This window comes from Limosilactobacillus pontis DSM 8475 (assembly GCF_001435345.1).
Classification (GTDB): domain Bacteria; phylum Bacillota; class Bacilli; order Lactobacillales; family Lactobacillaceae; genus Limosilactobacillus; species Limosilactobacillus pontis.
In genome coordinates this window covers 1-40,739 of record NZ_AZGO01000030.1, presented here as the reverse complement: position 1 = coordinate 40,739, position 40,739 = coordinate 1, and the positions used below count along the sequence as shown (strand labels likewise).

Here is a 40,739-nt window from a genome sequence, read left to right as displayed (position 1 = left end):
AAAACTGACAATTTTAAACCGCCGTTTTCCTACATTTTAGTCCCGCCCTCTACAGTAGGTGACATCTGAACGACATTCAAACTTTAGTAGGTGTTTATTATGTGCGCAAATGTTCCTTGTTTCGTGAATGTTTTTAATGAAAGAGTTCATAATTTCGACGGGAAATGCACTGTCAAAGCCCGGTACGTTATCCTGAATGAAGCCAATACAGTCAACCGCAATTTTATTTTGTACACTATGAGGGAGATCCCTGATAAAAGCACGTAATGTTCCGAAATCAAAGAAATCAACGAGTACCCATATTGGCACATCATTGTGGGTATGAATATTGTGGTAAATTGTGTTGTTATTATATTTACAGTTACTACTTAAGATTTGAGATAGTTTTGAGATTAATTTCCAGTCGTAGTTAAGCTTTTCATGATCATAGTTTCCTATATTGAGATATCCATATTTTTCATTTTGGCTTATTTCTGCAAACCGATAGGCAGCAATAAATTTTAGGTGATGCTCAGCATTCAGGATCCCATCCAAAAGAATCTGCTTAATCTCTTTGTCGAACCAGTAAAGTTCACGAATTTCATCAAAGGAGGCACCAGACATGAAATGATTATCCCTATCTTGGAAAAATTTACTATATCCGTTAATTATTGCGTAGTAATTACTAGTTAAGAGATACCTTCTTGCTCTCTCTTCATTATGAATTGTTAACCCACGTTGCTTCAATATCATAATTTGTTCATCGACGGTTTTGAAAATACACAAAAAATCCCCCCATTCCGTAGAATGAAGGGACTCCGCAACAGTCTCACATAGAGATCTCTGAGGCTCTTTCCATACTTTCATTCTATATTAATTAACATTGTAGTCAATCCATTTGATAAAAAATTTGCTACTGAGGGTTAACAAAATGGTCTTCTGTCATCCCATTGTTTTAGCAATACAGCTTTCCTTTTTATTGCCGCTTCAGGTAACCATATTTAATATAATTATATCACGCTTAGAACATCAGTTCGAACACCTGAGGTTAAATAACTATACAAATAATTTATCCTAAACTCATTTACAGCCTTTAAAATACAAATAGTGATCCAAATATTGGCCAACTACAAAAGGGAACGAGCGGCACAACCTCGTTCCCTTTTAATTACAACTAATATTGAATGGACAAGTACTCAGCTAATCCGCGAGCTTATGCGGTGTCACGTACAATGTCTTTTGGCCCGTGAAGATCACGAAACCGGGCTTGGCACCATTGGGTTTGTGGAGGCGCTTGACCGGCAGGTAGTCGACCGGGACGTTGTCAGAATCACGGCCCTTGGAGAAGTAGGCTGCCAGCTGGGCCGCCTCCAGGATCGTCTGCTCGCTGGGGTCGGTTGACCGAATGACCACGTGGGAGCCCGGGATATCCTTAACGTGGAGCCAGATCTCGTTTTTGTTGGCGGTCTTGAAGCTCAGCCGGTCGTTCTGCAGGTTGTTCTTGCCGACCAGGACCAGGGTGCCGTCGCTGGTGTGGAACTGCTCGGGCTTGCTCAAGCGGACCTTGCGCCGCTTCTTGCTCTTCTGCTTCTTGCCCTTGATGTAGCCCTGCTGTTGTAGCTCTAGCCGGATCTCCTGGATGTCGGCCGGGGAGGCGAGGTCGATCTGGTTCTGGATGTTCTCGAAGTAGGCGATCTCGTCTTGGGTCAGCTTCATCTGCTCGTTGACGTGGGCGACCGAGGCCTTTAGTTTATCATACTTGGTAAAGTACTTCTGGGCATTGCGCGATGGCGACAGCTCCGGGGCCAGTTTGATCTTGAGCGGCTTGTTGTCGTCGTAGAAGTTCGGTAGGGTGATCTCGGTCATGCCCGGCTTAAGCTTGCCCAGGTAAGTGGTCAGGATCTCGCCGCGGATCCGGTAGCGGTCGGCGGCGTCCGCGTCGGCCAGCTGCTGGTTGAACTTCTTGACCTTGCGCCGGTCCTTCTTTAGCTCGTTCTTGATCACCTTGATGACCTGGCCAGCCAGCTCCTTGGACCGGTCCTGCTGGGCCTTCTGGGCATAGTAGTTGTCCAGCAACTCGGACAGGGTGGTAAAGTGCTGGAGGTCGTCTTCCTCAGCCGCAGCCGGCGGAAAGGCCATGAACGACTTCCGCTTGCCGTTGATAATCACCGGGTCGGGACTGTCGAAATGCTGGATGAACTGCTGGTAGGTGGTTGGTAGGTGGTCGCTACTCAGCAGGCGGTTGGCGAGGTCGCGGGCCGTATCGGTGCCCAGGCCCTCGTAACCCTGCTGCAGTTGGTGAGCTAACTCCCGGGGATCCTGGTACTGCCGGACCAGGTCGCTGTAGAGCTGGTTGGGCAGGTAGGGGTTGAGCTTGTCCTGCTTGGGTGGCATCACAAAGGTTGCCCCTGGTAGGAGGAGGCGGACCCGGTTTTGGTCGGAGCCGACGTGCTTGACCGTGTCGATGATCTTGCCAGTCTTCTGGTTGACCAGGGAAATATTACTGTGGCGGGCCATGATCTCGCTGACCAGGACCAGTTGCTGGCTGTCACCGAGTTCGTCGTGGGTATTGAAAGTCAGCTTGATGATCCGGTCATTGCCGACCTGCGTAATCGAATGCAGGATGGCGCCCTCCAGGTACTTGCGAAGGGTCATCGTGAAGTTGGTCGGCACGGCCGGGTTGCTGTAGGGGATCGTCGTGATCTGGATCCGCGGGTAGGTCGGGTTGGCCGAGAGCAGGAGGGCGTGGTTGTGCCGGTGGGCCCGAATCGTGATGATCAGCTCGGCGGGGTAGGGTTGGCTGACCCGGGCGACCCGGCCGGTAGTTAGTGTTTGGTCTAGTTCATGCACCATTGCATGGGTAAAGAAACCGTCAAAGGACATGCAAAGCGCTCCTTTCATTGAATAACGTTCGAAAATGTGCGGTTCCTATTATACCGTCTTTCTGCGCGGGCAAACAAGTTTAAGCATTTGTCCACTGAAATAAGTTGGTTTATACTTCTTCATGTGGTATGCTTCTTATATTATGTGGATTTTTATCCAATACTAAGCAATTATATTCAATTTATTCAATAAAATGGAGGACGATACAATGAAAGTTGCTGTTGTGACCGACAGCACCGCCTACCTCACTCCGGAAGAGGCGGCCACCAACCATATTCACGTTGTCCCAATTCCATTCGTTGTGGACGGTAAGAGTTACCGTGAGGGCGTCGACATCACGACCGAGGAATTCTATCACCTGTTGAAGACGTCCAGTACCTTTCCCAGCACTTCCCAGCCGTCAATCGGTGAGATGATGGAGCTCTACCAAAAGCTGGCCGACGAGGGTTACGACGCCGTCATCAGCATTCACCTGGCCAAGTCGATCTCCGGTTTCCTGAACAACATCGCCCAGATCGCCGAAGAAATGAAGGACACCATCAAGATCGTGCCGTTCGACAGCCAGATCACGGTCAAGCTGATGGGTTACCTGGCCATTCAGGCGGCCCAGATGATTGAGGACGGTGACGACCTTGATACGATCATCACCAAGCTGACGGCGCTGCGGGACACGATCAACGAGGTCTTCGTGGTCGATGACCTGCAAAACCTGGTTCGCGGGGGGCGGCTCTCCAACGCCTCCGCCTTTGTCGGTTCGATTCTGAAGATCAAGCCGCTGTTGAGTTTCCACAACGAGCACCACGCCATCGAGGCCTTTGAGAAAGTCCGGTCGATGAAGAAGGCCAAGCTGCGCTGTGAACAGATCTTCAAGGATAACCTGGCCAAGCTGGACTACCCGGTCCGTGGGATTGTCTTTCACGCTAACGCACCGGAAGCGGGGCAGAAGTGGCTGGACAAGCTCCAGGATGACTTCCCCGACATCAAGTTTGAACTGAGCTACTTCGGCCCGGTTATCGGGACCCACCTCGGTCAGGGTGCCCTGGCCCTGGCTTGGATGCAGGATACTGATAAGAAGCCGCTCTAGGATCATGAGAATCAATATTAAGTCCTTCGGTTACGCTGCCCTGGCGGTGGTCCTGATGGTTCTCGTCGGCCTGATTAGTGCCCGCTTCATCCTGCCGACCGGGGTCTTCGTGGCCCCCTGGGCGGGAATCATTGCCCTGGCCGTTCTGCTGGCAGCAGGGGTTGGTGATGCCCTCGGTGTGGCGATTGTTTCCTTGGTGATTATGTTTCTGGCCGGGACCGCTGACCTGGTGGCGATCGTTGCCATCCTGCTGACGGTGGTCATCCTAGCCTGGCTGGTAGGCTGGCAGTTGCGTGACCGTACCGTCACCCACCAGCAGCTGATCTTCCTTGGTCTAATTGCTGGTTTGTTGCAACTGGTCCTGATTGAGGGTGGTCTGGTAATCGCGGGCCTGTGTTTCGATGGGCAGGGAGCAACCGCCCTGGCCTACGTCCGGCTGGGACTGTCGACTAGTATCCTGACGGCCCTGCTCTACGCGGTCCTGACCCCCTTGCTGGGGTTGGGGGCCCGCTGGCTGTGGCGGCACTGGGTTGCGCCCGTTGATTCCGATAATAAAGAGTAAAATAATGCCCGTCCGGCAGCCAGAAGTGTTCTGGTGCCTGACGGGCATTTTGGATATAAAAAGGACGTCTCTTAAGCGCCCGCAACCGGTTCGACCGAGGTCATTTTGCACACCGGCATAATTCTCTTGATTGTGCCTAGAAAGCACATAAAACGCCTAATTAAGTGGCTGCTTGAGTAGTGGCCTGCGCGCTCGACCGGATGGTGGGGCGCGTTTTTATTTCTCGGCGTTCCACTCGGCCTTGAACTCGGCTAGGAAGTCGAGCATGACCTGCTGGCGGTGCGCCGCGATCTGGCGAGCAGTCGGCGTCTGCAGCATGGCCGATAACTTGAGGATCTTCTCGTAGAAGTGGTTGATGATCGTCTCGTCAGCCAGGTTACGGTACTCCTCCCGGTTCATGTTCTGGCGGGGCTTGATTGCTGGATCATAGATCTTCTCGTGGTGGCCGCCGCCGTAGAAAATCGCCCGGGTAATACCAAGGGCACCGATCGCGTCCAGCCAGTCGGCATCGCGCACGATCTTGCCGACGATCGAGAGGTGGATCGGCACGCCGTCGAGGGTGTGGGCAAAGGAGATGTTACTGATGGTGTCCATGATCGTGGCGACTTGGTCTTCCGTGAAGTCGTGGGCACTCAGGTAGTCGCGCAGCTCCTGCTCGGCCGCCGGAATGCTATCGACTAGCTTCTCGTCGATCGTGTCGTGGAGGTAGGCAGCGACCACCGGCAGGAAGGGGTCAACTCCTTCGCCAGCTGCCAGGCGCCGGGCCATCCGGACAACCCGATTGATGTGGTCCATGCCGTGGCCGGTCTTGTCCTGACCGAGCTTGGCGATCGTGTACTTTTTGACTGCGACAATTTGTTCTTCCTGCTTCATGATAAGTCTCCATTCCTGTTTTCCACCCGGCCGGTCCCGCCGTCAATTGTTATAATGAACATATTGTAAGGAGGACCATTCAGATGAACCTATTATTCTCAATTGATGACCATTATACCACCCAGTTGGCAACCGTCCTGCTCTCGATTAAGGTCAGCACGCCCGCACAGCATTTCGACGTCTACGTGATCCAGAAGCAACCGCTCCAAAATGGGGACCAGCTAGCAGCCTTCTGTCAGCGGCTGGGGATGACCTACCACCCGGTGATGGTGAAAAACGAAATGTTTAAGGACGCCCCGGTCACCGACCGCTACCCGACGACGATCTACTACCGGCTCCTGGTCCACAAGCTCCTGCCGACTGACCTGCATAAGATCCTCTACCTGGATGCCGACGTCCTCTGTATTAACGACTTGACCCAGCTGTATGCGACCGACCTGACTGACTACCTCTACGCTTCGGCCATCCACACCGGCCTGACCAACACGACCGAGGTGATCAACAAGATCCGCCTGCAGAACTTCGACGCTGATGGCTACTACAACTCCGGGGTTCTGCTAATGAACCTCGATGCCATCCGCCAGCGGGTCCAGCCGGCCGCCATCTTCAACTACATCCGCGACCATATTCTGTTGCTACCGGACCAGGACGTCCTCAACGCCCTCTACGGCAAGGATATCAAGTCAGTGCCCGACGAACTCTACAACTTTGACACGCGTAAGGGCCAGATCTACGAAACGATCTCCTTTGGCGAGTGGACGACCGACTGGGTGGTCAAGAACACCGTCATCCTGCATTACTGCGGCCGTGATAAGCCCTGGCTGGTCAAAAAGAACAGTGGGCGCTACACAGCCCTGTACAAGCACTACTTCCACGTTGCCCAGCGCCTGCTCCAATCCTAGTCGACGACCGTGGCGCCGAGGCTGTTTTGGAAGTGGTCAAACGCCCACTCGTCGCCGTGCGCGGTGAAGGTGGCGACCCCGCGGCGGGGGATGGTGATCTGGTAGTCACGATTGTAGGCATCGATCGCCGTGTGGAGGACACAGATGTCGGTGCAGACCCCGCTGATCCAGAGGTCGGTGATCCGCCGCTCGCGGAGGTAGTTGTCGAGGTTGGTGTTGGCAAAGGACGAGTAGCGGTTCTTAGCGAAGAGGTCGACCCGATCGCTGGCGCGGTGGGCCTGGGACCAGTTGCCGACCTGGCCGTAGAGGTTGCGGCCCGACGTCCCGATGATGTTGTGCGGTGGAAAGAGCTTCGACTCCGGGTGGAAGGGGTCGTGCAAGTGGTGGGCGTCGGTCGGGAAGAGGACGACGTCACCGTTTTGGTAGAAGCGGTCGGCGAGGGCGGTCAGGTAGCCGTCCAGCTGCTGGGCCGGTTTGCCAACCGTCAATGTCCCATCGTCTGCCACGAAGTCGTTGGTATAGTCAATGATCAATAGCGCCTTGGTCATGGTGATCACTCCTTTTTTTATTTTACCTAGTGTAGCATCTTTGCCTTCAGAGGGCGAGGGTATCACCGGCCAGGAAGCTCTCCTGGAACTTTGTTAGCGGGTGGAAGTAGACCTTGCCGAACTCGTCGATCAGGCCGTGGAAGTCCTGGGCCATCGCCGGGGTGAAGCTGGCCGGCAGGGTGCACCGCCGCGCCAAGCTCCGGTAGTCGGTCAGTCCAGTTACCCCCAGGCAGGTGAAGAGGGTCCGGGCGTACTTGTCACTGATGAAGGTCGGCACGTCGAAAATGTAGGTCAGCAGGACATCGGCCGTCTCGGGCCCAACCCCGTGGAGGGCACGCAGCTCCTGGCGAAGGTGCGCCCCATAGTGCTGCCCGATGGCCGGGTAGTCGTAGTTGCCCTGGGCCAGCCAGGTGAGGACGCTGACCAGGGCCCGGCTCTTGTTGCGGTAGAAGCCTGCCGGTCGGACCAGGTCATGTAGCTTTTCCGGGGGTAGGGTCAGGATGCGGTCGGGTACAAGGCCCGTAGCGTTACGGAGGAGGGTCAGGGCCCTGTCGGCATTACGCCAGTTGGTGTTTTGAATCAGGATTGCCCCGATGATGATCTCTTCCTTGCTGTCGGCGGGCCACCAGCCGGACGGGCCCATGTTGGCGCGCATCTTTTCGTATAGTTGGGTAATGGTGAGCTGCATAGTAATCGACTCCTTTATCCATTAAATAATACAGGATAGTGTTAATAGTGCTACTGGATGATTGGCTTAACCGGAAGGACGATGATAATGACCACTTGGAATGATATAAAGAAGAAGCTTACCTCAATCAAGCCAGATGAGATGACGGCAATTGAAAGTTTAGCCCATTTGCATACTCAACGCATTAAAAGAGGAACATCACAAGTTGAATTAGCAAAGCGGATTGGGATGAAACAACCACTAAACCGTTGACAACTGTCTAGCCAACACTTTAACATATTATCTTATTTTAAATAATTAAAAGCGGTCAACTGCCGTGCATCTTGCGTGGGGCGCGGACAGGGGTAAATGCTTGTCAGCCAAAAGCAAAGTATGTTACATTATTATTAAGGCCGTTTTGACGAACGGATAACAAAACTACTCATGAAGGGATGATAGTCCAATGCAAATCAAGCAAGCAACGATGAATGGCCTCGACCAGATTATTGAAATCCTGCGCGATGGTCGTGACCAACTGGCCTCCCAAGGAATCGACCAGTGGCAGGGGGACTACCCGAACGTTGAGCATGTCCAGGAAGACATCAACAACGGCTTTGCCTACCTAGTCCAATCTGACGATGACGAGACGGTCGGTGCCCTGTCGATCGTCGAGGCACCGGACCACTCCTACGACGAGCTGCACGGTGACTGGCTGATTGACACCGACAAGTACGTTGTGATCCACCGGGTGGCCATCCACTCCAACCACGCCGGCAAGGGTTACGCATCGGCCCTCTTCACCAACGTGATCGACTACATCAAGGCGCACCGGCAGGATATCAAGACGATCCGGATCGACACCCATGAGGATAACAAGATCATGCAGCACCTGATCACCAAGAACGGCTTCACCAAGGTTGGGGAGCTGCACGGGGTTTACCGGCCACAGGAAATTTCCTACGTTTACGCCCTATTGACGGGGAACTAAATTAAGATAGCTAAGGCACCGCAACTAAAGAAAAGTTGAGGTGCTTTTTTACTTTTGACTGTCTGGCCAGGGGACGAGCGGTCTGGTAGAATGAGGGCATTGTTTTAATGGGGAGGAGATAATGTGAATAGTAAGCGTGGACGCAACTTTCGCCTGGCCCTGACCAGGTCTAGCCCGGTCTTCTTCGGCTACGTGATCCTGGGGCTCGGTTACGGCCTGTACATGCACAATTTGGGCTTTTCGTTCTGGTACCCGACTCTGATGGCGGCAACGATCTACGGGGGTTCGGTCGAATTCATCATCGCCACCCTCTTGACCCAGCACTTCAACCCGGTCAACGTCCTGCTGATCACGGCGGTGGTCGGCTTCCGCCAATTCTTCTACGGGATCTCGATGCTGACCAAGTACCCGCACCGCGGCTGGCGCAAGTTCCTATTGCTGTTTGGCCTGACCGACGAGACCTTCGTGATCAACTACAGCTTGCAGGTGCCGGACGACTGTGACGAGACCAGTGTCCAGGCCTGGATCACCATCCTGGACTACGCCTACTGGGTGCTGGGGGCCTTTCTCGGTGGTTTTTTCGGTGCGACCTTCAACGTTCAGGTCAAGGGGCTGGACTTCGTGATGACGGCCCTCTTCATCGTCCTGGCCCTGGAGCAGTTCATGCAGGAGAAACGCCACATCAGTTCGCTCAGTGGGGTGGCAATCACGATCGGCTGCCTGCTGGTTTTCGGTAAGACCTATTTTCTGATCGCGACCCTCCTGCTCCTGGTCGCCGAGTACTACTACTTCTACCGTCGTCACCAGAAGGGCGGTGACCGGGCATGACCATCGTTCAACAGGTCATCACAATTGCGATCGCCACGGTGACCAACTTCATCACCCGCTGGCTGCCGTTTAATCTCTTCACCAGTGGCAAGGACGACCGCGACGAGCCGTCGCCCTTTATCAAGGGACTCGGCGCCTTCCTGCCGCCCGCCATCATGGGGATGCTGGTGGTATACTGCTACCGCAATATCAACCTCTTGTCCGGGGACCACGGCCTACCGGACCTGATCGCTGGGCTGATCACGGTGGTCATCCACCTCTGGCGGCGGAGCATGTTCCTCTCTTTAATCGTGGGAACCGTCAGCTACATTGTTTTGGTTAACTTTATCTTTTGAAATAAGAAGACCCGCATCGCAATTAACGGTGCGGGTCTTCTTTAATTAGCGTGATCGGTGACGAACTGGAGGAAGCGTTCGGCCGCCGTGGACAGCTGGCGGTTCTTCTTCCAGACCAGGACGTGGCCGGTGCTGGTCGCCGGGGTGAAGGGAACGAAGGTGATGGCGGGGTCGTGGAAGAGGTCGGCCACTCCCTTGATCGCCAGGCCGTAGTAGTGACCGGTCCGGATCAGGGCGATGGCGTTACTGGGCTGGTTGTTGCTGGCACGGACGTTGAGCCTGCGCTGGTCGAGCTTGAGGACGTCGCTGACCTCATCGCGGACGATGTTGCGGTGGGGGATGATCAGGGGCAGCTTGTAGAGGTCGTCGCGGGTGAAGGCCGTTTTCTTGGCCAGGGGGTCGTCGGCACGCAAAATGATCCCCCATTGCTCCCGGCTGGGCAGGACCAGGTAGTTGTACTTAGCTGCCTCGACCGGCTCGATCAGGCAGGCCAGCTCGGTAGCGGCCTCATCGAGCTGGCGGCGGAGGAAGTCACCGTCGCCGTCGAAGAGGTTGAAGCGGACCGCCGGGTGAGCCTGCTGGAACTGGTCGACTAGCCCCATCAGGTAGGGGGAGACGCTGGAGACGACACAGCCCAGATTGATCGTCCCGGTCAGTTCGTCACTGTCCTGGCGGAGGAGTTCCGCCTCGGTCTGGTCGAGGAGCTGGAGGATCGTGGTGGCCCGCCGTTGAAAGAGGACCCCGGCCTGTGTCAATTCCATCCGTCGCTGCTGGCGGTCGAAGAGGGTGACGCCCAGCTCACTCTCCAGGTCCATGATCTGCCGGGAGAGAGTCGGCTGGGTGACGTGCAGCTGCTTGGCGGCCTTTGTGATATTATTGGTGTGAGCGACCGTGAGAAAGTATTTGATGACGCGCGTGTCCATATGAAAAACCTCCAGATTCTAAGTAAGGGAATGATTGAAATGGCCAAACAGGCACTGATTTTGTATTATTCACAATTTGAAACGACGGCGAAACTCGCCAGCCAGATCCACCGGCTGACCGACGCCGACATCCTGCAGGTCAGGGTGGCACCGGGGACCTTTCCCGACGACATGACCGCCACCAATAAGGTCTATAAAAAGCAGCGGACCAGCGGCCAGCTACCGGTCCTAACGACCAAACTGCCGAAACTGGACTACTACGACGCAATTCTGGTCGGCGGCCCGGTCTGGGACGGCCAGGTTTCCTCGCCGATTATGCAGCTTTTAAAGCAGTTGCAGGGCTATTCAGGTGTTGTGGCACCGTTTAGCACCGGCTGGAGCGCCACCGGCAACTACCAGCAGGACTTCATCGCCCACGCCGGTAAGCTCTACGTGATCACGGGTTACCACGTCCTGACCCATGCCGCTCCACGTTTTGCCGTTTCGGCCCTAGCGACCTGGTTACGTAAATTATAATACATTATTTGAATGGATAAGGCTCGATAATAAGCATTTTACATTATTGCGGTTTCCTCTTATATTAAAGGTAATCAAGACATTAAAGGGAAGTACTGATAATGGCAAGGGACGAACAAGCAGTAAAGAACGACCTCTTTGGCTTCGGTGACAAGAACGTCGCCTACGCCAAGTACTTCATCGGGACCAGCTACCTCAACGGCCTGGTCAGCCCTGATGACAACATCGACATCAACGTCGCCAACGTCAACTTCGAGCCCGGCTGCCGCAACGACTGGCACATCCACCACGACGGCTACCAGATTCTCCTGGTCACGGCCGGTGAGGGCTGGTACCAGGAGGAGGGCAAGCCAGCCCAACTCCTGAAGCCCGGTGACGTGGTCGCAATTCACGAGGGCGTCAAGCACTGGCATGGTGCTACCAAGGATTCCTGGTTCTCCCACATCGCGATCACTAAGGGGACCAGTGAATGGTGCGAGAAGGTCACTGACGACTACTACGATCAGCTGACGAAGTAGAAAAGGAGGATTCTCATGGCTAGGAAACAAACCGCTGGCCGCGACCAGCTGGGCGACTTCGCCCCGAAATTCGCGGAATTAAACGATGACGTCTTGTTTGGACAGGTCTGGTCCCGGGAGAAGGAACTCAGCCCACGTGACCGGAGTTTCCTGACGGTGACCGCCCTGATCACCAAGGGGGCTTTTGCGCAACTGCCATACCACATGCAGACGGCTAAGAAGAACGGGATCACCAAGGAAGAGATCGCCGAGATGATCACCCAGCTGGCCTTCTACGTCGGCTGGCCAAACGCCTGGTCCGCATTTAACGTGGCCAAGAAGGTCTGGGATGACTAGGCAAGAATCAACAGCGACTGACCGCGAGAGAGCGATTGGCCGCTGTTTTATTAGTAAAAATTTGCCTTCAATGCACTCAGACGACGTTCAATGAATTGGCACCCCCCTTCTTATGATAAAATGGCGACTGTTAAGTAAGGGATAAGGGGAAATACGAATGAGGAAACGTACAAAATAGATCATTATAATTATCGCGGTTCTGGTCCTCGGTGGGCTAGCCGTCTACGTCAATCACGTGCTCACCGTCTGGAACGAGACCGAGATGCTGACTGGGGTTTATAAGGAAAAGGAATCCGATGCTGATGCCAAGTACGGTCCGCAGCCAAATTATATCTACTTCAACCGGAACGGGACCTTGATGATGGCCACCCCGGAGATTGGGGGTAGTGACGAGGGTTACTACGGGTCGGCTTACCGTGGTATCTGGAAGGCGATGGGGAACAATTGTTTCATCCTTAACGTTCACTCTGTCTACAATAAGGACCACTACAAGCTCGAGCTCAATAAGGATGGGAGCCACATTTCCTTTGAAACAACGGCTAAGCACCCCCACATATGAATGGGACATTGACCATTACACCAAGATTGACATGACCTACGATGACTTCCTCGATATGTTCAATAAAGCGAAGAAGTCCGACCAGAAGTCTATTCAGGAGAATGGTTACGCCCAGCCGGATAATTAAGCAAATAACACCGGATAAATCTGTGGATTTATCCGGTGTTGTTTTTTTGAAAGCGGACAAGGAAACACGTTCTTTTAAGGACGTGATGAATTGTCCATTTTTTGATTTTATAGCGAACATACGTTTGAAAAAAATGATATAATACACTTAACGGAAAGATTGGCACTAGGACATTAATTAGCTTTGTTAACTGATCGTTGATGAAGGAATGATGGTAAAAAATGGCGCAGATTATAAAAGGCATTAAGCTCCGTCTATATCCCAATGCTCAGCAGAGAGAACAATTATGGCAGATGTTTGGTAATGATCGCTTTGTTTGGAACCAGATGTTGGCGATGGCTAAAGAGCGGTATCGAAACAATCCTAGCAGTCACTTCGTCAATGAATATGGTATGAATTATCTCCTGAAAAGACTCAAGCAGGAATATCCATTCCTTAGCGTTAGTGACGCAACTAGTTTTCTCGTGGTTAATCATAACCTCGCTCAAGCCTTTAAGATGCTCTTTAGGTACCAGGGTGGTTACCCACATGTTCACAGAAGCGCGGTCATTGATGGCCGAGTAGTTCACCATAGTGGCGTCTGCCAGAGCGGGTAAGAGCAACAGTCCAGGGCCAGGTCAAGGGGGGGCTTGCCCGGTTCATCACCATCGATCTGGCCGTACTGAGCGGGGGTGACCGCATAGCGCAGTTGGGTCCCGCGGAAGAGGTGGGCGAAGCGGGAGTCGACCAAGTGGCCGCTGGCAAACATCAGCATTGCCCAGAGCAAGGTTAGCCAGTGGCGCTTCTCGACCACTACCAGTTCCAGCTCCCGCCGGTCGATCCGCTGGTCGGCTGCGATCCGGACCCCACCACTGATGTAGGGGTGGTTGCTGGCAACCAGGAGGAAGGCGTGGTTAAAGGTTCGCTGGTGTCCATCATCGTCGACCACCACCCGGAAGGCCGGTTGGGCGAAGAAGACCCGAACCGCCTTGTAGATGTAGGCAAAGGTGCCGAGGTGGTGGCGGTTCAGGAAGGCCTTGGCCCGGGAATGGTTGGTGGCGTGGACGATTGCCGCGTCGAAACCGATCCCGAAGTTGTTGAGGAAGATCCCCTCGCACTCGCGGCTGAAATCATGGTAGTGGCCGATGTTGATCCAGTGGGGGTGCTGGTTGGTAAGAATCTGGTCCAGGGCCTGGCGGGGTTCGGTGGCGATCCCGTAGCCGCGGGCAAAGTCGTTCCCGGTACCGGCGGGAATGTAGCCGACCGGCAGGGGCTCCTCTTGCTGGGTCGCGATCAGGCCGGTGATCACCTCGTGGAGGGTGCCGTCGCCGCCGACCACGACCAGGCAGTCGCAGTCACCGCGCTGGACTGCCTGGATCGCGAGCTCGCGGGGGTGACCGGCGTACTGACTGGTGGCGTGATCAAACTGGATCCCCGGTTTGGCAGCCAGTGCGGTTTGAACCTGGTGCCAGGCGGTCCAGGCCTTGCCGCCACCCGCACAGGGATTGATGATAAAGTGGTACTTCATGAACTTGCTCCGTTTCTTAAGGTTGACAGATTCCATTATAACGCATGATTAGGGGGAGCTTGTAAGCAGAAAGACGTAAATGCTCAGTATAAGGCCATCCACGACCGTTGTTTAAGCAAACTAAAAAGCGGCGGCTCGGTAAACCGTCGTTTGGTAATGAAGTGGGACACGGCCGCTATTAGTAGGCACCCGGCTTGGCGATGTAGTCATCGACCCCGTCCGGATTTCCGGACCACTTGAATTTTTGGTACCAGATGGAGTGCTTCTCTTCGTCGAGCATGGCGATCTCCTCCATCTCGTCAGCGTCGAGGCTGAAGTCAAAGATGTCGGCGTTCTCCTTCATCCGGGCAGCGTGGGTCGACTTTGGAATGACGACGAAGCCCTGCTGGATTTCCCAACGCAGCTCGACCTGGGCCGGGGACTTCCCCTTGGCCTTGGCGATCTTGTTGATTACCGGGTTGTCGAGCAGCTGCCCGTTGCCCAGCGGTGACCAGGCTTCCAGCTGGATGTGCTGCCCCTGACAGAAGGCGACCGTGTCCGGCTGGTGGATCCGCGGGTTAAACTCGATCTGGTTGACCATCGGCTTGATTTCAGCATGGTCGAGCAGGTTGGTCAGGTGGTCGACGTTGAAGTTGCAGACACCGATCGCCTTGGCTTGGCCGTCGCGGTAGATATCTTCGAGGGCCTTCCAGCTGGTGTTGTAACGGTTGAAGACCGGCCAGTGGAGGAGGAGCAGGTCAACGTAATCGGTCTGCAGGGCGGCCAACTGCTGGTTGACGGCGTTGCGGACCCGGTCGTAGTCGCCCTGGTCACCGTTGAAGATCTTGGTGGTCAAGAAGAGGTCGTCCCGGGACTTGCCAGTGGCAGCCAGCCCGGCAGCGATTCCCTGACCGACCCCCTGCTCGTTGCCGTACTGCTTGGCGGTGTCGATCAGGGGGTAGTCATTTTCGACCGCGGTGGCGACCATCTTGGCCGTCACGTCGAGTGGCACCTTCCAGACGCCCAGGCCGACCTGGGGCATCGCCAGACCATTGTTTAATTTAACTTTTTCCATATATTATCATCTCCGATATTTTAATTATCGCACAACTTTGTCAAGATGGTGAAAATTCGTAGTATCATGGAAGGCGTTGACCAGATTTTACGTATACATCATATAGCAGGTTCAATGAAGGGGAGATACCATGGCGACACCAACAGAAATCTTACACACCAACTTCGGCTTTGACCACTTCCGCGACGGTCAGGAGCAGGTCATCAAGCAGGTTTTGGAAGGTCATAACACCCTGGCAGTGATGCCGACCGGTGGGGGGAAGTCCCTGTGCTACCAGATCCCGGCCCTGATCAATCCCGGGGTGACGATCGTCGTCTCACCCCTCCTATCCCTGATGAAGGACCAGGTCGACTCGCTCCGCCAGAACGGGATCGCCGCCGCGGCCCTCAACAGCGCTACCCCGCGTGAAGAGGTCAACCCGATTCTGCGCAGTGCCTACAATGGCGAGATCAAGCTCCTCTACGTGACCCCGGAGCGGCTGGCGATGGATTACTTCCAGTACCAGCTGGGCTTTCTCAACATTAACCTGGTGGCAATCGACGAGGCCCACTGTATCTCCCAATGGGGGCACGACTTCCGCCCGGCCTACCGCCAGCTCAACGACGCCATCCAACGCCTCAAGACCCATCCAGCGATCCTGGCCCTGACTGCCACCGCTACGCCCCAGGTCCAGCAAGACATCGGCGACCAGCTGGGAATCCCCGAAGACAACTTTGTCATCACCAGCTTTGCCCGGCCGAACATCAGCTTTGCGGTGGCCCACCCGCACCAGGGGATCCGTCAGTATATCCTCAAGTACCTGACAGCCCACCAGGGTGAGGCCGGGATCATCTACGCTAACACCCGTAAGCGGGTTGAATCGCTGACTGCCTTTCTCAACGAACACGGGATCCAGGCGGCAATGTATCATGCCGGGATGACGGCGGAGGACCGGGCCCAGGTCCAGGATGACTTCCAGTTTGACCGGGTACCGGTGATCGTGGCCACCAACGCCTTTGGAATGGGCATCGACAAGAGCAACGTTCGCTTCGTCCTCCACGCGACCAGCGCCAAGAACCTGGAGTCCTACTACCAGGAGGCCGGGCGCGCCGGGCGGGACGGTCTGCCCAGCGAGGCGGTGATGCTCTACCACGCCAATGACATCCAGCAGTATCGCTGGTTCATCGACCAGTCGACCGCTGACGACGAGTACCGGGAGGTCCAGTACGAGAAGCTCCAGGCGGTCACCGCCTACGCCAACACCCCGCGCTGCCTCCAGCAGCAGATTGTCAGTTACTTTGGCCAGGAATGCGAGCCGTGTGGCCATTGCAGCAACTGCACCGACGACCGCCAGCTGGAGGACATCACCGCCATGGCTCAAGCAGTCATCGCCGTAGTCAAGGAGCTTCACGGCCGCTTCGGCAAGTCCCTGGTCGCCAAGGTGGTGACCGGGTCCCACGACCAGCGGATCAACCAGCTCCACGCCGACCAGCTGGAACATTACGGCGCCCTCAAGCTCTCCCAGCAGGCCGCTGGCGCCCTGGTCGACTACCTGCTGGCCACCGGTTACCTGGAGTTGGATGGCGGCCAATACCCGGTGGTTAAGATTGCCAAGCCCGGTTGGCGGGTTCTTGATGGTGAGGCCACCGTCCAGCGGCGGAGTGAACCCCAGCCGACCCGGTCGTCGACGACAGTGGATGAGACGCCGGAGCAGGCGGCCCTGTTTGAGCTTCTTCGTAAGCAGCGCCGCAAACTAGCCGACGATCAGGGGGTCCCACCGTTTATGATCTTCTCCGACCGGACCCTTCATGACATGGCCCGCCTGCAGCCTCAGACCCCGGCCGACTTCCTGACGGTCAACGGGGTCGGCCAGGCCAAGTTGAAGAAGTATGGCCAAATCATGATGGACGAGATCGGCGCCTACCTGTCCGGTAATACTGACTAAGCAAAAATGCATTCCAAACGACATCACAGTCGTGCGGAATGCATTTTCATTATTATTTGATTTTCACGAGCATCATCGTGCCGACGACCCCAATCAGGGCGAAAATGGCGCCAATGTAGCCGACCTGGCTGATCGGCACGAAGTTAACGCTGATCGAAGCAACCAGCGAGCCAACCGAGACGCCGACGTTGGTGCAGATCGGGTTGAGCGAAGAGGCCAGGCTTATCGCCTCCGGGTAGTCACGGTCGGCGACGTTTAAGAACATCACCTGGAGGATCGAGCCGGGCATGCCGAGGACAAAGCAGATCAGGCATAGCAGGGCGATCCCCATCCAGGAGAGGTGGAAGGCCAATCCCATGACCAACAGGAGGATCAGGCAGGCAGCGCTGACCTGCGGCATCTTGGCGATCCCGTAGTGGCTGGAGACGATCCCGGCGGCGGTGTTGCCGAGGATGAACATCACCCCGATCAAACCCAACAGCCAGTTCAGCTGGGCGGTACTGTAGCCGAGGACGTCGGTGATGATTGGACGAATGTAGGTATAGAAGGTATATTCAGCGGCCATCAGGGCGATCATCACAACCACCCCGAGGACAATTCGCCGGTCACCCATCAGCCGCAATTGGCTCTTGATCGAACCGGTGACCTGATCGCTGTCACGCGGAACCAGCCAGTAGAGGGCGGCACCGATGATGATCGTCAGCACCGAGATCACCAGAAAGCTGATGTACCAGGACGAGAGCATGCTGATGGTGGTCCCGACCGGCACCCCGATGATGGTGGCAGTGGAAAAGCCTGAAAAAACGGCAGCGACCAGCATCGACCGCTTCGCCAGCGGGGCGATCACGCTGACGAAGACTAGGATCAGTGAGATGATGACCCCGGCCACCGCCGCCGTGATGATCCGGGCGACGAAGAGCCAGAAGAGGTTCGGCGCCAGGGCGGTCATGGTGTTACCGATCCAGAAGATCACCAGCATGGCCATCAGGACCTTGAAGCGGTTGTACTTACTGGTGACCGTGGTCAAGACCGGCGTGCAGACCGCGTAGGTGATGGCGAAGAAGGTGACCAGCAGGCCGACCGTCGACAGCGAGGCGTGATAGCTCTTGGCAATATTGGAGATGACCCCGACCACCATGAACTCATTGCAGCCCAGCAAAAAGGCCGTCAGGACAAAGACGATACTCTGCAAACGATACTTCATATTTAATTATCAATCCCTTCGATGCGATAAGTTTAGTTAAGGCACGTTTTGTTTGGGAGACAAAATGGAGAGATTGCTTATAAAACCCCGGAACTAGAAACGAACAATCGATAATTCCATCTGCTATTATACAATATTAGTTTGGAATTAAAACGATTAACTTTACGTTTAAGTAAGACTACTTCCCAAAATCGGCCGCGGAGTACTAGGTTAGTGATACCACCAATAAAAAATCCCCTTAATCCATTGAACAGGTATGGATTAAGAGGATGAGGGCCTAGTCATTATTAGGCTTTTCAATCTTGTGGTAGAGCTGACGGCTGAGAACCAGCGAGACCACCAGCAGGCACAGGCAGAGTAGGAAGCCGGACTGGATCCCGAGGTGGGAGGCCGGGTTATGGATGATCCCGTTGACGATCCCGACGACCGCGACAATCAGGGCCGTCCCAAACGAGGCCGCGATCTGGCGGAAGGTGTTGAAGGAGGCCACCGCGTCGGGGACGATCTCGTTGGGCAACAGCGCCAGGGCCTGGGTCTGCAACGGAATCAGCATCGTGACCAGACCGAACTGGCGGACGGTCTGGAAGATGGTGATGATCAACACCGAGCTGTTGGCACCGATCATCGCCTGGCCGAGGGTCCCAATGATGTCGATCACCAGCCCCGTGCCGACCAGGACCCGGATCGGGTAGATGTCGTAGAAGCGGCCGCTGGTGGTCGACAATAAGCCGGTCAGGCAGGCGCCGGGGAGGACCGTCATCGCCGAGACAATCGTGCTCTTACCGAGGACAATCTGGACCAGGAGGGGGATCAGGATGGTGTTCCCGTACATTGTCGCCGTGATCAGCATGTTGATGGTGGTGGCGAGGACGAACTGCTTGTGGCGAAAGATCGTCAGGTTGATCAGCTGGTGGTCACTACGCCGTTGGCTGAGGTAGAAGAGGACTAAAAAGGCGATCCCGATTAGGACGTAGCCGGCGACGGCGAAGGAGGCCAGGTGATTGTTGGCGACGTTGGACAGTCCCATCAACAGTGACCAGAGCCCGATCGTGATCGTAACCAGGCCGACCGTGTTGAAGCGCGGCGACTCGTTATGTGGGATGTAGGGGAGAAAGATGAAGGACAGGACTAAGACGAGCGCCAGGAAGGGGATAATCAGGATGAAGAGGTAGCGCCAGGAAAGGTAGTTCAATATCACTCCGGAGAGGACTGGGCCAAAGATCGGCGCGCAATTGAAGGCCAAACCGATGACCCCCATGATCCGGCCCTTCTTCCCGGGATCGGCGTAGCGAATGGCCAGGACGTTGACCAGGGGCATCATCATCCCCGCACCAATCGCCTGGATCATCCGGGCGACAACCACCGTGTTGAAGTTAGGTGCCGCGGCCCCGATGACCGTTCCGACCAGAAAGACCCCGCAAAAGAAGATGAAAAGCCAGCGAAAGGAGAAGCGCTTGATCAGATACGAGCTGACCGGGATCATCAGGGCGTTGACCAGCATGTAGCCGTTGATCACCCACTGGACATGGGCCTCGCTGATATTGAAGACCCGCATGAAGGTCGGCAGGGCGATGTTCATCAGGGTGGAACAGAGGATCCCGAAGAAGGTCCCCAGCACCATGATGATCAGGGCGTGCTGAATTCGTTTGTTTTGCATTGCTTTGCTTGTGACTCCTTTGATAAAAATTACACAGTCTATAAGTTTATCAAGATCGGCCCGGAAGTCAATGCAGTACTTTTTGCAAGGGGGACCAATGAGTGTTATAATTACAAATGTAATCAAAAACGAAAGGGGCGGTCAGATGACCAAGGGATTAGAGATCACGCCGGCCGAGTGGCAGGTAATGCGGATTGTGTGGACGCTGGGTGAGACGACCAGCAGCCAGATCATCACCATCCTCCAGCGCAAGGTCGATTGGAAACCGGCAACGGTGAAGACCCTCCTGCGACGCCTGGTGGCCAAGGGCGCCCTCTCGACCACGCGGCAGGGGCGGTCCTTCATCTACCGGCCGCTGGTGGAAGAGCAGGCGACGATGGACCAGGTGGCCGATGCCCTCTTTAGCAGTATTTGTGAGCACTGTGTCGGCCGGACCCTGGATCACGTGGTCGACCAGGTAACCCTGAGCAAGACTGACATTCAGCGCCTCCAGCAGGCCCTGCAGGATAAGCTGGTAACGGCGCCCGACCAGGTCCACTGTAACTGCGTCCCGGGCGAGAAGATGCATTGTTAACGAGAAACTTTCCCGTAACGAAAAAAGGAGTGCGAATCGCACTCCTTTTTTGCTTAGTTCTTGAAACTGTGGATCGGTGCCGGGATTAGGCCCCCGCGGTGGATCAACCGGTCGGCCGGGGCCGGGTTGATCGCCATAATCGGGGCGTGACCGAGCAGGCCGCCGAACTCGACGGTATCGCCGACCTCCTTGCCAGGGACCGGGATTACCCGGACGGCGGTGGTCTTGTTGTTGATCATCCCGATGGCGGCCTCGTCGGCGATCATTGCACTGATCGTCTCCGCTGGGGTATCACTGGGGATGGCGATCATGTCGAGACCGACCGAGCAAACCGCGGTCATCGCCTCAAGCTTGGCGATGTTGAGGGTGCCGGACTCGACGGCCTTGATCATCCCCGCATCCTCAGAAACCGGGATGAAGGCACCGGACAGCCCGCCAACGTGGCTGCAAGCCATGATACCGCCCTTTTTGACGGCGTCGTTAAGCATTGCTAAAGCAGCCGTGGTTCCGTGCCCGCCGACCTGGCCGACCCCGATCTCTTCGAGGACCTCAGCGACCGACGGTTGAATGCCGTCGAGGAACAAGATGAGGAGGATCCGGTTGCTTCTGGCCAGGTCCTGCGCGGGATCGAAGATGGGGTCAGTCTCAAGGACGTCCACTTCGGTTACAGCAAGGATAAAGAGATTCTCCATGGCATTAACATTAACGCGCAAAAGGGCAAGGAGGTCGCCATTGTTGGTCCCACCGGATCCGGTAAGACCACGATCATGAACCTGATCAACCGCTTCTACGACGTTGACGCCGGCCACGTTGAATTTGATGGAACGGATGTCCGCAAGCTGACCCTGCATTCCTTACGGGACAACGTCGGCATCGTTTTGCAGGATTCGGTCCTCTTTACGGGGACGGTCGCCGAGAATATTAGTTATGGAAAACCGGGGGCCAGCCGGCAGGAGATTATCGCTGCGGCCCGGGAGGCCCAGATTGATGACTTCATTCAGGGCCTACCAGAGGGATACGATACGCGGGTATCCGATGAGAATGCCGTGTTCTCGACCGGCCAAAAGCAGTTGATTTCAATTGCCCGAACAATATTAACCAACCCGACATTCTTAATTCTGGATGAGGCGACCTCAAACGTTGATGCCGTCACCGAGGAGAAGATCCAGAAGGCGATGGACACCGTGATTGCGGGGCGCACCAGCTTCGTCATCGCCCACCGGTTGAAGACTATCTTGAATGCGGATGAAATCATTGTTCTCAATAATGGTAAGGTGATGGAACGCGGGAGTCACCAGCAGCTATTGCAGAAGCGTGGTTTCTACTATGATCTTTACACCAGTCAGATGGCGTTCAACTAACTAACGCCCAATTAAATATCGAATTGAAAAAGCTCCCTTCAGAATCCGCGCAGATTCTGAAGGGAGCTTTCGCATTGATTATTTCTTATCTTCTTGGCTATCGGCATCTGCCGGCTTCTTCTTCGGCTTGATGTAGATGACCTTAAACTTGTTGACGTAGGCGTTCTGCAGGACCAGCGGGGTGAAGGAGAAGTTGTCGACTCTAATTGGCTGGCCGACCTTCAAATCATACTGCCGTTCCAGGAAGAACCCAGTCAGGGTCGTGACCTCGGAGTTGTCGAACTGCTCGACGTTGGTGTTGAAGTAGCGCTCAAAGTCCGCCAGCGGCATCTTTCCGGAAACCTCGTAGGTTGGGTTGCCCTTAGAATCGGGGTCCTTCTTCTCGATCATGTCGGAGGTAGCGTGGTCGATTTCCTCGCCCACCGTACCGAACAGCTCCTCGTAGATATCCTTGTCGGTGATGATCCCGGAAGTCCCACCGTACTCGTCCTGGACAACGACAATTGGCACCTGCTTCTTCATCATGACCTGGAGGACCTTGGTGATCGGCTCACTCTCGTAGACGATCGGGATCTTCCGCATGATCGTCCGGATGGATTGGTCGGGGTTGATCTGACTCTGCCGCATGATGTCGTAGGAGAAGATGTAACCGAGGATGTGGTCCTTGTCATTGTTGGCCACGACCGGGAACCGGGTGAACTTCTTCTCGAAGTAGAGCTTGACCGCGTCGTCGATCGTCGCCTGGATGTCGATGACGGACAGCTGGGTCCGGTCGATCATGATATCTGCGGCGACCTTATCGTTCAGCTGGAAGGCCCGCCGCATGAAGAGGACGTCCTCCTTGTCCATCTCACCGGCCTTCTCGGACTGCTGGGAGAGGGTCATGATCTCGTTTTGCGAGTAGGTATCCTCTTCCGGCTGGACGTTGTAGCCCAGCATCTTGGTGATCTGGGCGGCCACGACGGCAAATAGCCAGACGAATGGGTAGAAGAGCGCGTGGAAGAACTGGATCGGGTGAACAATCGACAGCAGGATCGGTACCGGCCGGTCGATTGCCATGTTCTTCGGGACCAGGTCGGTGAAGACGGCGTGGAAGAAGGTGAAGATCAGCACACCCAGGATTGGGGAGATGATCTCCCGGACCGTCGCCGGAACGGCCGTGATCTTGAGCAGGAGGTCGGTGATGAACTGGTCACCAATCCACCCTAATACCAGGGAAGTCATCGTGACCCCGACCTGGGCGGTGGACAGGTACTCGTTGAGGTTGCCGACCATGTGCTCAGCGCGCTTGACCTTGCGCGTCTGCTTGAGCTCTTTTAACTCGCTCGGCCGCACCTTGACGACCGAGTACTCCAGCAGCGTGAACAGCGCTGCCAGCAGTAAAATCAGAATGATAACAACTAACTTAAACCAATATGAAGACCATAATGCACCCATATTTGATATATTCACCTATTTTCATAAAATAATTTCAGTATCTATTATATCAAGTTTGTTATACCCTGACCAACATTTTTGCTAATTCTTTTAACGCGGACTTGCGGTAGAATAGAGTTAACATTTCAAGCAGTGAGGATGATGCAGATGACCAGTGAGACCGACATTGAAATCAAGAAGGGGCAACGCCTGCGCGAAATCATGCAGGTAATGCGCCGCCACCACTTTCTCAGCAACTTCTACCACCAGAAGAACCCCGAGGAGGTCGTCGCCGCCCTTCAGGAGCTGGGCCCGACCTTTATCAAGATGGGTCAGATCCTATCGACCCGGCCGGACCTGATCTCGCCGGCCTACGTCAAGGCCCTCCGTAAACTTCAGGACCAGGTCAAGGCCGACCCCTTCGCTAGCGTCCAGGCGACCTTCAAGGCCCAGACCGGCCACACGATCGATGAGGTCTTCGCCAGCTTCGACCCCCAGCCCTTTGCCTCGGCCTCGATCGGCCAGGTCCATCACGCAACCTTAAAGGACGGCACCCCGGTGGTGGTCAAGGTCCAGCACCCGGCGGTCGGTCAGCTGGTCAACACCGACATCGCCCTGCTGCGGCGGGCGGTCAAGCTCTTCCAGTACGTGCCCAACGAGGTGACGGTGGTCAACCTCGACAAGGTTCTCGACGAGCTCAGCCGGTCCCTGCTCAGCGAGGTCAACACGCTGAACGAGGTCCATAATGGTGAGGAATTCTACCGGCTCCACAACGGCGACGATATCATCACCGTCCCCAAAGTCTACGCCAAGTACTGCGCCCCCCAGATCCTGGTCAACGAGGCCATGGCGGGCAAGAGTGTCCGTCACCTCTTCCCGCAGAACAGCAAGGATAACGACGATCCACAGCTGCCGACTCAGCGTAAGTACATCGCTCATGTCCTGGTCCAGAACTTCATGAAGCAGGTCTTCGTCGACCACTTCTTCCACGCCGACCCGCACCCGGGAAACATCCTGGTCCACGAGCTCGACCCGGCCGATGAGGACGCAGCGACGATGAAGACGACCCACCAGCACCAGGTTCAGGTGGGAAAGACCACCGTTGGCTACCGGGAACAGACGGCCCTGCCGCCGTACCGAATTGTCTACCTGGACTTCGGGATGATGGGGGTCCTGACCCCGGCCATGGCCGATGGGATCGCCAACGTGATTTTGGCCATCACCACCAAGAACGTGCGGCGGATTGCCCAGGCGGTCCTGGCGATCTGCAACCAGACCGGGCCGCTGGACGAGCTGGCCTTTACCAAGGAGCTGGGCAGCTTCATTCGGCCCTACCTGGCGATGGGGGTCGGGGAGATTGACTTTACCGCCATGCTCTATTCGATCGTCCAGCTCTGCCAGCGCAACCACCTGCAGATGAAACCCGAGGTGACGCTGTTGATCAAGGCCTTTGGTACCCTGGAGAGCACCGTTGCCCGGCTCGATCCCGATATCTCGATGATGGAGGTCGCCCGGCCGTTTGGGCTCCGCTACCTCAAGCGTAAGTTTAACTGGCGCGACAGCCTCGATGAACAGCTGATCAGCCTGGTCACCACCGCCCAGGAGACGGCCCAACTGCCGGACCGGATCAACGCTACCCTGGAGACAATTGCCAACGGCGACGCCCAGGTCAACTTCAAGCTCAAGGGCCAGGACCGCCTGATCAAGCAGGTCGAGCGGATCACCAACCGCTTTTTGATCGTGATCATCCTGGCGGCGGTGATCCTTGGCTCCTCGGTGATTGTCGAGGGCAGCAGCCAGCATCCCCACATCTTCCGCCTTGGCGTGATCGGCTACTCGATCGCCTTGGTCGTAATTGTTGCGCTGGTCTTGAGCGAGCTCGGTCACCGCTGGCGAAACTGGCGAAATAAGAATAAGTAGTTCATGGAGGCGGAAAAATTTGCCAAAATGCGACAGGGCAAAGACGAAAAACAAGGTAGACGTCACTGGTTACCATGTTTTTGCTGACTATTTATTTAGAAATTACCGTCATCGATCTCCACATCGACGAACCCAGAAGTGGCTGGGAGGCTGGGAAATTCTCGGTTTTCAAAAAGATTCGGCTAATTCGGCATGAAGACGATCGTTCCGTTGTGCCCTTCAGAGGCATCACAGTTTATTGGAACAACGCCTTACTTATTCTCATCACTTCTGACATTCGTCGATCTTACTTATTCTTGTAGACGGCGATCTCGATCAGGTTGCTGTCGGGGTCGTGGACGTAGATCGAGGTCATTTCACCTTCAGACCCGTGCTTTTCGACCGGCCCGGCAACCACGTCCACGTAGTAGCTGCGCAGGTGGTGGAGGATGTCCTCCAGCTTATCACCGGCGACCAGACAAAGGTCCGCGCTGCCGACGGTTGGCTTAGCCGGCTTCAGGTCGGTGGGGCGGTCTGTCTTCTGCAGGCGGATCAGCTGGTGGCCGCAGCGGAGAGTGATTACGCTGTTGCTGGTCTGGCGGTCGATGATTGGCATGTCGAAGACCTCGTGGTAGAAGCGGCTGCTCTCCTCGAGGCTGGTGACGGTTAAAACAATGTGGTCGATACGACGCATCTTCATGGTGATTACTCCCTTATCTTTGTGTTTGCCCCCATTATACCAGCTTGGCGGAGGTAATTGGCAAACCGTTTCTCGCGTAGTAATATGAAGGGATGATTTTCTAACTAAGGGAGTTTTTGCAAATGAAGCTAACGAATGCCATCAGTGTGGCGGTCTTTGGGTTTGCTGGCGGGGTCTTCCGCGGCCTGCTCAGCACCGCCTTTGACGCCAACGGGGTACTGGTTGCCAACCTGCTGGGCTGCTTCCTCTTGGCCTTTCTGACCTACTACGTCATCGAACGGGACCTCCTGGCCGGCTGGCTGAATGCCGGGCTCGGTACCGGCCTGATCGGGGCCTTTACCACCTTCTCCTCGTTTTCGACGACCACCATCAAGCTTACCCAGCACAGCCCGCTCCTCGGTGGAGCCTACCTGCTGGTCAGCATGGTGGGTGGCCTAGCGATGGCGGGGCTAGGGATGACCCTGGCCCGCCGCCTGGGAAGGGTGGTGGACCGCCATGCTTAGTGTTGGTTGCGGTGCGGCCCTTGGCGCCCTCCTGCGTTACTGGTTGACCAGCATCTGGAAAAGGCAGCGGATCGACTGGCCCCTGGCAACCCTCCTGATCAACCTGACCGGGGCCCTGGTTCTCGGCTTCCTAACCGGGCACCTGGCTGCCGATGGTGCGGCGATGCGTTTCTGGGGTGTCGGCCTGCTCGGTGGCTACACGACTTTCTCGACCTTCAACACCGAGTTGGTCGCAATGGTTGACGAACGCCGCTGGGGGAGCCTCGTGGCCTACTTGATTCTTTCCTACGGTGGGGGCCTGGTCGCTGCCTGGGTCGGGATGCAAATGTAAACGAAAAGGACCGTCAGCCTTGGTGCCGACGGTCCTTTGCTTTACTTGTTGTACCGGTGCCAGTACTCGGCCAGGTAGCGCGTCGTCAGGCTGGTCGGATGGGCGATCAGGTCCCGCGGTCGGCCGGTAGCCACAATCTGGCCCCCATTTTTCCCGCCGCGTGGCCCCATATCCAGGATGTAGTCAGCGTTAGCGATCAGGTTAAGGTCGTGGGTGATGGTGAAAATCGTCGCCCCGCGATCCAGCAGGCGTTGCATCACCCCGAGCAGGGTCTTGACGTCCAGGGGGTGGAGGCCGATCGTTGGCTCATCGAAGACGAAGAGGGTTGTCGCCTGGTTGCGGTTGAGGTGCTTGACCAGCTTCAGGCGCTGGGCCTCACCACCAGACAGGCTCGGCGTGCTCTCGCCGAGGTGGAGGTAGCCCAGGCCAACCTCCATTAACAGCTTCAGTTCCCGCTCAATCTTTGGGACGTCCTTGAAGACGGGCAGGGCGGCACGGATGTCGAGCTTGAGTAGGTCAACAATCGAGTAGCCGTGCCACTTGACCGCCTGGACGGCCTGGTTGTAGCGGTCACCGTTGCAGACGGGGCAGGTCTGCTGCATGTCAGGCAGGAACTGGATATCCAGGGTGACGACCCCGCTACCGCCACAGTTCGGGCAGGCTCCTTGCTTATTGTTGTAGGAGAAATAACTCGGCGTGTAGTGCTTCTCCTTGGCGCGGGGCTGGGCCGCGAAGAGCTTACGCAAGTTGTCCATGATGCTGGTGTAGGTGGCAACCGTTGACCGCATCGTCTTACCGATCGGGGCGGCATCGACGCTGACAACCTCCTTGAGGGGGGCATTAAGCTGCTTGACCTGCTTGGGCAAGCCGAGTCCCTTGGCCTGAGCTTTGATCGCCGGTACCAGGCTATCGAGGACCAGGCTGGTCTTCCCGGCCCCGGAGAAGCCGGTGACCGCACTGAGCCGGTTGACCGGGAGCCGGCCGGCAACGTCGGTCAGGTTGTAGTAGTCAGCGACTTCAAAGCTGATCTCCTGGTCGGCGGGCGCATCGACAACCGGGCGGGCGAGCAGGTCAGCGCTGCCATTCAGATAGGGACCGATCTTGGAGTCGGGGTCCTGGGCAATCTGGGTCGGGGTTCCCTGATCAAGGATCCGGCCACCCTGGGCGCCGGAACCGGGGCCGATCTCGATGATCCAGTCGGCGGCCTTGATGATGTCGACGTTGTGGTCAACGACGACCAGTGAGTTCCCCTGGTCGACCAGCTCGCGGAAGACGTTCAGCAGGCCGGTGACGTTGTCGGGGTGCAGGCCAATCGAGGGCTCATCCAGGATGTAGAGAACCCCGGTCGTCTGTGTCCGCAGGGTCCGGGCCAGTTGGATCCGTTGCAGCTCCCCGGTCGAGAGGGTGTTGCCGTTTCGCGAAAGGGTCAGGTAGTCCAGACCCAGTTCAAGGAGGGGCCGCAGGTTATCGTCAAACTCCTTGAAAAGGGAGTGGGCCATCTTCCCCATGTTGGCGGGCAGCTCACCGAGAACATCTTTCTTCCAGCTCGTCAGGTCACCGAGGGTCAGTCCGCTGACCTGGGCGATGTTTAGTCCACCGGCCAGCTGGGTCAATAGGGCCGGCTTCAGGCGGGTACCGTGGCAGACCGGGCAGGTAGAGTAGTGGAAGAACTCACTGATCCGTTTCTGGGCCCGTTCGCTCTTGCTGGTCCGGGCCGATTCGTAGACTGCCTCATGGGCGTTTTCGTAGAGAGCATTGAAGTCATGGAAGACCCGGCCAGTCCCGGAACGAAAATCCATCTTGAACTTCTTCTTTGGGCCGTTAAGGACGAACTCCTTCTCCTTGTCGGTCAGGTCCTTGTAGGGGACGTGGATCCGAACGCCGGCCTGTTCGGCAACACTCGGCATGAAGTTCCGTCCGGGCAGGTGCCAGGACGCCACCGCCCCGTCGGCCAGGCTGAGGTTTGGATCGCCGATCAACTTGCTCTCGTCGATCTCACGGACAACCCCGGTCCCCTGGCAGTTCTCACAGGCGCCGGCGGAGTTGAAGGCAAAGTCCTCGGCGCTGAAGGCCGGGAAGGAGGCCCCACAGGTTGGGCAGGTAATCATCCCCATCTGGTCACCAGACTTGCTCATCGCTTCAGCAATTGCCAGGCTCGGTTTGACCTGGTGGCCATTGGGGCAGCGGGGCGAACCCAGCCGGGAGAAGATCAACCGGATGACGTTGAAGATCTCGCTCATCGTGCCGACGGTGGCCCGCTCGGACGGAATTGCCGGACGCTGCTTGAGGGCTAGGGCCGAGGGGATGTGCTTGACGCTGGTGACCTCGGCCTGGGCACCAAGCTTGATCCGTCGCCGGGTGTAGGTCGACAGGGCCTCCAGATAACGCCGCGACCCCTCCTCATAGAGGATTCCCATCGCCAGTGAGCTCTTCCCGGAGCCCGACAGGCCGGAGATGGCGACGAACTTGTGGAGGGGGATGTTGACGTCAACGTTCTTCAGGTTGTGGACGCGGCCACCCCGGACCTCGATTTGGGTCGGGAGGGATGCTGTTTGCTTAGTCATCATTCAAGACACCTTTCCAATTAATCTTAATCCCATCTTAGAATAGACGCGCCGCTCTTGGCAAATGAAAAGCGGCTTTCCCATTTAGCAATAAATCACGTATAATAGCCCTGAGATGAGGTGAGAATGGTGAACTATGAAGAACTGATCCCAAAGATCGCCGAATGGGCCCACGCCCGGGGAATCGACCAGGCTGATCCGCGGGTGGAATTCATGAAGCTGGCCGAGGAGCTCGGGGAGCTGTCAGCGGCCTACAACAAGAAGAACCACGAACGACTGGTCGACAGTATTGGTGACCTGCAGATTGCCCTGCTGATCTTCTGCCGCCTGGTCGGGGTCGACCACAAGAAAGCGCTGAATGCGGCCTATTCGGAGATCGCCCACCGGACAGGGGAGACCACGCCGGATGGGGTATTCATCAAGCAGAGTGACATTGAAAAGGAGAACTAATCGTGAAATTTATCTCATGGAACATTGATTCAATCAACGCGGCCCTGACCGGGACGTCCAAGCGGGCCGGGGAAACCCGCCAGGTCCTGCACACGATTGCCAACCAGGACCCGGACGCAATTGCCATCCAGGAAACCAAGCTGTCCAAGGACGGTCCAACCAAGAAGCACCTGGCTGTCCTGGCCGACCTCTTCCCGGACTATGCGGTGGCCTGGCGGAGCTCGGTTGAACCGGCACGCAAGGGTTACGCCGGGACAATGTATCTCTACAAGAAGGAATACCAGCCAACGGTCACCCAGCCGCAGATTGGGGCCCCGTCACCGATGGACGACGAGGGGCGGATCCTCACCCTGGAGTTTCCAACCTTCTACCTGACTGAGGTCTACACCCCCAACTCGGGCAACAGTCTCAAGCGGCTGGATGCGCGCCAGGTCTGGGACGATCATTACCGTGATTACCTCCATCAGCTTGACAGCGACAAGCCGGTCATCGCCAGCGGGGACTTCAACGTCGCCCACGAGCCAATCGACCTGGCCCACCCGGCAAACAACCACCACTCGGCCGGCTACACTGATGAGGAACGCGAACACTTCACCAAGCTGCTCGCGGCCGGGTTCACGGACAGCTTCCGTTACCTCCATCCCGACACGGCCGGTGCCTATTCCTGGTGGGCCCAGCGGGTGATCACTAGTAAGCAGAACAACTCGGGCTGGCGGATCGACTACTGGCTGGTCAGTGACCGGCTCGCCGATAAGTTGCGGAGCTCAACGATGATTGACAGTGGGGCCCGCCGCGACCACACGCCGATCATGCTGGAAATTGATCTTTAACCGCAAATTAACCTTTAAAACGAAAACAAGCGCTCAACCACATGGCTGAATGCTTGTTTTTTTATTTGGATTAGGCGGCTTCGTGGGCAACCTTAGAGCGATCAACGATCTTGCGAACGACCACGTAGCCGAGCAGGATCACGACGATCGCCACAACCGCCCCGATCAGGCGCTTGCTGTCGCCACGGAAGATCGCGTCCCCACCAAAGGCGTAGATGAACGAGGTCGGTGCCATCCCGATCGCCACCATTGTCAGGAAGCGGCCCCGGCTGAGGTTAAGCCGGGCGCCTGCGTAGTTGACCAGGGCGCTAGGGATCACCGGGATCATGTAGCCGATGGTCAGCCCGATCAGCGGGTGCTTCTGGTGGAGGAGGTAGGTCAGGATCTTGGACTTCTTGGTCCGTTTGGAGATGTCGACCTCACGAATCAGACTCATCACGGCACAGTTACCGAGGATGTTACCCAGCCAGTTGATCAGAAAACCGACCCAGGGGCCGTAGCAGAGTCCGGCGAAGATGCAGATGACTAAGTTGGACATCCCGGGAATGGCATTGAAGATCGCAATCAAGAGTAGGAGGAGGACCATCGTGGCCAGACCGTGGCTCCGGATCAGGTGGAGAAGGATGACCTGGTTGTGCGGGGTCAGGTCGAAGAGCAGGCTGATCTCCGGCCGGTAGTCGCGGTAGATCCCGTAGATCACGACCAGGGCGACGATGAGGGCCGCGATAATCAGGACGTGCTTATTGAGGTGTTTCTTCATCAATCAGTCACCTTCCTTTGGTAGTTGAAAGCCGGCCGCGGCAAATAGCTGGCAGAGGCTTTGGCGCAACAGGGGGTCATGGGCATAGAGGTAGGTCCCGTAGACGCCGCGCTTGAAGAGGACGTTGAGCGAGTTCATGATCATCCGCTTCTTGAGGGCGGTGATCTCTGCTGGATCGGTCAGGTCGTCCCGCTTCTTGAAGGCCTCGGTGTCGGTGTAACGGTCCAGGTTGATCTGGAGGCGGTTGGTGCCTGGCACCTGGCTGATCGGCGGCCCGAGGATGATCCCGGTGTAGTTGAGGTCAAAGCCCTGACAGGTGTAGATGGAGCCGACCTCGTCGATCGTCTGCGGCAACTCCGCCCAGGGAGTCACCGTGTAATTATACTGGTCCCAAGGCATCTTGAAGCGGCCTTCTTCGATATAATGCTTACCGCCATCGAGGGTCGACGGGTAGCCGGAGGTCGAGAGAATCCGGGAGAGACCGACCTCGCGATTACGGCGGACGATCGCCTGGCGCATCTGTTCGGCGTCATCGTAGATCCGGAAGTCGTAGTGGTCGCGGGCACTCTTTGGTAGTGGGGCCAACCGGTAATCGTTGGTGAAGGTGTTGAACCATTCGATCAGTTCCAAACTGGCATTCATCCGAAACATCTTGGTAAGTTGATACTCCTTGTGTGGGTACCGGTCGGTGATCTGGTGGAGACGTTTCGGCGTCCAGAGGCTCTTCATCCGCAGCACCTGGTACTGGTCGAAGACGATTACCACCACCTTGGCCCGCTTGATGATCTCGACGAGCTGGTTATCGTGGTAGAAGTTGTTGTAGTGGTCGGCCTTGGACAGGAGGAGGTGGGCCTCGTCGATGATGGCAACGTCAATCTTTTGATCCTTCTTGTCGAGCTGGTTGATCAGCGATGTTGGCCGGGCAAAATCCTTCTTGTACAGCTCCGGCAGGCTGCCCGCAATCTCCCGGTAGACCTTAAGGATCTCGGGGTGGTTGACGAGAAAGTAGTTGCTTGTCTGGTAAAAGGGCGAGGCCAGGTCCTTACGTGCGGCCTTCTGGAGGCGGTCGAAGAGCTGGGAGAGGACCACGCTCTTCCCGGTTCCGGCATCCCCGACGATGGTGTACGTGGCCGGGTAGTCGCCCTGTAGGTGGTCGGCAGTGAAGTGCAGGATGTCTTCGACCAGGTCCTCCTGCTCGCTCGTCAGTTTCTTGAATGGCGAGAGCTTATCAATTGCCGCATTGCTTGTTTCTATCATTGTTTTATTCGATCCTTTGTGCATAGTCTCCTTAATGTTACTTAGAAAAACAGCCGTCGTCAATTTGATTGCCAATGATTTTCTGATAAGTTTGCCAAGTAGTGTTAAAATAATTATATGACAACGAATTTAAGTTATGGATATACTAAGTCTAAAGGAGTGGGTATGAGATGAATCTGCATCCTGATTACCTGTTAAATGATGTGAACGAGCCAAGCGATATCAAGCAGATGTCGCTGGATGAATTGAAGGAACTGGCTACCGAAATGCGGCAGCTGGTCCTCGAGCGTGATGCCGCAATTGGCGGCCATGTCGGTCCCAACCTTGGGGTAATGGAACTGACAATTGCCTACCACTACGTCTTTAACTCACCACACGATAAGGTGGTTTGGGATGTTTCTCACCAGGCTTACGCACACAAGATGCTGACGGGACGTAAGCTGGGCTTCTTGGATCCGGGCCACTATGAGGACATCACCGGCTACACCTCGCCCGAGGAGAGTGTTCACGATTCCTTTGAGATCGGTCATACCTCGACTTCAATTTCCCTGGCGGTCGGTCTCGCCCAGGCGCGTGATCTCTTGCGGCCAGAAAAGCATAACAACGTCGTCGCGGTCATCGGGGATGGCTCCCTCAGCGGTGGTCTGGCCTTTGAGGGGCTGAACAACGCTGCTAAGCTATACTCCAACCTGATCATCGTGGTCAACGATAACCAGATGGCAATTGACCAGGACCAGGGCGGCCTCTACAAGGGGCTCAAGGAGCTGCGGGATACCAACGGCAAGTCCGAAAACAATATCTTTAAGTTCATGGGGTTGGACTACCGCTACGTTGCTGACGGTAATGACCTGCAGACGGTGATCGACGCCTTCCGCGACGTCAAGGATATCGACCACCCGATTGTCCTTCACGTCAACACCCAAAAGGGGAAGGGCTATGCCCCAGCCGAGGAACACAAGATGGAATATCACTGGCGCGACCCGTTTGACCTCAAGACGGGGGCAGACAAGCAGCCCGCCGATAATGGCTACAATGATGCCGTGATGGCGGAGCTGGATCGTCAGGTCAAGTCCGGGGCACCGGTGGTTGCGATCAATGCCGCCATCCCCGGGGTCTTTGGTTTGAAGGATTTTCAGGCCAAGCACCCGGACCGCTACTTCGACGTTGGTATTGCCGAACAGGATTCGATCACGACTGCGGTCGCCATGGCTTCCGCCGGGGCCCGGCCGGTCGTCTTCCAGAACAGCACCTTCCTGCAGCGGGCCTATGACCAATTGATTCACGACATGGCCTTAAACGATTCACCGGTAGTCATGGTCGTGCGTGGCGGGACGATCGCTAGCGGGTCGGCTACCCACCAGGGCTCGTTTGACATCTCGATGATCAGTGACCTGCCGAACATCGAGTACCTGGCACCAACCAACGTCGAAGAGATGATCTCGATGCTGCGCTGGGCGATCAAGCAAACCGACCAGCCGGTAGTCATCCGCCAGCCGGAAAAGGAATTGCTACATGGTCACCCGAGCCAGGACGACTACAGCACCATCAACTATGATGTTGTCCACCACGGTAGCGAGGTCGCCATCATGGCCGTCGGAGACTTCTGGCAGCTTGGCGAGGAGGTCTGTGAGCAACTGAAGAAGAAGCTCAACATCGACGCCACCCTGATCAACCCCAAGTCGGTTACCGGGATTGACCAGCATGACCTCCACCACCTGGCCGAGAATCACGACGTCGTGGTCACCCTGGAGGACGGTAACCTGAGTGGGGGCTTCGGTGAGACGATCGCCCGTTACTACGGGCCGACCGACATGAAGGTCCTCAACTTCGGGGCACCACGGGAGTTCGCCGACAACGTGCCGCTTGAGGTCATGGACGAGTGGTACCACCTCACGCCAAAGCAGATCGTCGACGATATCGAAAAAGTTATCCATTCACTGTAAGAAGAAGCTGTCATTGCGGGCCTTAGGGGCTTGCGATGACAGCTTTTTACGTTAGTGGGGTGAACTGAGGGTGAAAATCAGCCACAAAATCGCCAATAATTTCGCGCATTTTTTCCTCCCGGCCGTATATATCTAGTGAAGGCCAAAATAAAGGAGTTTGAAAAATGCATAAGCAATTATCACGTCACATCTATCGTTCGTCACTGATCGGTTTGACCTCGACCGCGGTGCTACTGGCCCTGGCAGCTAGCAATGCTACGGCTGATGCCAAGGCCGGTCAGCCAACGACGCCGTTGCCGACCCTCGTTCGTCAAAATTCCATCGGTGAAGCGGGCGTCACCACTCATGAAGTGGTCCGGACCATTACTTACGTGGACCCACTGACTAAGGAAAAGCACACCATCCGCCAGGTGGCCACCTACCAGTTTGACCGTGAAGGACAGGTCATCAAGAGTATTAACCCCCTCTGGTCGGCTTACTTTCCACCGTACTTCGCCGGCTATGCGCCAAGCTGGGCCGAGGTGAAACAAAAAATGACTAGTCCGGATTCGGCCGATGAGCAGGAGACGGTTACATACGATAAGCTTACGGGTTCCGGGGATGTCATGACGGTTCACGTCTTCTACGTTGAACCGAACGGCAAAATGCTATGGGATCTGCGCAAGGCCATTGAGAATCCTGACGGCAAGCCGGTGACCAGTTTCACGCTTCCGGAACTTCCAGACGGTTGGGAGTACGTCGATCTAGACCACCTACCCAAGACCATCAAGGTGGCTCCTAAGGCTGCTGGGTATACCTTCATGATTCAACCGGCCAAGGACCCGGAGCACCACACGGAACATCACCAGGAGACCAAGGAGCTCTGGCGTAAGATCGTCCTCCACCTGCCGAGCGGTGACCAGGCCATCATGCAAAAGGCCACGGCGACCCGTAGCGTAACGGTGACGGATGGCCAGCCAACATATGGCAAATGGCAGATCAGCCCATTTGCCGAGCTGCGTCTGCCGGCGATGGCTAATTACCAGACCTCCGTTGACCAGGTCCCAGCCTTGCAGCTGACGGCCGACCAGCTTGACCAAGACCCGGTCACGGTTGAAGTAAATTACCAGCGGATTGGCGGACCGGCCGCCAAGGATGAGGGGACCCAGACCGGTACCAATACCACCATCGATGCTGGTAGCCAGACGGATGGGATAAGGGTTACTGATGAAGGTACGCAGACCGAACCAGCAGGTGGTGAGACGACACAGCCGGAGAAGCCCGCGACAAGCGATGCAGGGACTCAAACGAATCTGCCGGCTGGCGACGAGGACTCACATCCGGCCACGAGTGAGGAAGGTACCCAGACTGATTCAAATAGCGGCACGGATGTGGATACCCAAACGGACGGAGCAGCGACCACCGATACGGGGGTTGGCGATGGCCCTGTCGACGTGACCGACCAAGGCAGTCAAACCGAGCAATCGACTGGCACGGATACGGGTACCCAAACCGATACGTCAACCGGAGCGAATAAGGAGACTCAAACCGATGAACATCCAACGGCTGATGCTGGAGTCGGGGATGACACCGTTGACGTCACTGACCAAGGTAGTCAAACCGACCACTCAACCACCACAGATGCCGGTGTTGGCGATGACACCATTAGTGACGTGAACCAGGGTACCCAAACTGACCATTCAACTGGAAAAGATCAGGGCAGTCAAACCGATGAGTCAACGACGACCGATACAAAAACGCAGACGGACCAGGCACCAACTACTGATACTGGGACCCAGACCGATAATTCGATCACCACGGATACCGGTGTTGGCGATGACACCGTCGACACAAACGACCGGGGTAGTCAAACCGACCAGTCGACCGGCACGAACGTGGGTACCCAAACCGAGCAGACAACGAGTACAGGTAAGGAAATCCAAACCGTTACACGGCCAGTCACCGAAACCGGCGTTGGGGACGACCCGGCTGCCACCACTGATCAGGGCAGTCAAACTACCACGCCACCGGTAACCGACACAGGGATTGGCAGAGCTAGTATTGATAGTACCAATCAGAGTACCCAGACCGATCAGCCATCAACCAGCGACCCGGTCAAGGCGAACGATAAAGACACCCATACTAACGGAACACCGGCCATAGAGGAGAAAACCAGCGAACCAACCGGCCAGAAAGAACCGATCAAGCCAACACGACCGGTCATAATCACCAGTCCGGACCGTGGTGAGGTTGTCACCACCCCTAAGCAGACTAGCCATGACAGTAGTGTCCAAACGGCCAGTATCGACCCCGCCGCCTTCCACAGTGAATTGGACCACCTTCAAAAACCGTTGCGGGAGCTAACTGCCGACCCGCAACACGAGTCAGCCGCCGAACTACCGCAGACGGGGAACCAGCCACTAGGGATCAAGGCAGCCGTACTGGCAACCGTGACCACCCTGACGGCCGCGGGAACAGCCATGTTTACCCGGCAAAAGCGGCACTAGGCTAATTCTGTGAAAGGGGGCGGTTGGCTTGCTCAGAATAATTGCGTCACACCACCCACAATTTCCACGGTTCCCGTTCCACTTCCACTAAACAAAATAGAAATTTAAACTTTTCCTTGCAATTTTAATTTTCTAATAGTATTCTAATAACAACGAAAGAAAAGGGAATTGGAGGAAAACAACATGCAATTACAATTTAACGCGATTATTCATCAACTAACCTCCACCTCAACCACAACAACAAGCACCGTGGTTGAGCACCTTTAATATACTTAAACAAGATATTAATCGAAGCTATCCAAAGCGACTCAACCACTAAACTGATTTCGGTTTCACTGGTTGCTGGGTCGCATTGGGTGGCTTTTTTTCGTATTAAGAAATGGGGTTATAAGGATGGATAATCAAAAGAAAGTAAAGTTAAATCGGACGATGACACCTGGACAGATGGAAATGATTGCCATCGGGGGGACCATTGGGAGTGGGCTCTTCATGGGGGCCACTTCTACTATCAAGTGGACGGGGCCATCGGTACTTTTAGCCTATGCCTTCGTTGGCCTGTTCCTGTATGGGGTCATGCGGGCCCTGGGGGAGCTGATCTACATCAGTCCCGGGACCGGATCGTTTGCCGACTACGGCTCTAAGTACATTCACCCTCTGGCCGGCTACCTGACTAAGTGGAGCAACGTCTTCCAGTTCATCATCGTCGGGATCTCGGACATCATCGCGATGAGTCAGTACCTGAACTACTGGTGGCCGAACCTGCCGGACTGGATTTCAGGCCTGGTCATGATCACGATTCTGACCCTGGCCAACCTGGCCTCAGCTAAGGCCTATGGGCGTCTAGAGTTCTGGTTTGCCATGATCAAGGTGGTCACGATCATCGCCATGATCATCCTCGGCTTGCTGGTGATCGTCCTCGGGCTGGGAAACAACTGGCACCCGGTTGGGATCTCCAACCTCTGGACGCACGGCGGCTTCTTCACCGGCGGCTTCATGGGCTTCATGTTCTCCCTGTCGGTGATTGCCGGTTCCTACCAGGGGATTGAGCTGCTCGGGATCACGGCGGGGGAGGCCGCATCGCCGCGCCACGCCATTGTTAAGTCGGTTAAGTCCGTCATCTGGCGGATTCTGATCTTCTACATCGGTGCCATCTTCGTGATCGTTTCCATCTACCCATGGGACGAACTCAAGGCGGTCGGTTCACCATTCGTCGAAACCTTCACCAAGGTTGGGATCACTGGCGCAGCCGGAATCATTAACTTCGTTGTTCTGACGGCGGCCCTGTCCGGTGCTAACTCCGGGATCTACAGTGCTAGCCGGATGCTCTTCAAGCTCTCCGTTGACGGTGAGGTGCCAAAGGTCTTCAGCAAGCTCTCTAAGCGGGTGGTGCCAAACGTTGCCATCCTGACGATTGCCTTCTGGATCTTCCTCGGTTTTGCGGTCAACATGCTGCTGTCGATGTTTAGTGCCAGCGCCAAGAACATCTTCGTGATCGTCTACAGTTCTAGTGTTCTGCCAGGGATGGTGCCATGGTTTATCATCCTGCTGTCCGAGCTGAACTTCCGTCGGCACAACCCGGACCAGTTAGTTAATCACCCGTTCAAGATGCCATTCTACCCGGCATATAACTACTTCAGCCTGATCGCCCTGACGGTCATTCTGATCTTCATGTTCTTTAACCCAGACACCCGGGTCCCCGTTTCGGTCGGTGTGGTTTTCCTGATTATCATGGCCCTGATCTACAAGTTCCACACTGCACCCAAGCTCGAAAAGTAATTTTCAAAGGTAGGCAAAATTGCCTGCCTTTTTTGTTTTCCTGATCATTTGTTCGGCTAAACATTGTATAATAGGAGAAAAGTATTTAAAGAAGGGCGATTTTATGTACCGCATAAAGAAAAAGATTTGGCACATTGTCTTCGGGATCGTGGCCCTGCTCGTCGTGGGCGGCGTGGTCCAGAAGCCGACCGAGGGCGATGCCTCCCTGAGTCAGGGAATTCAGCGTTTCATGGCCTGGGGCAAGAGTAATTCGGCACAGTCCGGCCACTATGGCCACCAGCAGCAGGAACCACCGACCGAACAACAGGCGTCGGTGGTCCTGACCCCGGCCGTCCGTCAGCAGCTGGGCAAGAGTATTGTCTGGAATGGTCATGGGGCCTACATTATCAACCATAACCAGGCCGACTTGAATACCAATATCAGCAGCGCACCCTACGCGGTCAACCAGCTGGACAATCAGGGGCGGGCCTGGCGCGGCGACGCCTGGCTGAACAAGACAACCCGCCAGTACCGGAACCGGGCCGCCACCGGGAACGGGGCGACCGACTGGAAACCCGCGGGATTCCTCCAGGCGCATAACCTGACTGGCGGCTACAATCACGCCTACGACCGTGGCCACCTGCTCGGTTACGCCCTGGTCGGCGGGATCCGGGGCTTTGATGCCTCCGAGTCCAACCCCAAGAACATCGCTACCCAGACGGCCTGGGCCAACGAGGCGCGCAGTTCCACCTCGACCGGGCAGAATTACTACGAGGGAATCGTCCGCAAGGCCCTCGACCAGGGCAAGCAGGTCCGCTACCGGGTCACCGACATCTACAGTGGTAACAGTGTCGTGCCGGCCGGCGCCCACATCCAGGCCCAGTCCAAGGACGGCAGTGTGAACTTTAACGTTTTCGTGCCGAATGTCCAGAAAAATATTGAAATAAATTACGCCAACGGAGCGGTTAAGCAACGGTGACGAAACACTTACAGCCACAGGGAAATTATCCATGTGGCTGTTTTATTTTATGCTTATGTGTAGACATATTTATACATTTATTTAGCGCGAAATGACGCCAAATAACGGCAAATATTGACGGGTGTGGTAACTATGCGGTAATTGCATGTGAAAAAACAACGGCAAATATTGATGGATGTCGCCATATTTAAGCATATCAGCATGGAACCCATAACCGCTTGCTACTTAAGAGCCCGGTACCCATTCAAGGTAAATTTATTTAGGAGCTGGACATCATGGTACCATTGGTCATTTTTCCTAAAGTGGTTAGCGCAGTTAACAGCAAAGGAACCGTGAAGGGTGTATAGGAATAGTGTCTCAGCGTCTTCTTTGGAAAGCCCCGTCTTTTTCTGAATTGCTGGAACTACCCGGTCCCGTTCATGAACCATGATTCGTCCGACAATGTATTCGATCAAATCAGGATCCAGAAGTAACTTACGATACTTTGCATTTGACCCCACCCTTTGGCATGCGGGGATTAAGGACTCGTTTTCCTTAAGATAATCAACGCTAAAGTTATTAATACTAAAGTAATCCGTTGATGTTGTCATGATTGCATCATCTAAAACGGCGTTCAAAACATCATTGATCGAATCAAAATGCAAATAGAAAGTTGAGCGGCTTATCTCAGCAGTTTGACAAATCTTTTTAATCGTTATTTTGGAATAGGGGTTGTCCTGAATAAGTTCCAAAAAGCTATCCTTAATGACATTAACTGTGTATACCGTGCGGCGGTCTTGGCGCCTTTGCCCATTTACCAATCGTTCTACGATCCTTTCTAGTAGTTATTAACTAATCGGCTTTATTTTTGACAATTTCCGCAAAGTGTCCATAAACGGACATCTCAGCAAAAACGTTATTAATTTGGCAGATTGCAAGAAATAACTTGAACGAATTTAGTGACGTAGATTAAGCAAG

Annotated in this window: 39 protein-coding genes and 3 pseudogenes; 25 read left to right on the top strand and 17 right to left on the bottom strand. The window is 55.5% G+C overall.

Annotated elements, in window-relative coordinates:
* Positions 1 to 36: 36 nt before the first annotated feature.
* Together FD34_RS02065 and FD34_RS02060 are read right to left on the bottom strand one after the other, a co-directional pair.
* Positions 37 to 846, bottom strand: a complete 810-nt coding sequence (locus tag FD34_RS02065; RefSeq protein WP_083479795.1) for an Abi family protein — start codon at positions 844 to 846, stop codon at positions 37 to 39.
* 333 nt (positions 847 to 1,179) lie between these two features.
* Entirely contained in the window at positions 1,180 to 2,862 is a 1,683-nt protein-coding gene (locus FD34_RS02060) for an NFACT RNA binding domain-containing protein (RefSeq protein WP_057806316.1), read from the bottom strand.
* A gap of 208 nt (positions 2,863 to 3,070) precedes the next feature.
* Here FD34_RS02060 and FD34_RS02055 point away from each other — a divergent pair, with 208 nt between their 5' ends.
* Both FD34_RS02055 and FD34_RS02050 read left to right on the top strand, forming a co-directional pair.
* Positions 3,071 to 3,946: a DegV family protein gene (locus tag FD34_RS02055; RefSeq protein ID WP_057806314.1), complete on the top strand. Its 876-nt coding sequence runs from the start codon at positions 3,071 to 3,073 to the stop codon at positions 3,944 to 3,946.
* Between the two features lie 4 nt (positions 3,947 to 3,950).
* Entirely contained in the window at positions 3,951 to 4,508 is a 558-nt protein-coding gene (locus tag FD34_RS02050) for a hypothetical protein (protein WP_057806311.1), read from the top strand.
* Between the two features lie 216 nt (positions 4,509 to 4,724).
* Here FD34_RS02050 and FD34_RS02045 read toward each other — a convergent pair whose 3' ends face one another.
* On the bottom strand, positions 4,725 to 5,381 hold the full coding sequence (locus FD34_RS02045; protein WP_057806309.1) for an HD domain-containing protein: 657 nt from the start codon (positions 5,379 to 5,381) through the stop codon (positions 4,725 to 4,727).
* 83 nt (positions 5,382 to 5,464) lie between these two features.
* Between FD34_RS02045 and FD34_RS02040 the strand changes: the two genes are divergently transcribed.
* The gene (locus FD34_RS02040; protein WP_057806306.1) at positions 5,465 to 6,283 is read left to right on the top strand and encodes a glycosyltransferase family 8 protein; all 819 of its coding nucleotides are present in this window, start codon (positions 5,465 to 5,467) and stop codon (positions 6,281 to 6,283) included.
* Here the strand turns inward: FD34_RS02040 and FD34_RS02035 are convergent.
* Together FD34_RS02035 and FD34_RS02030 are read right to left on the bottom strand one after the other, a co-directional pair.
* Positions 6,280 to 6,831, bottom strand: coding sequence for a cysteine hydrolase family protein (locus FD34_RS02035; protein WP_057806304.1), 552 nt, complete (start codon positions 6,829 to 6,831; stop codon positions 6,280 to 6,282). The two genes, FD34_RS02040 and FD34_RS02035, sit on opposite strands and share 4 nt — an antisense overlap.
* A 46-nt stretch (positions 6,832 to 6,877) precedes the next feature.
* Complete coding sequence (locus FD34_RS02030; RefSeq protein WP_057806303.1) at positions 6,878 to 7,519, bottom strand: endonuclease III domain-containing protein; 642 nt, start codon at positions 7,517 to 7,519, stop codon at positions 6,878 to 6,880.
* An 87-nt stretch (positions 7,520 to 7,606) separates the two neighbouring features.
* On the opposite strand from FD34_RS02030, the gene FD34_RS08330 reads away from it, so the two are divergent.
* From FD34_RS08330 to FD34_RS02015, 4 genes are all read left to right on the top strand, one after another.
* On the top strand, positions 7,607 to 7,771 hold the full coding sequence (locus FD34_RS08330; RefSeq protein WP_235805963.1) for a hypothetical protein: 165 nt from the start codon (positions 7,607 to 7,609) through the stop codon (positions 7,769 to 7,771).
* A gap of 190 nt (positions 7,772 to 7,961) precedes the next feature.
* Complete coding sequence (locus FD34_RS02025) at positions 7,962 to 8,486, top strand: GNAT family N-acetyltransferase (protein WP_057806301.1); 525 nt, start codon at positions 7,962 to 7,964, stop codon at positions 8,484 to 8,486.
* A gap of 123 nt (positions 8,487 to 8,609) precedes the next feature.
* The gene (locus FD34_RS02020) at positions 8,610 to 9,314 is read left to right on the top strand and encodes an AzlC family ABC transporter permease (RefSeq protein ID WP_057806299.1); all 705 of its coding nucleotides are present in this window, start codon (positions 8,610 to 8,612) and stop codon (positions 9,312 to 9,314) included.
* Positions 9,311 to 9,649 carry a branched-chain amino acid transporter permease gene (locus tag FD34_RS02015; protein ID WP_057806297.1) on the top strand — a complete coding sequence of 113 codons (339 nt, stop codon included), beginning with the start codon at positions 9,311 to 9,313 and terminating at the stop codon, positions 9,647 to 9,649. Before FD34_RS02020 ends, FD34_RS02015 begins: the two co-directional genes overlap by 4 nt.
* 41 nt (positions 9,650 to 9,690) lie before the next feature.
* Here the strand turns inward: FD34_RS02015 and FD34_RS02010 are convergent, their stop codons facing one another.
* The gene (locus tag FD34_RS02010) at positions 9,691 to 10,572 is read right to left on the bottom strand and encodes a LysR family transcriptional regulator (RefSeq protein ID WP_057806295.1); all 882 of its coding nucleotides are present in this window, start codon (positions 10,570 to 10,572) and stop codon (positions 9,691 to 9,693) included.
* 39 nt (positions 10,573 to 10,611) lie between these two features.
* On the opposite strand from FD34_RS02010, the gene FD34_RS02005 reads away from it, so the two are divergent.
* From FD34_RS02005 to FD34_RS08325, 6 genes and pseudogenes are all read left to right on the top strand, one after another.
* Complete coding sequence (locus tag FD34_RS02005; protein ID WP_057806325.1) at positions 10,612 to 11,088, top strand: flavodoxin family protein; 477 nt, start codon at positions 10,612 to 10,614, stop codon at positions 11,086 to 11,088.
* A 101-nt stretch (positions 11,089 to 11,189) separates the two neighbouring features.
* Positions 11,190 to 11,606 (top strand): cupin domain-containing protein, encoded by a 417-nt coding sequence (locus FD34_RS02000; protein ID WP_057806293.1) that lies wholly within the window; start codon positions 11,190 to 11,192, stop codon positions 11,604 to 11,606.
* 15 nt (positions 11,607 to 11,621) lie between these two features.
* Positions 11,622 to 11,942 carry a carboxymuconolactone decarboxylase family protein gene (locus tag FD34_RS01995; RefSeq protein ID WP_057806292.1) on the top strand — a complete coding sequence of 107 codons (321 nt, stop codon included), beginning with the start codon at positions 11,622 to 11,624 and terminating at the stop codon, positions 11,940 to 11,942.
* Positions 11,943 to 12,177: 235 nt separating this feature from the next.
* Positions 12,178 to 12,501 (top strand): hypothetical protein, encoded by a 324-nt coding sequence (locus FD34_RS01990; protein ID WP_152936736.1) that lies wholly within the window; start codon positions 12,178 to 12,180, stop codon positions 12,499 to 12,501.
* On the top strand, positions 12,470 to 12,628 hold the full coding sequence (locus FD34_RS08550) for a hypothetical protein (RefSeq protein ID WP_152936735.1): 159 nt from the start codon (positions 12,470 to 12,472) through the stop codon (positions 12,626 to 12,628). The genes FD34_RS01990 and FD34_RS08550 overlap by 32 nt, the downstream gene beginning before the upstream one ends.
* 221 nt (positions 12,629 to 12,849) lie before the next feature.
* A pseudogene (locus tag FD34_RS08325) lies at positions 12,850 to 13,155 on the top strand (helix-turn-helix domain-containing protein); the annotation flags it as partial.
* 38 nt (positions 13,156 to 13,193) lie between these two features.
* On the opposite strand, the gene FD34_RS01980 reads toward FD34_RS08325, so the two are convergent.
* Both FD34_RS01980 and FD34_RS01975 read right to left on the bottom strand, forming a co-directional pair.
* Positions 13,194 to 14,135: a diacylglycerol/lipid kinase family protein gene (locus tag FD34_RS01980; RefSeq protein ID WP_057806286.1), complete on the bottom strand. Its 942-nt coding sequence runs from the start codon at positions 14,133 to 14,135 to the stop codon at positions 13,194 to 13,196.
* A 178-nt stretch (positions 14,136 to 14,313) separates the two neighbouring features.
* Positions 14,314 to 15,189, bottom strand: coding sequence for an aldo/keto reductase (locus tag FD34_RS01975; RefSeq protein ID WP_057806284.1), 876 nt, complete (start codon positions 15,187 to 15,189; stop codon positions 14,314 to 14,316).
* Positions 15,190 to 15,319: 130 nt separating this feature from the next.
* Between FD34_RS01975 and recQ the strand changes: the two genes are divergently transcribed.
* The gene (recQ, locus tag FD34_RS01970; RefSeq protein WP_057806282.1) at positions 15,320 to 17,113 is read left to right on the top strand and encodes a DNA helicase RecQ; all 1,794 of its coding nucleotides are present in this window, start codon (positions 15,320 to 15,322) and stop codon (positions 17,111 to 17,113) included.
* A gap of 52 nt (positions 17,114 to 17,165) precedes the next feature.
* Here recQ and FD34_RS01965 read toward each other — a convergent pair whose 3' ends face one another.
* Positions 17,166 to 18,317, bottom strand: a complete 1,152-nt coding sequence (locus FD34_RS01965) for an MFS transporter (RefSeq protein WP_057806280.1) — start codon at positions 18,315 to 18,317, stop codon at positions 17,166 to 17,168.
* Between the two features lie 277 nt (positions 18,318 to 18,594).
* Complete coding sequence (locus tag FD34_RS01960) at positions 18,595 to 19,974, bottom strand: DHA2 family efflux MFS transporter permease subunit (RefSeq protein WP_057806278.1); 1,380 nt, start codon at positions 19,972 to 19,974, stop codon at positions 18,595 to 18,597.
* Positions 19,975 to 20,119: 145 nt separating this feature from the next.
* Here FD34_RS01960 and FD34_RS01955 point away from each other — a divergent pair, with 145 nt between their 5' ends.
* A complete protein-coding gene (locus FD34_RS01955; protein WP_057806276.1) occupies positions 20,120 to 20,548 on the top strand; it encodes a CopY/TcrY family copper transport repressor in 429 nt (142 codons plus the stop codon).
* Between the two features lie 53 nt (positions 20,549 to 20,601).
* On the opposite strand, the pseudogene FD34_RS01950 reads toward FD34_RS01955, so the two are convergent.
* A pseudogene (locus tag FD34_RS01950) lies at positions 20,602 to 21,108 on the bottom strand (DUF711 family protein); the annotation flags it as partial.
* On the opposite strand from FD34_RS01950, the pseudogene FD34_RS01945 reads away from it, so the two are divergent.
* Positions 21,106 to 21,909: pseudogene (locus FD34_RS01945) on the top strand (ABC transporter ATP-binding protein); the annotation flags it as partial. The pseudogenes FD34_RS01950 and FD34_RS01945 overlap by 3 nt on opposite strands.
* A gap of 78 nt (positions 21,910 to 21,987) precedes the next feature.
* Here FD34_RS01945 and FD34_RS01940 read toward each other — a convergent pair.
* A complete protein-coding gene (locus FD34_RS01940; protein WP_057806274.1) occupies positions 21,988 to 23,346 on the bottom strand; it encodes a hemolysin family protein in 1,359 nt (452 codons plus the stop codon).
* A gap of 147 nt (positions 23,347 to 23,493) precedes the next feature.
* Here FD34_RS01940 and FD34_RS01935 point away from each other — a divergent pair, with 147 nt between their 5' ends.
* Positions 23,494 to 25,245: an AarF/UbiB family protein gene (locus FD34_RS01935; protein WP_057806272.1), complete on the top strand. Its 1,752-nt coding sequence runs from the start codon at positions 23,494 to 23,496 to the stop codon at positions 25,243 to 25,245.
* Positions 25,246 to 25,531: 286 nt separating this feature from the next.
* Here the strand turns inward: FD34_RS01935 and FD34_RS01930 are convergent, their stop codons facing one another.
* Entirely contained in the window at positions 25,532 to 25,924 is a 393-nt protein-coding gene (locus FD34_RS01930) for a VOC family protein (RefSeq protein ID WP_057806269.1), read from the bottom strand.
* 122 nt (positions 25,925 to 26,046) lie between these two features.
* On the opposite strand from FD34_RS01930, the gene FD34_RS01925 reads away from it, so the two are divergent.
* Both FD34_RS01925 and crcB read left to right on the top strand, forming a co-directional pair.
* The gene (locus tag FD34_RS01925) at positions 26,047 to 26,427 is read left to right on the top strand and encodes a fluoride efflux transporter FluC (protein ID WP_057806267.1); all 381 of its coding nucleotides are present in this window, start codon (positions 26,047 to 26,049) and stop codon (positions 26,425 to 26,427) included.
* Positions 26,420 to 26,758 (top strand): fluoride efflux transporter CrcB, encoded by a 339-nt coding sequence (gene crcB / locus FD34_RS01920; protein WP_057806265.1) that lies wholly within the window; start codon positions 26,420 to 26,422, stop codon positions 26,756 to 26,758. Before FD34_RS01925 ends, crcB begins: the two co-directional genes overlap by 8 nt.
* Positions 26,759 to 26,799: 41 nt before the next feature.
* Here crcB and FD34_RS01915 read toward each other — a convergent pair whose 3' ends face one another.
* Entirely contained in the window at positions 26,800 to 29,322 is a 2,523-nt protein-coding gene (locus FD34_RS01915; protein WP_057806323.1) for an excinuclease ABC subunit UvrA, read from the bottom strand.
* Positions 29,323 to 29,451: 129 nt separating this feature from the next.
* Here FD34_RS01915 and FD34_RS01910 point away from each other — a divergent pair, with 129 nt between their 5' ends.
* Together FD34_RS01910 and FD34_RS01905 are read left to right on the top strand one after the other, a co-directional pair.
* Positions 29,452 to 29,772, top strand: coding sequence for a MazG-like family protein (locus FD34_RS01910; protein WP_057806321.1), 321 nt, complete (start codon positions 29,452 to 29,454; stop codon positions 29,770 to 29,772).
* Between the two features lie 2 nt (positions 29,773 to 29,774).
* Entirely contained in the window at positions 29,775 to 30,602 is an 828-nt protein-coding gene (locus FD34_RS01905) for an exodeoxyribonuclease III (protein ID WP_057806264.1), read from the top strand.
* 70 nt (positions 30,603 to 30,672) lie between these two features.
* On the opposite strand, the gene FD34_RS01900 is transcribed toward FD34_RS01905, so the two are convergent.
* Both FD34_RS01900 and FD34_RS01895 read right to left on the bottom strand, forming a co-directional pair.
* The gene (locus FD34_RS01900) at positions 30,673 to 31,365 is read right to left on the bottom strand and encodes a TVP38/TMEM64 family protein (protein ID WP_057806262.1); all 693 of its coding nucleotides are present in this window, start codon (positions 31,363 to 31,365) and stop codon (positions 30,673 to 30,675) included.
* Complete coding sequence (locus tag FD34_RS01895) at positions 31,366 to 32,619, bottom strand: DUF2075 domain-containing protein (RefSeq protein WP_057806260.1); 1,254 nt, start codon at positions 32,617 to 32,619, stop codon at positions 31,366 to 31,368.
* Positions 32,620 to 32,789: 170 nt separating this feature from the next.
* Here FD34_RS01895 and FD34_RS01890 point away from each other — a divergent pair, with 170 nt between their 5' ends.
* The 4 genes from FD34_RS01890 to FD34_RS01875 all read left to right on the top strand — a co-directional run bounded on the left by FD34_RS01890 (position 32,790) and on the right by FD34_RS01875 (position 39,782).
* A complete protein-coding gene (locus FD34_RS01890; RefSeq protein ID WP_057806258.1) occupies positions 32,790 to 34,562 on the top strand; it encodes a 1-deoxy-D-xylulose-5-phosphate synthase in 1,773 nt (590 codons plus the stop codon).
* A gap of 164 nt (positions 34,563 to 34,726) precedes the next feature.
* Complete coding sequence (locus FD34_RS01885; protein ID WP_057806256.1) at positions 34,727 to 37,048, top strand: mucin-binding protein; 2,322 nt, start codon at positions 34,727 to 34,729, stop codon at positions 37,046 to 37,048.
* 393 nt (positions 37,049 to 37,441) lie between these two features.
* A complete protein-coding gene (locus tag FD34_RS01880) occupies positions 37,442 to 38,824 on the top strand; it encodes an amino acid permease (protein ID WP_057806254.1) in 1,383 nt (460 codons plus the stop codon).
* Between the two features lie 103 nt (positions 38,825 to 38,927).
* Positions 38,928 to 39,782: a DNA/RNA non-specific endonuclease gene (locus FD34_RS01875; RefSeq protein ID WP_057806252.1), complete on the top strand. Its 855-nt coding sequence runs from the start codon at positions 38,928 to 38,930 to the stop codon at positions 39,780 to 39,782.
* A gap of 221 nt (positions 39,783 to 40,003) precedes the next feature.
* Here the strand turns inward: FD34_RS01875 and FD34_RS01870 are convergent, their stop codons facing one another.
* Positions 40,004 to 40,582: a TetR/AcrR family transcriptional regulator gene (locus FD34_RS01870; RefSeq protein WP_057806250.1), complete on the bottom strand. Its 579-nt coding sequence runs from the start codon at positions 40,580 to 40,582 to the stop codon at positions 40,004 to 40,006.
* Positions 40,583 to 40,739 lie beyond the last annotated feature (157 nt).

Coding starts and splice junctions, on each gene's coding strand:
- FD34_RS02065 (WP_083479795.1), bottom strand. CDS start 846: ATGAAAGTATGGAAAGAGCCTCAGAGATCTCTATGTGAGACTGTTGCG.
- FD34_RS02060 (WP_057806316.1), bottom strand. CDS start 2,862: ATGTCCTTTGACGGTTTCTTTACCCATGCAATGGTGCATGAACTAGAC.
- FD34_RS02055 (WP_057806314.1), top strand. CDS start 3,071: ATGAAAGTTGCTGTTGTGACCGACAGCACCGCCTACCTCACTCCGGAA.
- FD34_RS02050 (WP_057806311.1), top strand. CDS start 3,951: ATGAGAATCAATATTAAGTCCTTCGGTTACGCTGCCCTGGCGGTGGTC.
- FD34_RS02045 (WP_057806309.1), bottom strand. CDS start 5,381: ATGAAGCAGGAAGAACAAATTGTCGCAGTCAAAAAGTACACGATCGCC.
- FD34_RS02040 (WP_057806306.1), top strand. CDS start 5,465: ATGAACCTATTATTCTCAATTGATGACCATTATACCACCCAGTTGGCA.
- FD34_RS02035 (WP_057806304.1), bottom strand. CDS start 6,831: ATGACCAAGGCGCTATTGATCATTGACTATACCAACGACTTCGTGGCA.
- FD34_RS02030 (WP_057806303.1), bottom strand. CDS start 7,519: ATGCAGCTCACCATTACCCAACTATACGAAAAGATGCGCGCCAACATG.
- FD34_RS08330 (WP_235805963.1), top strand. CDS start 7,607: ATGACCACTTGGAATGATATAAAGAAGAAGCTTACCTCAATCAAGCCA.
- FD34_RS02025 (WP_057806301.1), top strand. CDS start 7,962: ATGCAAATCAAGCAAGCAACGATGAATGGCCTCGACCAGATTATTGAA.
- FD34_RS02015 (WP_057806297.1), top strand. CDS start 9,311: ATGACCATCGTTCAACAGGTCATCACAATTGCGATCGCCACGGTGACC.
- FD34_RS02010 (WP_057806295.1), bottom strand. CDS start 10,572: ATGGACACGCGCGTCATCAAATACTTTCTCACGGTCGCTCACACCAAT.
- FD34_RS02005 (WP_057806325.1), top strand. CDS start 10,612: ATGGCCAAACAGGCACTGATTTTGTATTATTCACAATTTGAAACGACG.
- FD34_RS02000 (WP_057806293.1), top strand. CDS start 11,190: ATGGCAAGGGACGAACAAGCAGTAAAGAACGACCTCTTTGGCTTCGGT.
- FD34_RS01995 (WP_057806292.1), top strand. CDS start 11,622: ATGGCTAGGAAACAAACCGCTGGCCGCGACCAGCTGGGCGACTTCGCC.
- FD34_RS01980 (WP_057806286.1), bottom strand. CDS start 14,135: ATGAAGTACCACTTTATCATCAATCCCTGTGCGGGTGGCGGCAAGGCC.
- FD34_RS01975 (WP_057806284.1), bottom strand. CDS start 15,189: ATGGAAAAAGTTAAATTAAACAATGGTCTGGCGATGCCCCAGGTCGGC.
- recQ (WP_057806282.1), top strand. CDS start 15,320: ATGGCGACACCAACAGAAATCTTACACACCAACTTCGGCTTTGACCAC.
- FD34_RS01965 (WP_057806280.1), bottom strand. CDS start 18,317: ATGAAGTATCGTTTGCAGAGTATCGTCTTTGTCCTGACGGCCTTTTTG.
- FD34_RS01960 (WP_057806278.1), bottom strand. CDS start 19,974: ATGCAAAACAAACGAATTCAGCACGCCCTGATCATCATGGTGCTGGGG.
- FD34_RS01955 (WP_057806276.1), top strand. CDS start 20,120: ATGACCAAGGGATTAGAGATCACGCCGGCCGAGTGGCAGGTAATGCGG.
- FD34_RS01940 (WP_057806274.1), bottom strand. CDS start 23,346: ATGGGTGCATTATGGTCTTCATATTGGTTTAAGTTAGTTGTTATCATT.
- FD34_RS01935 (WP_057806272.1), top strand. CDS start 23,494: ATGACCAGTGAGACCGACATTGAAATCAAGAAGGGGCAACGCCTGCGC.
- FD34_RS01930 (WP_057806269.1), bottom strand. CDS start 25,924: ATGAAGATGCGTCGTATCGACCACATTGTTTTAACCGTCACCAGCCTC.
- FD34_RS01925 (WP_057806267.1), top strand. CDS start 26,047: ATGAAGCTAACGAATGCCATCAGTGTGGCGGTCTTTGGGTTTGCTGGC.
- crcB (WP_057806265.1), top strand. CDS start 26,420: ATGCTTAGTGTTGGTTGCGGTGCGGCCCTTGGCGCCCTCCTGCGTTAC.
- FD34_RS01915 (WP_057806323.1), bottom strand. CDS start 29,322: ATGACTAAGCAAACAGCATCCCTCCCGACCCAAATCGAGGTCCGGGGT.
- FD34_RS01895 (WP_057806260.1), bottom strand. CDS start 32,619: ATGATAGAAACAAGCAATGCGGCAATTGATAAGCTCTCGCCATTCAAG.
- FD34_RS01890 (WP_057806258.1), top strand. CDS start 32,790: ATGAATCTGCATCCTGATTACCTGTTAAATGATGTGAACGAGCCAAGC.
- FD34_RS01885 (WP_057806256.1), top strand. CDS start 34,727: ATGCATAAGCAATTATCACGTCACATCTATCGTTCGTCACTGATCGGT.
- FD34_RS01880 (WP_057806254.1), top strand. CDS start 37,442: ATGGATAATCAAAAGAAAGTAAAGTTAAATCGGACGATGACACCTGGA.
- FD34_RS01875 (WP_057806252.1), top strand. CDS start 38,928: ATGTACCGCATAAAGAAAAAGATTTGGCACATTGTCTTCGGGATCGTG.